A 57,218-nucleotide genomic window follows, 5' to 3' on the forward strand; every position below is an offset into this window, starting at 1 on the left:
GGCCCCCCCCCACAACCCGGCCCCCCCAAAAAAACAAACCCCCGAGGCACACCCCCCCCCCGCGCCCCCACCCCCCCCCCCCACCCCACATGGACAAAGGCGTCCCCCTTGAACCCCCTTCCTCGCAAAATTTCAAAAATAACAGTTTACCTTTGTATAGTTCAGTGATAGAATGTATCTATAAATGAGAAGAAGGGAATTTTGACATAAAACATCAAAAGAAAGGAAGGTAATCGACAAATGATTACAGTAAACGCAATGGGTGATAACTGCCCGATTCCAGTTATTAAGACAAAAAAAGCAATGCAGGCGCTGACCGGCCCGGAGACGATCGAAGTTCTGGTAGATAATGAGATCGCTGTTCAGAATGTAACGAAGATGGCAGCTGCACAGGGCGGAGAAGTAAGCTCTGAGAAGCTTGGAGAAAAAGAATTCAAGGTTACGATCAAAATGCAGGGAGCACCGGCAAGTGCGGAGGCTGAAGAAGCTGTCTGCACTCCGGACAGAAAGGGTGACACGATCGTGGTTGTTTCTTCTGACCGTATGGGATCCGGCAATGATGAACTTGGAAAAGTATTGATCAAGGGATTTATTTTCGCAGTAACCCAGCTTGATACACTGCCGAAGAAGATGCTGTTCTACAATGGCGGTGCTACATTGACTGCAGAAGGTTCTGATTCTTTGGAAGATCTGAAGTCTCTCGAGGCGCAGGGAGTAGAGATCCTGACCTGTGGTACATGTCTGGATTACTACCATTTGAAAGAAAAACTGGCCGTTGGCTCTGTGACCAATATGTATGCGATCGTAGAAGCTATGGCCGAGGCTGGAAGAATCATCAGACCGTAGATGGTTCACGGCAAAATAACAAACTTTAGGAGAATGGGAAAATGAGTAAGGATATCAAATTGACGCAATTGGCAAAAACCGCGGGATGAGCCGCTAAAATAGGTCCGGAGACCCTTGCCCAGGTTCTGGGTAAGCTTCCGAAATTTCACGATGACAACCTTCTGGTTGGTATCGAGACATCTGATGATGCGGCAATCTACAAAGTGACAGATGACATCGCAATGATTCAGACGGTGGATTTCTTTACACCGATCGTTGACGATCCGTACATGTTTGGACAGATCGCAGCAGCCAATTCTCTCAGTGACGTATATGCCATGGGAGGAGAGCCTAAAGTGGCTCTGAATATTGTTGGTTTCCCGAATTGCCTTGACCCGTCTATTTTGGGGGATATCCTGGCAGGTGGAGCTGACAAAGTGAAAGAAGCAGGAGCTGTTCTGGTGGGAGGTCACACGATTCAGAATGACGAACCTCAGTATGGACTCTGTGTGTCCGGCTTTGTTCACCCGCAGCGCATTTTCAAAAATTACGGATGTAAACCGGGAGATGTTCTGATTCTGACCAAACAGGTAGGCAGCGGAATCGTTAATACGGCGATCAAGGCGCAGATGGCCTCCGACAAGGCGATTCGTGAAGTGGAAATGGTTATGTCTTCGCTGAACAAAAAAGCCAAGGAAGTGGTAGATGGATATCCGGTAAATGCATGTACAGACATTACAGGTTTTGGTCTTCTGGGACACTGTGTGGAGATGGCAGAAGCCAGTGAAGTGACGTTCAATCTGAATGTCCACGATATCGCATATTTTGACGAGGCGATCGCCTACGCCAAGATGGGACTGGTTCCGGCGGGAGCCTATAAGAATCGTGGATATTCCCAGATGAAAGTGGATATGGGAAACGTAGAGGAACATTTTATTGATCTGCTTTATGATCCACAGACCTCCGGCGGACTTCTGCTCAGTGTGGAACCGCAGTATGTGGAAGTAATCATGGAGACATTTGAGAAGAAACACATGGAAACGAAGGTTTCTATCATAGGAACAGTGGAAGAGAAGAGTGACAAGCTTATACGTCTGCACTGATAACAGAGCATTTATGCAGGACAATATACGCCCGGCAGAGCAAATGCCGGGCGCTGCCTGAAAGATAATAAAGTATTTGGAAGTGGAAGAAGATGAACAAGAATCAATTATATCGTAATATCCCGAAAGTGGATGTGCTTCTGGAAATGGAGATCATTCAGCTTTTGATCGAACAGTACGGAAGAGAGACTGTCATGGAAGCAATCCGGGAGGAGATGGAGGCCCTGAGAGCATTTATCGGGGCATGTGAAGAAGAAGAGAAGATTGTGCGGCAGATTCAGGATCTGCCGCAGCAGATCGTAAGGCATGTGGAGAGACTCCATACACCGAACATGCGCATGGTGATTAACGGAACCGGTACGATTCTGCATACGAATCTGGGACGTGCACCAATCAGTCAGGAGCATGTATCAAAACTGGCTGATATTGTCACCGGCTATTCCAATCTGGAGTATAATCTGGAGGCCGGGAAGCGGGGAGAGAGATATTCCCATTTTGAGAAGCTTCTGTGTAAACTCACGGGAGCTGAGGCGGCAATGGCCGTCAATAATAATGCAGCCGCAGTGATGCTGATTTTGAGTTCTATGGCAAAAGGCGGCGAAGTTATTGTATCCAGAGGAGAGCTGGTGGAAATCGGCGGAAAGTTCCGTATTCCGGATGTGATGGAACAAAGCGGCGCATCTCTGGTAGAGGTCGGAACGACCAATAAGACACATTATTCCGATTATGAAGAAGCGATTACTGAAAATACAAAAGCGCTCCTTAAAGTACATACCAGTAATTACCGGATCGTAGGCTTTACCGATACGGTCACGATCGATGATCTGGTTCCGCTGGCAAAGGAACACGACCTTCCTATTATTGAGGATTTGGGAAGCGGCGTGCTGATCGACCTGAGCAAATATGGACTGACTTATGAGCCGACGGTTCAGGATTCCATCCGCAAAGGAGCAGATGTGGTATGTTTCAGCGGAGACAAGCTGCTGGGAGGGCCACAGGCAGGAATTATTATCGGTAAGAAGAAATATATTGATCAGATGAAGAAGAACCAGCTTACACGTGCACTGCGTATCGATAAATTTACGGCGACGGTGCTGGAACTCGTTCTTCAAGAATATTTATCTGAGGAAAAAGCAATTCAGAATATTCCGGTTCTTCGTATGATCACGGAGACCGAAGAAGAAGTGGCACATCGCGCCCAGAACCTGAAAAGGATGTTGAGACGAGCAGGTCTTGCGGCGGAATTTGGACTTGAAAAATGCGAGTCACAGATTGGAGGAGGATCACTCCCTCTGGAGCGGATCCCAAGTATGGCGGTTACGATAAAGCCTGAAAAAATGAGTGTGCCGCAGTTAGAAGAAAAAATGAGACATCTGGAGGTGCCTATCATCCCGAGAACGGCGAATGATACGATTTATCTGGATGTCAGAACCATAGAAACACGTTGGTTTAAGAAGATTACAGAAATGCTGGGAGAGCTGTTATGAAAAATATCATCATAGGAACCGCAGGTCACATTGACCACGGGAAGACAACATTGATCAAGGCTCTGACCGGGCGAAATACGGATCGTTGGGAAGAAGAACAGCGTCGTGGAATTACGATCGATCTGGGATTTACCTGGTTCGATTTGAAAAATGGTGACCGGGTAGGAATCATTGATGTTCCGGGCCACGAGAAATTTATCAATAACATGGTTGCCGGAGTTGTGGGAATGGATCTCGTCATGCTGGTTGTGGCGGCGGATGAAGGAATCATGCCGCAGACAAGGGAACATATGGACATTCTGGGACTTCTGGGAATTAAGAAAAGCATTCTCGTCCTCAATAAATGTGATCTGGTGGACGAGGAATGGCTGGAGTTGGTTGAAGAGGAAATACAGGAAGAATTGAAAGGAACATTTCTGGAAGGTGCGCCGGTGGTACGTGTTTCAGCAGCGACCGGACAGGGGCTCGAAGAACTGACCGATACGATCATTCGGGTGATGGCGGATGAGGTGGAAGAGAAAGATACGCAGACGATTCCGAGACTTCCGATCGACCGTGTGTTTACACTTTCCGGTTTTGGAACGATCATCACGGGAACCTTGATTTCCGGAACAATTTCCAAAGAGGATGTACTCGAAATGTATCCGATCGGGAAAGAGTGCAAGATCCGGAGCATCCAGGTACACGGACAGGACAAGGATAAGTGCTATGCCGGGCAGAGGGTAGCGATTAATCTTTCCAATATCAAGAAGAAAGAGATTCACAGAGGCTGCGTGATCGCTCCGAAGAACAGTATGAAGAACACGGATCTGCTGGATGTTAAATTATCGGTATTGCCGGATTCTATGCGAATTGTGACGAATCATGAAAGACTGCATCTGTATACGGGGACCAGCGAGATCCTCTGTCGTGCCGTGCTGCTGGATAAGGAAGAAATCGGGCCGGGAGAAAGCGGACTGGTGCAGCTGCGTCTGGAAGAAGAAATCGCGCTGAAGAGAGGCGACCGATTTGTGGTGCGTTTCTATTCGCCGATGGAGACCATTGGAGGCGGCGTGGTGCTGGAGCCGAATCCGGTGAGAAAGAAACGATTCGATGAGAAGGCAATTGAAGAATTAAAGAAGAAAGAATCCGGTTCGCTTGCAGATGTTATGGAGCTGCATATCAAACAGCATGCAGATACAATGATTACGATGGCTGAACTTGCGAAGATTATGGCACATTCTGTGGATGAACTTCAGGAATACCTGGAAGAATTGAAAGAAGAAGGAATTGTTCATGTCTTTGCGATGAAGAAAGATGTATATCTCTGGCACAGAGACAGTGAATATGCATTGCGCCAGAAGATACAGGAGGCGCTTGAGGCTTATCATAAGAGATATCCTTACCGTTATGGTATGAAGAAAGCTGAGATCCATAACACCTATCTGAAAAAGGTGAAACCGATCGTGTTTGATGCTTATATCGAGCAGCTTGTGGCACAAAATCAGATCGGACGCAAGGACGAATACCTGCATCTGGCAGAATTTGAAGTGTCGAAAGACGCAATGTTCCTGAAGACGGAAAAGACTCTGGTCGATGCTTTTGAAAAGGCAGGATTTGATTTCGTGAGATTTTCGGAAATTGATCTCGGAACAATCCCGAGGGAAACCGCGGAGGATGTTCTTCAGTTACTTGTAGATGAAGAACGGGTTGTGCGGATCAATGAAGAAATGTTTACGATGAAGTATCTGATGGATGAGGCAGAGGAGAAGATTCGCAAGCATTTGGAGAATGAGGATGTGATTACGATCGCACAGGTAAGAGATATGTTCTCCACGAGCCGAAAAAGTGCCAAGCCGATACTCGAATATATGGACAGCATTAAGGTTACAAAGAAGACCGGAGCAGAAAGTGAAAGGGTAGCATACTTATGAATCTAAAACAATTGGAGGCATTTGTGAAGGTGGCAGAGGGAGGCAGCTTCTCAAAGGCGGCAAAGTCTCTGTTTTTGACTCAGCCTACCATAAGTGCACATATTTCCTCCCTGGAAAGAGAACTGAACGTCAGATTGTTTGTGAGAAATACAAAAGAGGTTATTCTGTCAGAGCAGGGCAAGGTACTTTATGAGTATGCCCGGCAGATGGTTGAATTGCAGAATAAGATTACCGAGATTTTTTCAACAGAAACGAAAAAAGATGTTCAGTGTATTACGATTGCGACATCAACGATTCCCGCACAGTATCTTTTGCCGGATATTCTTGCAGAATTCAGTTCCAGATATCCGAAAGAACAGTTCCGTGTGATGGAAACGGACAGTGCAAAAGTTGTGGAAAAGGTTGCCGGACATATTGTGGATATTGGGTTTACGGGAACCGTTCTTGAAAAAAAGTATTGTAAATACATACCGTTTTACAAAGATGATCTGGTGATTATTATGCCAAATAATGAAAAATACCAGCGTATCAAGGAAGAAGAAACGACAATTGACTGGATTGCAAATGAAGCGATCATCATGAGGGAAGAGGGATCAGGAACGCGGAAAGAAGCGGAAAAGCAGCTTCGCCGTGCCGGAATTGATGTGGAGAAACTGAATGTTGTAGCAAGCATTGAGAATTCGGAAGCTATTAAGAAATCAGTTAAAAGCGGAATAGGTATTACTATGATATCGCGGCTTGCGGTGCAGGATGTGATTGAATCCGGGCAAGTGCTGGATTTCCCGCTTTCGAGTAAAGATGATGGAAGAGATCTGAATCTGGTCTATAACAAGAATTACCAGCTTTCTAATTCTGCGGAACGTTTTATTCGTGTCGTGAAAGAGATGTATAACATATAAGAAATGAGCCTGTTTATAGATAAAAACTATAAATGGGCTTATTTATTGTACTTTTCGATTAGACGAAAGCGGGAATAAAGGCTATACTAGAGATAGTCAAATTGTACGGGAAAAAATACATAGGTATCATTTGGGAAGATACAAGCTGTACTTGAAAAGGAAATTGGAGGAAGGTACATATGATATATATGGATAATGCGGCGACGACGATGCAGAAACCGCAACAGGTAATCGATGCGGTGGCAGCGGCAATGTGCTCTATGGGGAATGCGGGCAGAGGCGCACATGCAGCATCACTCGGCGCGGCGCGAACGATTTATGATGCCAGAGAGAAGCTGGCTTGTTTTTTTCATGCGGAAAATCCGAAACAGATTGCATTTACGATGAATTCAACGGAAAGTCTGAATATAGCGCTGAAGGGGGTCCTGAATCCGGGAGACCATGTGATCACAACGATGCTGGAACACAATTCAGTACTTCGCCCTCTGTATGAACTGCAGGAAAAGGGAACGGAGCTTACCATTCTGAAAAGCAATCCGCAGGGGACGCTGGATTATGAGGATTTTGAGAAGGCGATCAAGGAAAACACCAAAGCAATCGTGTGTACACATGGTTCAAATCTGACAGGAAACCTTGTGGATGTGAAGCGAGTAGGCGAGATTGCGAAGAAACATGGATTTTTGTTTATCGTAGATGCATCTCAGACGGCGGGGGTATTTCCGATCGATGTGCAGGAGATGGGGATCGATATTTTGTGTTTTACCGGTCATAAAGGACTTTTAGGACCGCAGGGAACAGGTGGGATCTATGTGAGAGAAGGACTGACAGTCCGTCCTCTGTTATGTGGCGGAAGCGGGGTGCAGACTTATAATAAAAAGCATCCTTCTGAGATGCCGACTGCTCTGGAAGCCGGAACACTGAACGGACACGGGATCGCCGGTCTGGATGCGGCAGTGGAATATCTGATGGAGACAGGAATTGATACGATCAGAGAGAGAGAGCAGGATCTGATGTGGAGATTTTACGAAGGGGTGAAGGACATCCCCGGAGTAAAAGTTTACGGAGATTTCAGTACGCGGGAGCGATGTGCGATCGTGACGCTGAATATCGGAGATTATGATTCTTCAGAAGTGAGTGATGAGCTTCTTATGACATATGGAATATCTACAAGAGCCGGAGGACACTGTGCACCGCTTATGCATGAGGCACTGGGGACGGTAGAACAGGGTGCGGTGAGATTCAGCTTTTCGCATTACAACACGGATGAAGAATTAAATACAGCCATTCAGGCAGTGAAAGAAATGGCTGCCGAAGAGTAACTCTGAAGAAGAGAGTAAAAGGCATAAGGAGGAAGTAACATGAATTTATCAGATTCAAAAAAGAAACTCGCGATTGCGGGTGTGATCTGCGGACTTGTAGCGGCATGTCTTGCATTTTTCGGGAACCCTGCAAACATGGCATTTTGTATTGCCTGCTTCGTACGTGATATGGCAGGTTCACTGGGAATGCATCAGGCAGAAGTTGTGCAGTACGCAAGACCGGAGATCATCGGACTTGTACTGGGCGCTTTTATTATCTCTGTGGCAACGAAGGAATATCGTTCTACAGCAGGTTCATCACCGATGATTCGTTTCGTACTGGGTATGATTATTATGATTGGTTCCCTGATTTTCCTGGGATGTCCGCTTCGTATGATTATCCGTATGTCAGCAGGTGATCTGAATGCATGGGTAGCACTGATCGGATTTGTTCTGGGTGTATCGACCGGTGCATTTGCACTGAAGAAAGGGTTCAGTCTTGGACGGTCTCATGAGACGAACAAAACAAGCGGAGCAGTGCTTCCGGTCATCATGGTTGGAATCCTGATTCTTGCAACATGCACATCACTTTTGAAGGCAAGTGAAGCTGGTCCGGGAAGTATCCATGCACCGCTGATTCTGTCGCTGGTTGGCGGACTCATTTTTGGAGCAGTTGCACAGAAATCCAGAATGTGCTTTGCAGGAAGTATCCGTGATATCGTGCTTATGAAGAATTTTGATCTGTTTACCGTAATTGGAAGCTTATTTGTAGTTATGTTGATCTTTAATGTGGCAACAGGAAGATTTGTTCTTGGATTCAATACACCGGGAATCATTGCACATTCTCAGCATCTGTGGAATATTCTTGGTATGTATGCAGTAGGATTTGCTGCAGTACTGGCAGGAGGATGCCCGCTTCGTCAGCTGATCCTTGCAGGACAGGGATCTTCCGATGCGGCAGTTACCGTTCTGGGTCTGTTCTTTGGAGCAGCTCTTTGCCATAACTTCGGTCTGGCATCCAGCGGAACATCCCTGAACCCGGAGACAAAAGAACTGGTTGCAGGAGCTGTTACAACAAACGGTAAAGTGGCTTGCATTATCTGCATCATTGTTTGTTTCGTGATTGCATTCACAAACAAGAGAGAGACTGCAAAGACAAAATAAAAAGCAAAGGGTAGATATTAACAAAATAATATGCTATTCTAAGAAAGAAGGTAAAATAATATGAAGGAAGTAGATGCAAGAGGACTTTCCTGCCCGGAACCGCTTATGATGACAGCGGAAGCATTAAAAGATGCGAAGGGTCCAATCAAAGTGCTGGTCAGTGAACCGCATCAGAGAACGAACGTAGAAAAGTTTGCAAAGGACCACGGAAAAAAAGCAACAACGACAGAGAAAGGCTCCGAATTCGAAATTGTGATCGAATAATGAGAAAGAAAGAGTTAAAACTGGTCGTGACATTCCACACTACGGCAGATGCCATGGCGATGGAGAAAGCCTGTAAGGCAAAGAATGCGGACGGAAGACTGATTCCGGTGCCGCGGGAGATCTCAGCAGGCTGTGGGCTTGCATGGTGTGCCGGACTGGAACACAGGGATGCACTGAAAGAGATCATGTCAAGTGTTGGAATCGAAGAAGAAGAGATGCATGAATGCATGGTATAAAAAAGATTGCGCGTAAGCGCAGTCTTTTTTATGTTGCCGTTTATATGAGAAAATGATCCGGTGGATCATTTTTTGAGTTATACATTTGAAATTTGCGTGGTGCAGGGGCGCGATATGTGATAGAATAAAAGAGAACATTTATTTGATTGGAGTGCGGTTATGCAGTTGCGTTTTGAAATCCCGGATTCGTTCTGGAGTCTGTTCCGTTCCGTGAACCGGGAGGCTTATATGGAAGCCCTTCTGGTTATTAATGAAGAATACCAGTACAGTAATTATTTCCTCACGAAAGAAGTGTGCGTACAGGTGCTTGGAGATATGTATGCAAAGAAGCAGCTCCGACTGGTGCGTGAAGAAAATGAGACGGAGTTTGATATGCTGGAAACACCGTCACTTCGTATGCTGAATTGGCTGATCAGAACGGGATGGCTGAAAAAGATTGAAGATTATCATACATTGGCGACGAATATTGTGATACCGGATTATTCGGCGGTTTTCATCGATGCGTTCGAACGTCTCAGCTCTGAAGATATGGAGGAGACGGAAATCTATATCCAGAATGTATACGCGACTTTATTTTCCTTCCGGAATGATCCCAGGGTGAATCTGAATATGCTGCGCACGGCGCTGATCAATACCCGGCGGCTGAACAAAGCACTGCAGGATATGCTGCATAACATGGATAAGTTTTTTGAGAGACTTCTGGATCAGCGGTTCTATGGAGATCTTCTGAAAGAGCATCTGGATGGGTATGTGGAAGAAATCGTGAGGCGCAAATACCATATACTGAAGACTTCCGATAATTTTTATATTTACAAAATGGATATCAAGAAGTGCCTGCGCGATATGCGGGAAAATGAAGAATGGATCGAAACGGTTCGGGAGCGTTCCAGGGCGATGGGAGATACGAAGGAGGATGTTCTGGAACTTCTGGATCAGATTGAACGGGGATTTGATGATATTGAGCACCGTATTGCCAATATGGATAAGGAACACACGAAATATGTGCGCGCAACCGTGACAAGACTTAATTATCTGTTAAGTGGAGAAACGGACACCAAAGGGCTTGTGGTGCAGTTGCTGAACCGCATGGGAGATGCAGCGGATTATGAGCAAATTGTACAGAAGACTGGTGCAAAGATGAATCTTTCACTTCTGGAGATTGTTTCGGAGAAATCACTTTATAAGCGGCGTAAAGGAAGGAAAGACTTTATCAGTCAGATGCAGCCAGAGGAGACCACGGAGGATCTGGACAAGGAAGATGTGCTGAAGTTGAACCGGATTCAGCATCGGTACAGCCGAAGACAGATAGAAGATTTTATAGAGGAGAATATACGGGAAGGCGTTATGGATGCGCTGTCCCTTCCTATGCGGGAAGAAGATGAATTTGAAAAACTGATTCTTGCGTATGATCGCAGCACACGAAGGAACAGCAAGTATATGGTGCTGGAAGAGGATGTAAGGATGGTGGAGAAAAACGGTTATCGCTATCCGGCATTGAAATTTGTAAAAAGACAGGTTTAACAAGTTGGTGTCTGTAATACATCATGAAGATGGGAGAAATGAATGATTGATTATTATGAACAGCTCACACAGGAGGAGCAGGAAGCAATCACAGAAGTGGTTCAGACTCTTTTCAGGCAGACCTTCCTTTTGGAGCGGAAATACGACAAACGGACGGGCAGGCTTCAGTATGGGAAAGAGTACCGGACTGCGATGAAGCATCTGCCGTTTCTGAAAGAATATTTTAGAGTGGCGGGAATCACACTTTATGAAAACAACAATATAGGTATGCTGTATATTCAGGGAGAGACGCTCTGGGGCGAAAAACTTCCGAGACTTGCAACTATCTATATACTGGTACTAAAGCTGATCTATGATGAGCAGATGCAGAATGTGTCCACAAGCAGTCAGATCGTGACGACGCTGGGTGCCGTGAACGGCAAAGCAGGAGAGTTCAGAGTACTTCAGAACATCCCGTCAGCTACGGAGATGCGCAGGACGATTGCACTTTTGAAAAAATATCAGTTGATTGAACCGCTGGATCTTCTGGAAGAACTAAATGAAAGTACCCGGATTGTCATTTATCCGAGTATTCATGCAGTGCTTGCAGGAGACGACATCAGAGAATTATTGGAGACGTTCAGTGAGGAGGAACATTTTGGAAAAGAAGGAGAAACAGCAGCCGTTCAAGGCACTCTCGAAGATCTGCCTGAATAACTGGCATTATATAGACAGAAAAATACTGTCACTCAGCGAGGAAATCAATTTCTTTACCGGACATTCGGGGAGCGGAAAATCGACCGTGATTGATGCACTGCAGATTGTGCTCTATGCTAACACGGATGGCAGAGGTTTTTTCAACAAGGCTGCAGCCGATGATTCAGATCGTTCACTGATTGAGTACCTGAGGGGCATGGTCAATATCAGTGAAAATAATGAAGCACAATATTTGCGAAATTCCAATTTTTCCAGTACGATCGTGCTGGAGCTTGAACAGACAAACACAAAGGAAAAACAATGTGTCGGCGTTGTGTTTGACGTGGAAACTGCGACGAATGAAATCGGAAGACTGTTTTTCTGGCATACAGGAGGACTTCTTGAGAATCATTATCGGGCAGACAAAAGATGTCTTACGACTATGGAAGTCAGAGAATACCTGCAGCGGTCGTTTCCACAGGAGGGATATTACTGCGGGCCGAGCAATGAGCGGTTCCGAAGGCAACTCTATGATGTGTACCTGGGTGGACTGGATATGGAGAAATTTCCCAGATTGTTTAAACGGGCAATCCCTTTTAAAATGAATATCAAGCTGGAAGATTTCGTGAAGGAATATATCTGTATGGAGCAGGATATTCATATTGAAGATATGCAGGAAAGCGTTATGCAGTACGGCAGGATGCGGAAACGGATCGAAGAGACGCTTGAAGAAATAACATGTCTCAAAGAAATAGGAGAGATGTATCGGAATTTTGATGAGAGAAGAGAGAAGGTACAGCTTGGAGAATACCAGCTTCAGAGACTGGAAATGATGCGTCGTGAGGCAGAGGTTCAGGAGAAACGAGATCGAATTCAGAGCCTTTCTCAGGATAATCGTGAATTCCTGGAGCAAAAGGCAATGCTGGAAACGGAAGAGAAGGCATTTCAGCAAGAATATGATGAACTCTTGATTCGGCTCAATAACAGTGGGTATAAAATGCTTGAGACGGAACTTGCAGGGCTTAATGAGGCTCTGGAACGGTTGGATGGAAGCAAAGCAAGATGGACGCAGACTGCTAACCGGCTGAAGGAGTGGAAGACAAAGGAGATGACTTCTAACCAGACAATCTGGGATATTGACCGATTTGCATCCGGCGGTATCACTTTTGGAGAACTCAAGAGACTTAAAAATGCGTTGGCTCAGATGAGAAATGAACTGGAAGAAGAGCGCCGGGAAATTGATGGAGAACTTCGGCGAATCAAGAAGGAAGAGAAGGAATCACGTGAGGAATTAAAGGAGCTGAAACAAGGACGAAAAGCGTATCCAAAGGAGCTGGAAGCGGCCAGGATCGAACTGCAGAATCAGATTTATAAAAGAACCGGTACCTTCGTAAATGTGAAGATTCTTGCGGATCTTCTGGATATCCGTGATGAGCGATGGCACAACGCGGTAGAAGGTTATATGGGAGGTAACAAATTGCTTCTCGTTGTTGAGCCGGAGTATGCGAAGACAGCGATGGAAATCTATCAGAAGATGGATAAGAAGAAATACTATCGTGCTGCCGTGCTGGATACAGAAAAAGTATTGGAGGAAAAGCACGAGGTGCGTCCGGGGGCTCTGGCAGAGGAAGTGATCGCAAAGGAATCCTATGTCCGGGAATACATCCGTTTCTTCCTTGGAAATGTGATGAAATGTGAGAATATAGAGGAACTCAGAAATCAGCGCATCGGAGTGACTCCGGACTGTATGCTGTATCATAGTTACCGGTTGCAGCATATCAATCCCGAGAATTATACCAGGCGTGCATACATTGGTGAGACGAGTCTCAGACAAAGAATCCGACAGCTTGAAGAACGATGTAATAAGCTTCAGGAAGAGCGTTTGCCCCTGCAGGATCAGCTTGAGGAAATTCGGAAACTGTTGGATCTGGAAAGCCTGATACAGCCGGAAGAAGACTATATGGCACAGATTCAGGATGCCAGAATGATTCCTGAAAAAGAACGCCGTAAAGAGCAGCTGACTGAGCAGATGAAAAAGCTTCGGGAGGATTCAGTAGAAGCCCTGGAAAGGCAGATGGAGGAACTCGCAAATCGGAAAGAGGAAAAGAAGAAGCAAGTAGTTGCTGCCGAAGTGCAGGCGGAAAAATGCTGTGATAAGATCGAGATGTTGAAAGATCAGATTGTCGATTCGGAGGAAGAACTGGCAGAATTCAGAAAAGATTTTCAAGAGAATACAGAGTATGAGGAAGTGTTCCGTAAGTTCCTGGAAGCAAGAAAATCGGTGAATTATGAGTATCTGAAAAGCCAGGTTGCCAAGGGGCTTGGTGAATTAAAAAATGCAATGGACGATGCTTATCAGAGGCTGGTAGACAGGAGAAGCGTTTATATTAGACGATATCCGAATCGAACTTTTTCCACCAGTGTCAAAGAAAATTCAGACTATGACAAACTGCTGGACAGCCTTCAGTGTGATGACTTGGAGAAATACCGTGAGTCGGCAAAGGAACAGGCTCGCTCGGCCGTGGAACATTTTAAAGATGACTTTATTTTCAAAATCCGCAGCGCAATCCGGGAGGCTTACCAGCGAAGAGATGAGCTGAACCGGATCATAAGCGGACTGGATTTCGGAAAGGATAAGTATCAGTTTGTGATCACACGGAATAAAGGAGCGGATGGAAAATATTATAAGATGTTCATGGATGACGCTCTGCAGATCAATCCGGCTGATCTTGGTAATACGATGGATAACCAGCTTAATATGTTTACAATGGAGCATGAAGAGGAATATGGAGAGATGATGAATGAATTGATCAATATCTTTATTCCACCGGAGAATGCGACGAGGGAAGAGCTGGATGAAGCCAGAAAGAACATGGAAAAATATGCGGATTACCGGACATATCTTTCTTTTGATATGCAGCAGATCGTGCAAGGGGAGAAAAATATGACCATCGGTCTCGGGAAGATGATCAAGAAAAATTCCGGAGGAGAGGGACAAAATCCGCTGTATGTGGCGCTGCTGGCAAGCTTTGCCCAGGTTTACAGAATCAATCTGTCGCCGAAAGTGCAGAGACGTCCGACGCTGCGGCTGGTTGTTTTGGATGAGGCGTTCTCGAAGATGGATGCGGAGAAAGTGGCAAGCTGCATCTCTCTGATAAGGGGGCTGGGATTCCAGGCAATTATCAGTGCGACCAATGATAAGATTCAGAACTATCTGGAAAATGTAGATAAAACATTTGTATATGCAAATCCGAACAAGCGTCATATTTCGATTCAGGAATTTGAAAAAACGGAATTTTCGCAGCTTGCGGATGTTGAGGAATAAAGGGGAAAACGTATGTATCTTGTAAAAAAGATTATTGAGAAATGTGAACACAGCAGTCGTGACTGGCGCGAGGGAGCAACCGGTGGCAGAACACTGAGGATCACCCAGGAGGATTATGACCTCTGCGGGAAGCAGGAACTGATCGATGAGGCGAGAAAACTGGAGGCGGCAGGCCTTCTTACAATTAAAAAGTGGGTGATACCGGACAGTGATATTGAATTGATTGCATATCGAGTTGAAAAACTTTCGCAATTCTACCGGCTTGCGGACAGCGAAAGTGGGGAAGAGTATTGGCCGAAACAGGCGCGTGTGAATTATTATACAAGAAAAATTGAGGAAGAACTTTCGGAAGGTTTCCAGAAAGAATGGATTGAACAATATTTTGAGAGTCTGAGAGCACGTCTGGGTAAAGGTGAGTTCCCGAAAGAGGTGGAGAAGCTGGAAATGTCGCTTGCGGCTTTTCGGGGGATCGATAGTCTGGAAGAACCGGTATTGAAACGAATTTTTAGTAAACAGTATCTGAAAGATTCCAAGATGTTTGAACGTGAACTTGAAAGACATGTAATCAGTGTGGCAAGAAAATACTGCGATACCATTACAGAAGATATGGATTCTTCTACGGTATTGGAACAGCTTATGATTGAGGAATATTCCCAGGAACTGGCAGTGAAAGGACCACTGAAACTTAAAATATGGCGCGGTTCAGAGGCAAAGCGAGTGGATCTTTCTGACTTTGTTTATGGTACTGTACTGAACAGCCAGACGCTGAAGCATGCTGTAGTAGAGCTGGATCAGCCGGGACTGAAAAAAGTGGTGACAATTGAAAATAAAGCAAATTATGTGTCGATGCCGTATCAGCCGGACACATTGTATGTATTCAGTCACGGATATTTCTCGCCTCTGGACAGAGAATTCCTGAAAAAGCTTAGAAGAGCGCTGAATGGGAAGCCGGTGGAGTATTTTCACAGCGGAGATCTGGACTATGGCGGAGTGAAAATTTATGAGTATATTAAGAAGCAGATTCTTCCGGACGTACAGCCGCTGAAGATGGATGTGGAGACGTTTGAAAAATATGCCTCTTTTGCAGAGCCGATCAGTAAGGAAACAATGGCAAAATTGCAGAAAACAAAGATCCCTGATTTGCAGGAATTGATTGACAAAATGATTGAAACCGGAATGGGGATTGAACAGGAGAGTTTTTTGATCGTATAAAGGAAAGGATAACGCAAATGAAGAAAAAATAAGCAAGGGCAGCATCTTTTCGGGATGCTGCCCATTATTATGCTTAAAATCCTTCCACAAACTGATCCAGAACATGCGGCAATAATTTGTCGCTATATTCGGTCAGAGAGTAATTCCCTTTGCAAAGTGCCCAATCGTAGAGTAAAGCTCTTTCGTACATTGCGTATATCTTCAACAACTCCTGCGGAGTGCTGGTGTTTTTGAATTCACCGGATTCGATCGCGCCGGAAATCGTATCGGTAAGCCAAGTGAAATAATAACGGTCACTTTCCAGGAGAGATCGCTTGTCCTTGGTAATCAATTGTGAAGAATATAAAGATGCGAGCAGATTCACATCAATTGTAGTTTCAATCATATAGAACAGTTCATGATTGAAAAACAGCAATTTGTCGTAGGCTGATAAGTCAGGATCGACGATTCCTGCAAGCTCCTCATATTTATCATCAAAAAGGTATGAGAGCGTGTTAAGCAATGCTTCTTTTCCTTTGAAATAATGATAAAATGTACCCTTCGAAGTCTTGGAGGCGGCAATGATTTCATCTACTGTTGTTTGCTCGTATCCGTTTTTGTGAAAAAGAGTCCACGCAGCTTTTACAATTTTGCTTTTTGTGGAACGGCGTTTCTTAGGCATTAAATAACCTCACTTCCTAACGTTTGCTTCCGACTTTAAAGCCGTATTTCAGTGGATCGTCCGGGTCGATCACATAAGTTGCATCGCCGGTCAGGTAGGCGCTTCCGGTAATCTGAGGAATAACTGCATCAAATTCTCCGACTTTTGCTTCTTTCAGGATGACGCCTTTAAACTGGGAGCCGATAAAGCTTTCATATACGAAAGGTTCTCCGATCCCGATTTCGCCTCTTTTGTATAAGGTCGCCAGTTTAGCACTTGTTCCTGTTCCGCACGGAGAACGATCTGCCATATGGTCGCCGAAAATAACAACGTTGCGTTTATTACAGCCAGGAGTGTCGGTTGAACAGTACATTTCTACAAGGTCTACTGTTGTGATATCCAATTCTGGATGTTTGATTTCTACTTCTTTGTTGACCTGTTCCAACATATGGATACCGAAATCGGTAAGCTTTGGAATAGAATCCGGATCAACAGTCCAACCGAATTGCTCAGCGTCTACGAGGGCGAAGAAACTTCCGCCGAAAGCAATGTCATATTTTACTTCCCTTCCGTCTACGGTGGTAGTCAGATTCTCCTTATAAAGGAAAGCAGGCACATTCGTTAAAGTAACGTTCAAAACTTTTCCGTTCTTTACTTCGGCCTTGGTGCGAATGATTCCGGCAGGAGCATCCAGAACGACTTCCGTATATGGTTCTACGGCCGGAACAAGCCCCGTTTCGATAATTGCGGTTACAGATCCAATCGTGCCATGTCCGCACATGTTTAAATATTCGCCTGTATCCATAAAGATTACTCCGAAATCAGCTTCCGGATGCACCGGCTCTGTTAAAAGAGCTCCGAACATATCATGGTGTCCACGTGGTTCGAACATCAAGGCACGGCGGTATTGATCATAATTCTCTGCAAGGAAATTCTTGCGTTCGATCATGGTGTCACCTTTCAGCTCCGGAAAACCGGACATGATGATACGCGTAAATTCCCCCACTGTATGAGTATCAATTGCATGAAAAGACGCTTCAAAAGCGTCAAGGTTAAGCTTTGGATGAATTTCCATTTCCCAATTCCCTCCTTAAAGTAAGTTATAGAAATAATCTATAAGCTGTCAGCATAAAGCGGGCAGCATAGTAGTAGAAACCAAAATGATAAATAGAATATAGAGCAGCCTTTGGAAATATATTTCTGCAGTCTGCTAAATATTATTATGTATTATGTAATAAAATGGACGACAAAACCTGTGCGGCATTAAGCATTCCGCTGTGAAATAAATGTTGTCTAGACTTGATTCTAGTATGAAGTACAGTTTCTGAAAATATTATCTACGAAAAGCCTTGAAAAGTCAATAGAAATTTGCTACAATAAAAAACGAAATAAATGTTGAAAAATGAAATAAACTGTGGTACAGTTAGAAAGCCGGAAATAATATGGGGGTAGATGGGTAACTGGTGTGCCTCCTAGTCTTCAAAACTAGTGTGGGGCGTTAAGAGCGTCCTGGGTGGGTTCGATTCCCACATGCCCTCGCCAAGAAAAGATTGGCTTTCCGACTTAAGATGACACCTGTAAAGTAAGCGATCGTATTTTTATACGTTCGCTTTTCATATTATATATAGAAAATATTTATAAGTGAAAGGGAGAAGGGTCATGGGAAACTTACAAATTTTACTGCGTCAGCATGTTGGGGCACCCTGCGCGGCGGTGGTAAAGGCTGGTGACAGAGTTGAAAAAGGCACCTTGATCGCGACACCGACGGGCCTTGGCGCAAATATTTTCTCGAGTGCGTATGGCGTGGTTGAGGAAGTGAAGGAAGATCGGATCATTATCAGGCCTGATGAAGTTCAGAAAGATGAATTTGTTCCGATCCAGGAAGGCAGCAAGCTGGATATGGTGAAATCAGCGGGCGTAGTTGGTATGGGCGGAGCTGGATTTCCGACAGGTGTGAAATTGGGAACTGACCTGAAGGGTGGATATATTCTGGTGAATGCGGCAGAATGTGAGCCTGGACTGAGGCACAATATTCAGCAGCTTGAAGAAGATTGCGAGAAAGTCATCCGCGGCGTAAAACACTGCATGGAAATTTCAAATGCGGCAAAAGCAATCTTTGCAATTAAAAAGAAGAATGAGAAAGCTGTTGCAAGACTGCGCGAAGCACTGAAAGATGAGGACGCGATTACGATTCATCTGCTTCCGGATATCTATCCGATGGGAGAAGAACGTGCGGTTGTAAGAGAGTGTCTGGGAATTGAACTTCAAACGACTCAGCTGCCCTCAGCGGCAAATGCGATCGTCTGCAATGTAGAGACGCTGGCAAGGGTATCGGAAGCAATTGATGAAAGAAAGCCTTGCTTTTCAAAGAATCTTACTGTGATTGGTAAGATTAATGGTGGAAATGAACCACATGTTTTTATGGATGTTCCTGTAGGAACGAGTGTTGGTGATCTGATTGAGAGGGCTGGCGGTATTGATGGCCTTTATGGGGAAATTATTATGGGAGGACCATTTACCGGAAAGGCCACTACTGAAGAAGAACCAATCACCAAGACAACCGGAGGAATCATTGTTACGATTGATTTTCCGGATCTTCACGGAGCAAAAGTAGGTTTATTGGTATGTGCCTGCGGAGGAAGTGAAGAAAGAATGCGTGATATTTGTGCTAAGATGAATGGAGTAGTTGCGTCTGTCGCAAGATGTAAACAGGCGATTGAGAATAAACCGGGAGCACCATTGAAGTGCGAACGCCCCGGTAATTGTCCGGGACAGGCAAAGAATAACATTCAGTTTAAGAAAGACGGATGTGAATACATTATCATAGGAAACTGCTCTGACTGTTCCAATACAGTAATGGGATCTGCTCCGAAGATGGGATTGAAAGTATTCCACCAGACGGATCATGTAATGAGGACGATCGGGCATCCGCTTTACAGATATCTGCGGGTATCGAAACAGGTAGAACAACTTCCGGACGGCAAATAGGCCGCGGAATGAGATAATAGGACAAGTAACGAGGAGGTAATATTATGTCAATTACAGCTGAAACAGCAAAAGAACATGCAAAAGACCCTGCCGTATTATGTTGCAGAGCAGAAGGCGGAATTACAATTCAGGCAGCAAATCTGGAAGATCCGGCTATTTTCGATGATCTGGTAGATTCAGGACTTTTGAATCTGGAAGGAGCGCTTACGATCGAACAGGTTCTGGGAGCAACTCTGGTTAAGACTTGTGACTCTCTTACACCGCTTACCGCTGATCTGGTAGAAGGAGCCAATGTAGTTGCAGAAGCACCGGTAGAAGAAGAGGAAGAAGCGGCTCCGGTAGAAGCATCTGCTGCAGCACCGGCACAGGTATGCCAGGCATCTGCGGCATCCGGTATTTTGAAAATACATATCGGAGAAGGAAAAGATATCAATATTGAACTTCCGGTGGGTTTTAATGGCGGTGCTGCAGTAGCAGAAGTTCCTGCACAGCTTCCGGTTCAGGAGGCAGCACCGGCGGTGAAAGAACCGGAACCGAAAGTTGTAAGAAGTGTAACAAGAAAGCACTATAAGATTACAGAAGTAAAACGCGGCCCGGAGACAAAGATTGAAGGCACGACTCTTTACATCAGAGAAGGAATTGAGGAAGAAGCAGTTGCTTCTCAGGAGTTGGTACACAGCCTTAAAATTGATATCATTACACCGGATATGTATCATACCTATTCTGAGACAATTATGGACGTTCAGCCAATCGCTGCAAAAGAAGGCGATGACGAGATCGGAAGCGGAACAACAAGAGTACTTGATGGTGTTGTTATGATGGTCACAGGAACAGATGACAACGGTGTACAGATTGGTGAATTCGGTTCTTCCGAAGGCTATCTGGACGAAAACATCATGTGGAATCGTCCGGGTGCACCGGATAAAGGCGAGATCTTTATCAAGACAGAAGTTGTGATCAAAGAAGGAACCAATATGGAAAGACCGGGCCCGCTTGCAGCACATACCGCAACAGATGTGATCACACAGGAAATCCGGGTGGCTTTAAAAGCGCTTGAAGATGAAAGCCTTGTAGTAAATACAGAAACATTTGAACAGGTAAGAAGACCTGGAAAGAAGAAGGTTGTAATCGTAAAAGAGATCATGGGACAGGGCGCAATGCATGATAACCTGATCCTTCCGGTTGAGCCGGTCGGCGTTCTTGGGGCAAAACCGAACGTAGACCTTGGAAATGTTCCGGTTATGGTTTCTCCGCTTGAGGTACTGGACGGATGTATCCATGCACTGACTTGCATTGGACCTGCTTCTAAGGAAATGTCAAGACATTACTGGAGAGAACCTCTGGTTACGGAAGTGCTCCATGACGAAGAAGTAGACCTTTGCGGTGTTATTTTCGTGGGAAGTCCACAGATCAATGCGGAAAAATTCTATGTATCCAAACGTGTCGGCATGATGGTGGAAGCACTGGATGTTGACGGAGCTTTCGTCACAACAGAAGGCTTTGGAAACAACCACATTGACTTTGCAAGTCATATTGAACAGATCGGTATGAGAGGAATCTCTGTTGTCGGAATGTCTTTCTGCGCAGTTCAAGGAGCTTTGGTTGTTGGAAATAAATATATGACTCATATGATTGATAATAATAAATCTGAGTCTGGTATTGAAAATGAAGTTCTTGCCTGCAACACGCTTTGCAAGGAAGACGCAGTACGCGCACTTGCAATGCTGAAAGCTGCAATGGCTGGCGAAGAAGTAAAGAAACCGGAAAGAAAATGGAATCCGAACGTGAAATCAACCAATGTGGAATTAATTTCCGAGACGATGGACGATACGCTGGAACTGGTAAAGAATGAGCAGTCTTTGCCGATGAGCCAGAAGAGAAAAGAAAAATACGACTAAGAACAGGTGAAGAACATGAAATATGGCGATAAAATCATTTATATGGAAGGGGTAATCGTAGAAATTCATGATGGATGTGTTGGGATCGATCTCAAAGGACGTCTGGGCTATCTGAAGATTCCAATGCGAATGCTGATTACCGATTATCCATTAGTGGTGGGACAGGAAGTTGGATGGAATATGAGTTTTATTGAACAGTTAGGTCCCGAGGCCAATGACAAATATGTAAGTAACCTGGATACTTATCAGAGACGTCAGGAAGAAATGAAGTCTCATAAAGAAGAATGTGAATAGCAATTAGAGGAGGTAGTAACATGAGTTTAACAGTTGTTAAAGGGCTGCAGTCAGAAATCTATGTTCCGATTACTCCGCCGCCGGTATGGGCGCCTGTAAAGAAAGAATTAAAAGATATGACGATTGCACTTGCTACAGCGGCAGGTGTGCACCATAAAGAACAGGAAAGATTTAATCTTGCAGGAGATTTTACCTGGAGAAAAATTACCGATACGATGCCGTCAAGTGAGCTTATGGTTTCACACGGAGGATATGACAACAGTGATGTGAACAAAGACATCAACTGTATGTTCCCAATTGATAGAATCCATGAGCTGGCAAAGGAAGGATTTATCAAAGCCTGTGCACCGGTTCATGCAGGATTCATGGGCGGCGGCGGAAATCAGGAGAAATTCAAGGGTGAAACCGGTCCTGCGATCGCTCAGATGTTTGTTGAGGAAGGCGTGGATGCGGTTATCCTCACCGCTGGTTGAGGTACCTGCCACCGCTCTGCAGTTCTGGTGCAGAGAGCAATTGAAGCCGCTGGCATTCCGACTATCATTATCGCGGCACTTCCGCCGGTTGTACGTCAGACCGGTTCACCACGTGCGGTAGCTCCGCTTGTTCCGATGGGAGCAAATGCAGGAGAGCCGAACAATGTGGAAATGCAGACAGCTATTGTCAAAGCAACTCTTGAAGCTCTGGTGAGCATTGAGTCTGCCGGAAAAGTTGTTCCGCTTCCATATGAATATGTAGCGAAAGTATAGAACTATTTTTTAAACTCCATGGCTTATGCTGTGGAGTTTTTGCTAAAAATGATTTATAATGGTTGGAAAGAAAAATGGCAGGAGGACGCTATGGAAAAAGATTTACGCCGCCTTGTAATAAAGGCATTTCACGTTCGGGATGTGTCCTACGGTGAAGAGAACAGAGTGACTCCGGATGGGGTGATGACGGTGGATGTTTCGGTTCTTGAAGGAATCCTTGAAAAACATCCGCAGCTCGAGAAAATGGATATACAGATTATTCCTCCTTGTGATCATGATCGTTTTACCAATACAATGATGGATATCATTCCGATTTCTACAAAAGTACTTGGAAAATTGGGGGATGGAATCACACATACTCTTACCGGAGCGTATGTAATTTTGACAGGGGTGGATGTAAATGGAAAGCAGACGCATGAATTTGGCTCTTCGGAAGGAAAGCTAAAAGAGAAATTATATCTGAATCGTGCGGGGACCCCGGGGGATGAAGATTATATTCTGTCCTTTGATGTGGTACTGAAAGCGGGAATGGGTCAGGAACGGGAAGGTGTTCTTGCAGCGCATCGTGCGTGCGATGAGTTTATTCAAATATTCCGGGAACAGATGAAAAAATTTCGGGGTGATTTGTGTACAGAACGGCATGAATACCATGATGTCGCGCGGCCGGGAAAAAAACGCGTATTAATCATAAAGCAGGTTGCCGGGCAAGGGGCTATGTATGATACATCGCTCTTCGGAAAAGAACCTTCCGGAACAGAAGGCGGACATTCGATCATTGACATGGGGAACATGCCGGTAATCGTAACGCCGAATGAATATCGGGACGGGATCATCCGTTCTATGCAGTAGGAGGTAGAGAATATGGGAATTGGGCCATCTACAAAAGAAACGTCGTTACATCATTTTCGGGATCCGCTGCTGGATGTGGTTTCGGCGGACGAGGATTTGGATCTGATGGGGATCATGATTGTGGGAACTCCGGATGACAATGCCGATAAATTGCTGGTAGGAACTCGCGCTGCTGTTTGGGCGGAAGCCATGCGCGCTGACGGAGTGATACTTTCCTCTGACGGATGGGGGAACAGTGATGTGGATTTTGCAAATACGGTGGAACAGATGGAAATCCGTGGGATTCCGGTTGCGGGCCTTAAATTCAGCGGAACGGTTGGACAGTTTGTTGTGACGAATGACTATCTGGATGGAATTCTGGATATCAATAAAAGCGCAGAAGGTGTCGAGACCAATATGGTCGGGGAAAATAATGTGACACAGCTTGACGCCAGAAAGGTTACGGCGCTTCTGAAGCTGAAAATGCGAAAAAGAGACACGTAAAGCGTCTCTTTTCTTTCTTTATGAAATCACATGATTCTTAATAATTGCGCGAATGCTCGCGTTGAGATAAGGTTTGAGATCCTCAAAAGGCATTGGATCATTTTCCAGAATTGTGCTGTAAGAGGTAGAACTTGCAAGCTCGATGATTAGAAACATCATTGTTTCGGGATCTCTGAGTTTAACGACAGGATTCTCTAGAAGATGGTTTCTGTACAGTTCCTTTACATTGATCTCTTCTTCGTCGTTACTTTGTAAAATTGCCTGCTTGAAAATTCCCCAGCTCAGATTTTTGGAAATAAAGCGAAGCATTGGTTTATTTTCCTTCATACGCTCCAGAATATAATCTACAATAAAAATAATTCGGTCTTCAAACTGGGGAGTGTGAGAAGACTCCAGAGCCTGCCAGGCGGCAAGAAAAAGATTCCCTGTTATTTTGGCTATGAGCCGGTCGCGTAATTCATATTTGTCTGTAAAATAAAGATAAAATGTTCCCTTTGCTACACCTGCATACTTGGCGATGTCGCTAATGGAGGTTTTCTCGATGCCCTGTTCTATGAACAAATCATAGGCGCTCCGATAGAGGGCATCGGATTTTTGCTGTTTGTTTTCGTCTACCTTCCCCATGGTATATTCTCCCCTTGTCAAAGTGAAATTATAATTGTCGGAAATGATTTCGCAATTCGTATTATAAATGCAAAATTGACAAAAGTCAATTTATATAAGTAAAATAATGACTTTCGGTCAATTAATATTCGCTGTAAGAATTAAGAGAGTATTTTGGAGTAATGGATGAATAGATATCTGGTCAATGTGGAAATACTTTGGTACAATGAATGAGGTATTTGTGATAAGAATCCAATATTACAGTGTAATTGATGCGAACATGGTGGAAGAATGGCTTTGAGTATCGAATGCGGCTGAAAAGGAGAAACATATGAGTGAGTATTTAGCAAAATTAAAACCGGAAGAAATTGTAAAAATGGATGTAGATTCTATCTATATCGGGAATTTGAATACGGTAGATGAAGATTTGAGTCTGCCGCTGCATGGGAAATATGGTTCTGTATTAAATTGGTTTACAGAAGAGGAAAGATTTATCAGGGCTGACGGTAAAGTTCACAGGCCACTATATGGCATGGGAAATCGGAATGTCAAATTGAAAGTAAAAGCAGTGTACGAAGGGTACAGCGAGGAGCGTGAATTTGAGGCAACGGTTCTGCAGGAAAAGAAAGAAAATATTGTAGCGGAAATTCTGGAAGTGAATTTGGAAGCGATGCCAGGAGAAAAAGCGGCACTACCGTCAGTGGTGATTGCGAGAACTACGGACGGACGTAGAACCACACTACCTGTTAAGTGGGAGAAATATGAACCACTTTGGAAAGAAGGAATCATACATGTGCGGGGGATTGTAGAAAAATATAAGGAGAGCGCAATTGCCAGTATACATTATTATAATATAGAAGAAACTCATTATGACATACCAAAAAGAAAGGTGGAGTTTTTGCCGATTGGGCAAGTGCGGCTTAAAGAGGGGACGATCTTTTATGAACGCCAGCAGAATATGCTGAACTATCTTTTGAACATAGACGATGATCAAATGTTGTATAATTTCCGGAGAGCATCCGGTCTGGATACGCATGGTGCGGCGCCTATGACCGGTTGGGATGAAGAAAACTGTAAATTAAAAGGGCATACGACAGGGCATTATATGTCAGGATTGGCACTGGCCTGGGGGGCTACAGGGAACCCGAAATTCCGGGAGAAAATAAATTATATTGTGGACGGACTTGAGGAATGTCAGGTGGCATTTGCTGAGTCGGGAGAATATCATACAGGGTATTTGAGCGCCTATGATGAAGAACAGTTTGATCTGTTAGAACAATTCACGCGTTATCCGGAAATATGGGCACCTTATTATACTTTGGATAAAATTATGTGTGGGCTGTATGATTGCTTTCAGATTGCTGGATGTGAAAAAGCGAAAATAATATTAGAAAAGATGGGGGACTGGGTTTATGACAGGCTTTCGCGTCTTTCGAGGGAAGTACTCGATCGAATGTGGTCAATGTACATTGCTGGAGAATTTGGTGGCATGTTGGGTACGATGGTAAAACTGTATCAGATTACCGGGAAAGAAAATCATTTAAAAGCTGCGTGCTTTTTTGTGAATGATAAACTATTTTATCCGATGCTGGAAAAGTGCGATACATTGGAAGATGTGCATGCAAATCAGCACATTCCTCAAATTATAGGAGCGATGGAGTTATTCCGGGTGACGAAAGAAGAAAAATGGTGGAGAATCGGAAAAAATTTCTGGAAAATTGTGACCGCAGATCATGCGTATTGTATCGGTGGTGTGGGAGAAACGGAAATGTTCCACTGTGCCGGAACGACATGCGACTATCTGACAGAAAAAGCAGCTGAAAGTTGCGCGAGCTATAATATGCTTAGGCTGACGGCGCAGTTGTTTGAGTATACTGTTGATGGGGCGATGATGGATTATTATGATAATACGCTCCGCAATCATATCCTTACATCGGCCAGCCATGCTGATGATGGAGGAACCACCTATTTCATGCCGCTGGGACCGGGACAACAAAAAGCGTATTCGACAACAGAAAATACATGCTGTCATGGAACGGGAATGGAAAGTAGATTCCGCTATATGGAAAATATCTATGCAACGGATGAAAAATATGTGTATGTTAATCTTTTGATTGATTCGGTTTTGGGTGGGGAGGCTTCAATAGAAGTTGACACTTCGGAAACGGACGGAATCGTAAAAGTGGTATGCCGAAATGATATGGACAAGGGACTTAAGATTCACATTCCATCCTGGGCGGAAGATGGACTCCGGGCGGAACTTAACGGGAGAGAAATAAGCAGAATTACATTGGAAGATGGATATCTCTGTGTCGGGGAACAATGCAGGTCGGATGATGAAATCGTTCTGCATTTGCCGATGCAGCTACGTGTTGTGAAAAATCCGTCAGACTGCAGGTTTGTGAATCTCGCCTATGGGCCCTATATTCTTGCGGCGCTGTCTGATGTGGAAGAATTCTTTCCACTCCCGGATCTTGAGAAAATCCGACCAATGAAAGAAAAGTTGCATTTTGAAGTGGAAGGACTTGAGTTTGTTCCTTTTCCTGAAATAGATACGCAAAAATACCATGTATATTTTCTTGCACCGGAGAGCGGACAATGTTAGAAAAATGTAAATTACATGCCATTAAGAAAGGCCTGATTAAAAGAGAAAAGGCACGACTGTAGTCGTGCCTTTTCTTTTTGGTATGTCATTGAGAGGTTTTTCCTCGTTGCCTTGCAGTCTTGTCTATATACAAAGCTGGGGAATGCTCCTCGAAAGAGGAAGTATATATAAATTGAGTTTTACCATCGCAGGATTATTCTTGGGGGAAACAATCGGCAATGATATAACTGCAACAGCAACCAATCGGTTTATACCTAATTGAAAAAATAAAAAAAGACGATATCCAACTTTTTTGGAAACCGTCCTTGGTTTATTGCTTTCGATTAAGTTGGTTACACTATAACACTTTATTGTGATGGTGTCAATAAGCGAAATGCAAAAAAATGTATTTTTATAAATGCATACGGTTGGTGGGATTGTACCTAAAAAAATACAATATTTTTCGGAAAAGCCTTGCAAATAAGAAAGATATCTTGTATACTGAAAAAGCTGTGACATGATAGCTGTGAAGCGTGAGGTTGCTGCCTGATATGGCAGGTTTTCCGTGGAGCGAATGTCAAGTTAGGAAACTGGCGACAAGTCACTGTACTGAATCATAACAGCCGCTGAGATGCGGTAACAACGTGTGAGTTTCTCACGACACACACGGGGAAGTGTACAGTCACCGCTTGTCGTACTGAGGTTTAAGTACGAAAAGGAGGCGACTTTTTTTATGGCAAGTCAAGTAATGAGAATCACATTGAAGGCATATGACCATCAGCTGGTTGATGCATCTGCCAAGAAAATCATCGAAACTGTAAAGAAGAATGGAGCACAGGTTAGCGGACCGGTACCGCTTCCGACAAAGAAGGAAGTTGTAACAATCTTAAGAGCGGTTCACAAATACAAAGACTCCAGAGAACAGTTCGAACAGAGAACTCATAAGAGACTGATTGATATCATTGCACCGACACAGAAGACGGTTGATGCTCTTTCCAGATTGGAAATGCCGGCTGGTGTATATATTGATATCAAAATGAAAACAAAATAAGAACACAGTAATTCCTAAAATTTAGGATGAACATCAATCCGATGTTCCGCTGTAAATCACAGGAGGTAATTATAATGAAGAAAGCTATCTTAGCTACAAAAGTCGGAATGACTCAAATCTTCAACGAAGATGGAGTATTGACTCCGGTAACTGTTCTTCAGGCAGGTCCTTGTGTTGTGACACAGATCAAGACTGTTGAGAATGACGGTTACAGTGCTGTTCAGGTTGGATTCGTTGACAAGAAAGAAAAGATCGTTAACGTGGACAAGAACGGAAAGAAAGAAATCGTGCATAGACACGGTGTTACAAAAGCTGAAAAAGGACATTTTGACAAAGCTGGCGTAACAGGAAAAAGATTCGTAAGAGAATTCAAATTCGAGAACGCTGATGAATATCAGCTGGCTCAGGAAATTAAAGCTGACATCTTTGAGGCTGGCGACAAAGTTGACGCAACAGCAATTTCAAAGGGTAAAGGATTCCAGGGTGCAATCAAGAGACACAATCAGCACAGAGGACCTATGGCGCATGGCTCTAAATTCCATCGTCATGCAGGTTCAAACGGTGCTTGTTCTGACCCGAGCAAGGTATTCAAAGGAAAAGGAATGCCGGGACACATGGGAGCAAAGAGAATTACAGTTCAGAACCTTGAAGTTGTAAGAGTAGATGCTGAGAACAACCTGCTCTTAGTAAAAGGTGCCGTACCGGGACCGAAGAAATCTTTAGTAACTATTAAGGAATCTGTAAAATCTATCTAAGATTTGCACTAGGAAAGGAGGAACACACAGATGGCAAACGTATCTGTTTACAATATCGAAGGCAAAGAAGTTGGTACAATCGAACTGAACGACGCTATTTTCGGTGTAGAAGTTAACGAACATCTTGTACACATGGCAGTTGTTAACCAGCTTGCAAATAATCGCCAGGGAACGCAGAAAGCGAAAACTCGTTCTGAAGTTTCCGGTGGTGGAAGAAAACCGTGGAGACAGAAAGGTACCGGTCATGCGAGACAGGGATCTACAAGAGCTCCGCAGTGGACAGGCGGTGGCGTAGTATTCGCACCGGTTCCGAGAGACTATTCTTTCAAGATGAACAAGAAAGAAAAGAGAGCAGCTCTTAAGTCTGCACTTACTTCCAGAGTAGAAGAAAACAAATTCATCGTAGTTGATGAGATGAATTTTGATGAAATCAAGACAAAGAAATTCCAGGCAGTATTAAACAACCTGTCAGTATCTAAAGCATTAGTTGTATTGGAAGATGGAAATGTGAATGCAGAACTTTCTGCAAGAAACATTGCTGATGTTAAGACAGCCAAAACAAATACAATCAATGTGTATGATATCCTGAAATACAACACAGTGATCGCTACGAAAGCTGCTGTTGAAGCGATTGAGGAGGTGTACGCATAATGGCAAACGTTCAGTATTATGATGTAATCCTTAAACCGGTAATTACAGAAAAAACAATGGAGCTTATGGCTGATAAGAAATACACGTTCTTAGTTCACACAGAAGCTACAAAGAATCAGGTGAAAGAAGCTGTTGAAAAAATGTTCCCGGGAACAAAAGTTGCCGGAGTGAATACAATGAATCTTGATGGCAAGACAAAACGTCGTGGCATGACATTTGGAAAGACAGCGAAAACAAAGAAAGCGATTGTTCAGTTAACAGAAGACTCAGCAGAGATTGAAATCTTCCAGGGACTGTAAGAACAAACTGATTAAACGGTGCAATTCCGTGACACTAATAATTAGAAGTAACGAAAGGAGATAGAGTAATGGGAATTAAAACATACCGCCCATATACACCATCCAGAAGACATATGACCGGTTCTGATTTCTCAGAAATCACAAAGACAACTCCGGAAAAATCCTTAGTTGTATCTTTGAATAAGACAGCCGGACGTAACAATCAGGGTAAAATTACTGTAAGACACCGCGGAGGCGGAGTTAAGAGAAAATATAGAATTGTGGATTTTAAACGTAAAAAAGACGGAATCCCGGCTACTGTAATCGGAATTGAATACGATCCGAACAGAACAGCTAACATCGCATTGATCTGTTATGCAGACGGCGAGAAAGCATACATCCTTGCACCGGAAGGACTTAAGGATGGAATGAAAGTTATGAACGGACCGGAAGCGGAAGTACATGTAGGAAACTGCCTGCCGCTCAGCTGCATCCCGGTTGGTACACAGATCCACAACATTGAGCTTCATCCTGGAAAAGGCGGACAGATGGTTCGTTCCGCAGGAAACAGTGCTCAGTTAATGGCTAAAGAAGGTAAATATGCAACACTTCGTCTTCCTTCAGGCGAAATGAGAATGGTTCCGATCGAATGCCGCGCATCAGTTGGTGTAGTTGGTAATGGTGATCACAACCTGGTAAATATTGGTAAAGCAGGACGTAAACGTCATATGGGTATCAGACCTACAGTTCGTGGATCTGTAATGAACCCGAATGACCATCCACATGGTGGTGGTGAAGGTAAGACTGGAATTGGTCGTCCGGGTCCGTGCACACCTTGGGGTAAACCGGCACTTGGCCTTAAGACTCGTAAGAAAAACAAACAGTCTAATAAGCTGATCATCAGAAGAAAAGACGGTAGAGGAATCAAATAGTTAATTTTGAAGGAGGTTATAACCTATGGCTCGTTCACTTAAAAAAGGACCATTTGCAGATGCAAGTCTGCTGAAAAAAGTGGAAGCAATGAACGCATCAGGAGACAAGGGTGTTATTAAAACATGGTCTCGCCGTTCTACAATCTTCCCGATTATGGTTGGACATACAATTGCAGTTCATGACGGAAGAAAACACGTTCCGGTATATGTAACAGAGGATATGGTTGGACACAAACTCGGAGAGTTCGTTGCAACCAGAACCTACAGAGGACATGGAAAAGACGAAAAGAAATCCAAAGTTAGATAATATTTAACGTATTGAAAGGAGGTTTCATCCCATGGCAAAAGGACATAGAAGTCAAATTAAGAGAGAAAGAAATGCAAATAAAGACACCAGACCATCAGCTAAGTTATCTTACGCTAGAGTCTCTGTTCAGAAAGCATGCTTCGTATTAGATGCCATCAGAGGTAAGGATGTACAGACAGCGCTTGGTATTTTGACATATAACCCAAGATACGCTTCAAGCATTATAAAGAAATTATTAGAGTCAGCAATTGCTAATGCTGAAAACAACAATGGTATGAATGTTGAAAACCTTTATATCGAGGAATGTTACGCAAATAAAGGACCAACAATGAAGAGAATCAGACCGAGAGCACAGGGCAGAGCTTACAGAATCGAAAAGAGAATGAGTCATATTACACTTGTGCTGAATGAAAGATAAGGAGGACAATCATGGGACAGAAAGTTAATCCTCATGGCTTGAGAGTCGGTGTTATCAAAGACTGGGACTCAAAATGGTATGCAGAGAAAGATTTCGCTGATTACCTGGTAGAAGACCATAAAATCAGAGTATTTCTTAAAAAGAAATTATATAGTGCCGGTGTTTCTAAGATTGAAATCGAAAGAGCATCTGACCGTGTGAAGATTATTATTTATACTGCTAAACCGGGTGTCGTAATCGGTAAAGGCGGTTCAGAGATTGAAAAAGTAAAAGCTGAACTTCAGAAAATGACGGATAAAAAAGTTATCGTTGATATCAAAGAAGTGAAGAGACCGGATAAGGACGCACAGTTAGTAGCTGAGAATATTGCACAGCAGCTGGAAAACCGTATTTCATTCCGTCGTGCAATGAAGTCCTGCATGTCCAGAACTATGAAAGCAGGAGCGCTTGGTGTTAAGACTTCTGTATCAGGACGTCTTGGCGGAGCTGATATGGCTCGTACAGAGTTCTACAGTGAAGGAACGATTCCGCTTCAGACATTAAGAGCAGACATTGACTATGGCTTCGCTGAAGCAGACACAACTTATGGAAAAGTTGGTGTTAAGGTATGGGTATACAAAGGCGAAGTACTTCCAACAAAGGCAAGTAAGGAAGGGAGCGATAAATAATGTTAATGCCAAAAAGAGTAAAACGTAGAAAACAGTTCCGTGGCTCCATGAAGGGTAAAGCATTAAGAGGAAACAAGATCACGAACGGTGAATATGGTCTTGTGGCAATGGAACCATGTTGGATCAAATCCAATCAGATCGAAGCTGCCCGTATTGCTATGACACGTTACATCAAGCGTGGTGGTAAAGTTTGGATTAAGATTTTCCCGGATAAACCAGTAACAACAAAACCGGCTGAAACTCGTATGGGTTCTGGTAAAGGAACTCTTGAATACTGGGTAGCAGTTGTTAAGCCAGGACGTGTTATGTTTGAGCTGTCAGGAGTACCTGAAGAAGTTGCAAGAGAAGCACTTCGTCTGGCTATGCACAAGTTACCATGCAAATGTAAAATCGTTTCTCGTGCAGATTTAGAAGGCGGTGATAACAGTGAAAATTAAGACATTCGTAGAAGATTTAAAAGCAAAATCAGTTGCGGAGCTGAACGAAGAATTAGTAGCTGCTAAAAAGGAACTCTTTAACCTGAGATTCCAGAACGCAACAAACCAGTTAGATAATACAAGCAGAATCAAAGAAGTCAGAAAGAACATCGCAAGAATTCAGACAGTGATTACTGAAAAAGGCAACGAATAAGCAGCGTAGCTTAGAGTGTTCTAGAAAGGAGCAAAACCGTGGAAAGAAACCTGAGAAAAACGAGAGTTGGTAAGGTTGTAAGCAACAAGATGGATAAGACAATCGTTGTTGCAGTAGAAGACCATGTAAAACATCCGCTTTACAATAAGATCGTAAAAAGAACTTATAAATTAAAAGCGCATGATGAAGAGAATAAATGCAATATTGGCGATAGAGTAAAAGTTATGGAAACAAGACCGTTATCGAAAGATAAGAGATGGAGACTTGTTGAAATCGTAGAAGAAGTTAAATAGTTTGGCTTTGAATAAGTATAAGGAGGTTTACCTGCATGATACAGCAAGAAAGCAGATTAAAAGTAGCTGACAACACAGGTGCTAAAGAATTACTCTGTATCCGTGTATTAGGCGGTTCTACAAGAAGATATGCAGCAATCGGCGATGTGATCGTTGCGTCTGTTAAAGATGCAACACCAGGCGGCGTTGTTAAAAAAGGTGATGTAGTAAAAGCTGTTGTAGTTCGTACTGTAAACAGCACACGTCGTAAAGATGGTTCTTACATCAGATTCGACGAGAATGCTGCAGTAATTATAAAAGATGACAAAAACCCAAGAGGAACTCGTATTTTTGGACCTGTAGCCAGAGAACTTCGTGAGAAACAGTTTATGAAAATTGTTTCCCTGGCTCCGGAAGTACTGTAAGGAGGTTCGAATATGTCAACAATGAAGATCAAGAAAGGTGATACTGTTAAAGTAATCGCCGGAAAAGACAAAGACAAAGAAGGCAAAGTAATCGCTGTTAATAAAAAAGACGGAACTGTCCTTGTGGAAAATGTTAACATGAGAACAAAACATACAAAACCGAGCGCTTCCAATCCGGAAGGTGGAATCATCCATCAGGAAGGACCGATCGATGCGTCCAACGTAATGTATGTGCACAAGGGAGAAGCCACAAGAGTTGGTTTTAAACTTGAAGGAGACAAGAAAGTTCGTTTTGCTAAATCAACAGGCGAAGTGATTGATTAATTCGAGGAAGGAGGTCCAGAGCTTTGAGTAGACTGAAAGAACAGTACCAGAATGAGATCGTTGATGCAATGATCAAGAAATTTGGTTATAAGAATATTATGGAAGTGCCAAAACTCGATAAAGTTGTAATCAACATGGGTGTTGGCGAAGCAAAAGATAATGCAAAAGCATTAGACTCAGCAGTAGCTGATATGGAAAAAATTACCGGACAGAAAGCGGTTCTTACAAGAGCTAAGAAATCTGTTGCTAACTTCAAAATCCGTGAAGGTATGGCAATTGGATGCAAGGTTACATTAAGAGGCGAGAAGATGTATGAATTCGTTGATCGTCTGATCAACCTTGCACTGCCGCGAGTTCGTGACTTTAGAGGAGTTAACCCGAACGCATTTGACGGAAGAGGAAATTACGCTCTTGGAATCAAAGAGCAGCTGATCTTCCCTGAAATCGAGTACGATAAAGTGGATAAAGTAAGAGGTATGGATGTTATCTTCGTTACAACTGCAAGAACTGACGAAGAAGCTCGTGAATTATTAACACAGTTCAACATGCCATTCACAAAGTAAGGAGGAAATTTTCATGGCAAAGACAGCAATGAAACTGAAACAGCAGCGCAAACAGAAATTCTCTACAAGAGAATACAATCGCTGCAGAATCTGCGGACGTCCACATGCATATTTAAGAAAATATGGAATCTGCCGTGTATGCTTCCGTGAACTGGCATACAAGGGTGAAATTCCGGGCGTTAAGAAAGCAAGTTGGTAGAAAAGGAGGACAATCCAGATGACTATGAGTGATCCAATTGCAGATATGCTTACAAGAATCCGTAATGCAAATACTGCAAAACATGATACAGTTGATGTTCCGGCATCTAAAATGAAAATCGCTATTGCAGATATTCTTCTGAATGAGGGATATATTGCAAAATACGATATCGTAGAAGAAGGCAGCTTCAACACAATCCGCATCACATTAAAATACGGTGCAGATAAAAATGAGAAAGTTATTTCTGGTCTGAAGAAAATCTCTAAACCGGGTCTTCGCGTTTACGCTGGTAAAGACGAACTCCCGAAGGTACTCGGAGGACTTGGAACAGCTATTATTTCTACAAATCAGGGAGTCATTACTGATAAAGAAGCAAGAAAACTTGGCGTGGGCGGAGAAGTTCTTTGCTTTATCTGGTAATATAAAGTAGCAACTGAAAACAGAATGAGCACAGCACTCATTCCGAGAATGTAAGTGTAGGAGGTAAAAGGCATGTCACGTATTGGAAGACATCCGGTAGCGATCCCGGCAGGTGTAACTGTTGAAATCGCAGAGAATAATGTAGTGACCGTTACAGGTCCAAAAGGAACTCTCGTTAGAGAACTTCCGGTTGAAATGGAAATCAAAAAAGAAGGCGACGAAGTTGTAGTAACAAGACCGAATGACTTAAAGAAGATGAAATCTTTACATGGTCTTACAAGAACTCTTATTAATAACATGGTGATTGGTGTAACAGAAGGTTATCAGAAAGTTCTTGAGATCAACGGTGTTGGTTACAGAGCAGCAAAATCTGGAAATAAATTAACATTGAGTTTGGGATACTCTCACCCGGTTGAGATGGAAGATCCAGAAGGAATTGAAACGGTTCTTGAAGGACAGAACAAAATCATCGTTAAGGGAATTAGCAAAGAAAAAGTTGGCCAGTATGCAGCTGAAATCAGAGATAAGAGAAGACCGGAACCTTACAAAGGTAAAGGTATCAAATATGCTGATGAAGTTATTAGACGTAAAGTTGGTAAGACTGGTAAAAAATAAGTAAGGAGAGTGTGAACAAATGGTTAGTAAAAAATCTAGAAGCGAAGTTCGTGAAAATAAGCATAGAAAATTACGCAACCGTTTCAGCGGAACAGCTGAAAGACCGCGTCTTGCTGTGTTTAGAAGTAATAATCATATGTATGCTCAGATCATTGACGATACTGTTGGAAATACTCTTGTCTCAGCTTCCACTCTTCAGAAAGATGTAAAAGCTGAACTGGAAAAGACCAACAACGTTGAAGCAGCAGCATACCTTGGAACTGTTATTGCAAAGAAGGCATTGGAAAAAGGTATTACAACAGTTGTATTTGACAGAGGTGGATTCATCTACCACGGAAAAATTAAAGCATTAGCAGACGCAGCTAGAGAAGCTGGTTTGAATTTCTAGTAAGGAGGCGCACACATGAAACAGGAACGTATTGATGCTAAACAGTTAGAACTTACCGAAAAAGTAGTATCAATTAAACGTGTTACCAAAGTTGTTAAGGGTGGTCGTAACATGAGATTCACAGCTTTAGTAGTTGTCGGAGATGGAAACGGCCATGTTGGTGCAGGTTTAGGAAAGGCAGCAGAAATTCCGGAAGCGATCCGCAAAGGAAAAGAAGATGCCATGAAGAAACTCATCACAGTAACATTAGATGAAAATGAAAGTATTACACATGACTATATCGGAAAATTCGGAAGTGCTTCTGTACTTCTGAAGAAAGCTCCGGAAGGTACCGGTGTTATCGCTGGTGGACCGGCTCGTGCCGTTATCGAGCTTGCCGGAATCAAGAACATTCGTACAAAATCTCTTGGTTCAAACAATAAGCAGAATGTAGTACTTGCTACAATCAATGGTTTAAGTGAACTGAAAGCTCCAGAAAAAGTAGCTAAACTTCGCGGAAAATCTGTTGAAGAGATTTTAGGCTAAGGAGGAGATTACAGATGGCAAATTTGAAAATCACATTAGTGAAATCTACAATCGGTGCTGTTCCGAAACATAAAAAAACAGTAGAAGCTTTAGGGCTGAGAAAAGTAAATAAAACAGTTGTATTGCCGGATAATGCTGCAGTCAGAGGAATGGTGCAGCAGGTAAGACATCTGGTAAAAGTTGAAGAAGAAGCATAAATCTTATAGATAAGGAGGTGTCACAATGGACTTATCAAATTTAAGACCTGCTGACGGAGCAAAACATAGCGATAATTTCAGAAGAGGCCGTGGACACGGTTCAGGAAATGGTAAGACAGCCGGAAAAGGACACAAAGGTCAGAAAGCCCGTTCTGGAGCAACCAGACCAGGTTTCGAAGGTGGTCAGATGCCATTATACAGACGTATTCCTAAGAGAGGTTTCACATGCAGAAACTCTAAGACAATCGTAGGAATTAATGTCAGTGCTTTAGAAGTATTTGAAAATGATTCAGTTGTTTCCGTTGAGACTTTGATCGAGGCAGGAATCGTTAAGAATCCTAGAGATGGTGTTAAAATTCTTGGAAATGGAGAGTTAACCAAAAAGCTTACTGTTCAGGCAGATGCATTTAGTGCAGGTGCTGTAGAAAAGATTGAAGCAGTTGGTGGAAAAGCAGAGGTGATCTAATGCTACAGACATTCCGTAAGGCATTTCAAATTGAAGATATACGGAAAAAAATACTGTATACCCTTGCGATGTTGTTTGTAGTACGCCTCGGGTCACAACTCCCTACCCCGGGAGTTGACCCGAACTACATTAAGGATTTCTTTGCAAATCAGACCGGTGAAACATTTAATTTCTTTAATGCTTTCACCGGTGGTTCTTTTGAACAGATGTCCGTTTTCGCATTGAGTATTACACCGTATATTACTTCTTCCATTATCATGCAGCTCCTCACGATTGCAATTCCGAAATTGGAAGAGATGCAGAAAGAGGGAGAAGACGGAAGAAAGAAAATTGCTACGATTACACGTTATGTAACAGTTGGTCTGGCTCTGATTGAATCAACTGCCATGGCAGTTGGTTTTGGACGTCGGGGACTTCTGGAAGAATACAATTTTGTAAATGCAGCAATCGTAGTTCTGACACTGACAGCTGGTTCTGCATTCTTGATGTGGATAGGTGAGAGAATTACGGAGAAGGGCGTAGGAAACGGAATTTCTATCGTTCTTTTAATTAATATTCTGTCGCGTGTACCAAGTGATCTGACTACGTTGTATGAAACTTTTGTCAAAGGTAAAGGCCTTGCAAAAGGTGGGCTTGCGGCGCTTATCATTCTGGCAATTATTCTTGCACTTGTAGTGTTTACAGTTGTGCTGCAGGATGCAGAAAGAAGAATTCCGGTTCAGTATTCTCAGAAAGTACAGGGAAGAAGAAGTGTTGGCGGACAGTCAACAAATATTCCGCTTAAAGTAAATACAGCAGGAGTTATTCCGGTTATTTTTGCTTCATCTATTATGCAGTTTCCAATTGTAATTGCTTCTTTTTTAGGAAAAGGCAATGGAACTGGCATTGGAAGTGAAATACTTCGTGGATTAAATTCAGGAAACTGGTGTAACCCGTCTCATCTTCAATATTCATGGGGATTGATCGTATACATTGCATTGACAGTATTTTTTGCATATTTCTATACGAGCATTACATTTAACCCACTTGAAATTGCGAATAATATGAAGAAAAGCGGCGGATTTATTCCAGGTATTCGTCCTGGTAAGCCTACTGTAGATTATCTGACGAAGATTTTAAATTATATTATCTTTATCGGTGCGTGTGGTCTTGTAATTGTGCAGGTGATTCCGTTCTTCTTTAATGGAGTATTTGGAGCGCAGGTATCGTTCGGTGGAACATCTTTGATCATTATTATTGGTGTTGTACTTGAAACTGTGAAACAAATTGAATCACAGATGCTCGTACGAAACTATACAGGATTTTTAAATAACAAAGGAAATGCAATGAAGAACAGTTTCCTTGGATTTTAGAACACAGTGGCTCGTTGTTGTTTATCATTACATAATAGATAAATTGCAACGAGCTATTTGAACATGTTAAAAAAGGAGGTAGCAGTATGAAGATTATTATGTTAGGTGCTCCTGGAGCAGGAAAAGGAACTCAGGCTAAGAAAATAGCGGCAAAATATGGAATTCCGCATATTTCAACCGGAGATATTTTCAGGGCAAATATCAAAAACGGTACGGAACTTGGAAAGAAAGCAAAGACTTATATGGATCAGGGACTTCTCGTTCCGGACGAACTTGTTGTGGATCTTGTAGTAGATCGTGTCAATCAAGAAGATTGTGAGAATGGATATGTACTTGACGGTTTTCCGAGAACAATTCCTCAGGCAGAAGCACTGGATAAAGCGCTTGCTGCCCAGGGACAGAAAATGGATTATGCTATCGATGTAGATGTTCCGGATGAAAATATTGTTCGCCGCATGGGCGGAAGACGCGCCTGTGTGGGATGTGGCGCTACATATCATCTTGAATATGCACCGACCAGACAGGAAGGAATTTGTGATGTATGTGGCGGTGAATTAATTCTGCGTGATGATGATAAACCGGAGACTGTTCTGAAACGTCTTGGCGTATATCATGAACAGACACAGCCGCTGATCGAGTATTATACGAATCAAGGCATTTTAAAAACTGTAGATGGAACAGTAGATATGGAAGACGTATTTGCTGCCATTGTTTCTATCTTGGGAGAATAGCTCATGGCAATTACGATTAAATCAGAAAGAGAAATTGAACTGATGACCCAGGCCGGAAGGATTCTGGAAATCGTACATGAGGAGATGGAAAAAGCATTAAAGCCGGGAATGACAACACTGGACATTGATGCAATTGGAGAGGAAGTGATTCGCAGCTACGGCTGCGAACCTTCTTTCCTGAATTATAACGGGTATCCTGCATCTATCTGCGTATCGGTTAATGAAGAAGTTGTTCATGGAATTCCATCACGAAATCGGATCATTCAGGAGGGAGACATTGTAAGTCTGGATGCGGGACTTATTTATAAGGGGTATCATTCAGATGCGGCAAGGACGCATGCAGTAGGAGAAATCAGTGAAGAAGCAAAAAAACTGATCGAAGTGACCAGACAAAGCTTTTTTGAAGGAATAAAATATGCAAAAGAAGGCAATTATTTATTTGAGATTTCCGGTGCAATAGGAAGATATGCTGCCGGATTTGGTTATGGAGTAGTAAGGGAACTTTGCGGACACGGAATCGGAACCCACCTGCATGAAGATCCTGAAATCCCGAACTTTCCGATGATGAGACGCGGACCTAAATTAAAAGCCGGAATGACCCTTGCGATCGAGCCTATGATCAATCTTGGTACTGAGAAAGTCAGATGGCTGGATGATGATTGGACGGTTGTGACGCGAGATGGGAAGCTTTCGGCACATTATGAGAATACAGTGCTGATTACAAAGGGAGAGCCCATACTTTTGACACTTGGCGGCAAAATAAAGTAAGTCTGTGTAACATGATGAGGCGCGAAGATATGGAAAGATGGGAAGAAGGTATGCTTGCCAGGTCACTGGCGGGGCATGATAAAGAAAAAGTTTATGTCATTACTAAGATAGAAGATGCATATGTATATCTGTCAGACGGAAAAAACAGAAAAACAGATAATCCAAAAAAGAAAAAGAAAAAGCATGTGCAGCTTATTCGGATAAAACATGAAATTAATTCAGCAGATGATGAAAAAGTAAAAAGGATATTGAAAGAGTACAGTAAATCACTGACAGGAATGAAGGAGGAATCTTAATATGTCAAAGGCAGATGTAATTGAAATTGAAGGGACGGTTGTTGAAAAACTTCCAAACGCAATGTTTCAGGTAGAACTCGAAAATGGTCATCAGGTCCTGGCACATATCAGCGGAAAGCTTCGTATGAATTTTATTAAAATTTTACCGGGAGATAAAGTAACATTGGAACTTTCGCCATATGATTTATCAAAAGGAAGAATTATCTGGAGAGATAAGTAAAATAACTATTGACTTTATATTTTGTGTAATGCTATAATATTAGGCGAACTGCTGTCGGGTATTAATAGACAGTGGTGGGAAAATGCAAACTGGCAAGGTATGAAAGGAGGATTTGACATGAAGGTTAGATCATCAGTAAAACCGATTTGCGAAAAATGCAAAGTTATCAAGAGAAAAGGAAGCGTCAGAATTATCTGCGAAAATCCGAAACATAAACAGCGTCAGGGATAATGACGAATGTTTATAATGAATTAGGCGGCTGATAGCACGATACGCCTGGAAGTGTGTAGGGCGTTGGATGCTATTTCAAATATACAGGGAAACACCCCATCTGCCATAAAGCTAAAGCGGTGGTTTCAAGTATATTGCTTACAATACCGGCGGTCATTAGCCGATAGATCGGTTGCCGGAAAGGATGCGAATACCGACGCATCTGGGCTGGTATATCGGACAAGTCATGTAAGGTGAAGGAATGTCCGGTAGGGTGCTTTTGATAACGGGATACCCTCAGCCTCAATTTAAGACAGTATCAAAAAATGAATCAAATGGAGGAAATCACAAATGGCTCGTATTGCAGGTGTAGACTTACCAAGAGACAAACGTGTAGAAATCGGATTGACTTATATCTACGGAATCGGTAGAACAAGTTCAAACCGTATTCTTGCAGAAGCTGGAGTTAATCCAGATACCCGCTGCAGAGACTTAACAGATGACGAAGTTAAGAAAATCAGTGCAGTAATCGACGAAACTCAGATGGTAGAAGGTGATCTCCGCAGAGAGATCGCGCTGAACATCAAGAGACTTCAGGAAATCGGATGCTATAGAGGAATCCGTCACAGAAAAGGACTTCCTGTTCGTGGTCAGAAGACAAAGACGAATGCAAGAACAAGAAAAGGTCCGAAGAGAACAGTTGCAAACAAAAAGAAATAATTTGAGAAACAGATAACAGTATAATAGGAAAGTGTAGGTTAGTTTTATTATGGCTAAAAAAGTTACAAAAAAAGTGACAAAAAAACGTGTCAAGAAAAACGTTGAACGCGGACAGGCACATATCCAGTCATCTTTCAATAATACAATCGTTACTTTGACAGATGCTCAGGGAAATGCTTTATCATGGGCAAGTGCAGGTGGTCTGGGATTTAGAGGTTCAAGGAAATCTACTCCTTATGCAGCTCAGATGGCAGCAGAGACGGCAGCTAAAGCAGCTTTAGTTCATGGTCTTAAATCAGTAGATGTATTCGTAAAAGGACCTGGTTCAGGAAGAGAAGCAGCAATCCGTGCACTTCAGGCATGCGGAATTGATGTAACAAGCATCAGAGACGTAACACCGGTACCGCACAATGGATGCCGCCCACCGAAGAGAAGAAGAGTCTAGTCGAATTATTATAGGAGGATAAAGAGCATGGCAGTAAATAGAGTTCCGGTTCTGAAAAGATGCCGTTCATTAGGAATGGATCCGGTATATTTAGGAATTGATAAAAAGTCTAACAGACAGTTGAAAAGATCTAATAGAAAAATGAGCGAGTATGGTCTGCAGTTACGCGAGAAGCAGAAAGCTAAATTTATCTATGGTGTATTAGAGAAACCTTTCAGAAACTACTTTGAAAGAGCAGATCGTATGAAAGGTATGACAGGTGATAACCTGATGGTTCTTCTTGAATCAAGACTGGATAACGTAATTTTCCGTCTCGGATTTGCCAGAACAAGACGTGAAGCAAGACAGATTGTGGATCATAAGCATGTACTTGTGAATGGAAAACAGGTAAACATTCCATCATACCAGATCAAAGCCGGTGATGTTATCGAAATCAAAGAAGGAAAGAAGAGCCTTCAGAGATACAAAGACATTATGGAAGTGACTGCTGGACGCATGGTTCCGGATTGGCTTGAAGCAGATCCGGAAGCTTTAAAGGGAACGGTAAAAGAACTTCCGCTTCGCGAAGCAATTGATGTTCCGGTAGACGAAATGATGATTGTCGAGTTATATTCTAAATAAAACGCATTCATTTAAGAAGATGCAGTACTTAACGAACCTGATTTTCGGGTTCGTTAAGGTGCTGTTGAAAAGAATACCCGGCTATCCTGCAGGGAGGAGGGTCCGGGACAAAGCAACCCTCAACATTCAAAAACCCATAAGGAGGGACCAAAATAGTGTTTGATTTTAATAAACCAAATATTGAAATTACAGAAATTTCTGAAGATAAAAAATATGGCAGATTCGTAGTAGAACCTTTGGAAAGAGGATATGGTACGACGTTGGGTAACTCTTTGAGAAGAATTATGCTTTCTTCTTTACCGGGTGCAGCAATCAGCCAGATTAAAATCGACGGTGTACTGCATGAATTCAGCTCCATTCCTGGAGTTAAGGAAGATGTAACTGAAATCATCATGAATTTGAAATCCCTGGCAATCAAGAATACTTCCGAAACAGATGAACCGAAAACGGCTTATATTGAGTTTGAAGGTGAAGGTGTCGTAACGGGAGCAGATATTCAGGCTGATTCTGATATTGAAATCATGAATCCTGATACAGTGATTGCTACATTGAATGGCGGAACTGACAGCAAGCTTTACATGGAACTGACCATTACAAAGGGAAGGGGATATGTGGGCGCTGACAAGAATAAGACGGAAGATATGCCGATTGGCGTGATTCCGATTGATTCCATTTACACCCCGGTTGAACGTGTAAACCTTACAGTACAGAATACGCGTGTTGGCCAGATCACAGATTTTGATAAGCTTACGTTGGATGTATGGACTAATGGAACACTTTTGCCGGATGAAGCAGTCAGTCTGGCAGCAAAAGTACTCAATGAACATCTGAAATTATTTATTGATCTTTCTGAAGTAGCTCAGGCTGCAGAAGTTATGATTGAAAAAGAAGATGATGAAAAAGAAAAAGTACTTGAAATGAGTATTGATGAACTTGAACTTTCAGTACGTTCATACAATTGTCTGAAGAGAGCAGGTATCAATACGGTAGAAGAACTTACAAACAGAACGCCTGAAGATATGATGAAAGTTCGTAACCTCGGACGTAAATCACTCGAAGAAGTTCTGGCTAAATTAAAAGAACTTGGCTTGGAATTAAGTCAGGGAGAGGAATAGAGCATATGGCTCTGCCTTTCAGGTAACTATCTGGCTAGTAAGCCCGATGAAAGCATAACCAGATGGCATATCCCGGTAAGTCCAAAGAAGCACGTGATATGTCCCAAATAAATGGAGGATTAAGAAAATGGCAAAATATAGAAAACTTGGCAGAACATCAAGTCAGAGAAAAGCTTTATTAAGAAATCAGGTAACGATGTTACTTCAGCATGGAAAGATCAAAACAACAGAAGCTAAGGCAAAAGAAATCCGCAAGATCACAGAAGGCCTGATTGCTCTTGCTGTAAAAGAAAAAGATAATTATGAAGAAGTAACTATCAAAGCGAAAGTTGCAAGAAAAGACAAAGACGGAAAGAGAGTAAAAGAAGTTGTTGACGGTAAGAGAGTAACCGTTTACGATGAAGTTGAAAAGACAATCAAAAAGGATAATCCGTCACGACTTCATGCAAGACGTCAGATGCTCAAAGTTCTTTATCCTGTAACAGAAGTACCGACTGCTGCAGCAGGAAGAAGAAAAAATACGAAAGAAGTAGATCTTGTAGATAAACTGTTTACAGAAATTGCGCCGAAATATGCAGATCGTAATGGTGGATATACAAGAATTATTAAAATTGGACAGCGTAAAGGTGACGCTGCAATGGAAGTTCTTATCGAATTAGTATAGAACTTAACTATAAAAATGTGACCGCATATCATAATGATGTGCGGCCTTTTCAAATTTGAAATAATATTTGCGAAAGGGTGAACCTTGATGAAATGGAAAACAGCTGCTCTTATGACGGCAATATGTTTAGCCTTTGCAATTTCAAAAATTGGACTTGGATGCACTGGAGAACGAAGAAATGGAAGTGGACAGCAGGAAGAATTTGATTATCTAATAACGGTAGGAATGGTTCAGGGAGGAGAGGACTCTGCGTGGAAAGAGGCAAATACAGAATCTTTTCAATCAATCTTTACAGAGGAAAACGGATATAGATTTTTATTTAAGGATGCCGGAAATGATCAGGAAAAACAGATTGAGGCTATTCGTGCATTTGCGGAAGAAGGCGTGGACTATATTTTGTTGAATCCGGTTGCGGAAATGGGATGGGAAGAAGCACTGGAAGACGTAAAACGCGCTGGAAGTTCCGTTATTCTTGTCAATCAGCAGATTGATGAAAGCGATGCTTCCATGTATGAATGCTGGATTGGAAGTAACTATGAAGAACAAGGTAAACAGGCACTGAAATGGCTTGAAGATCATCTGGATAAAGAAGATAAAGCCGAGGACGAAGAAGAATTGGACATTGCGATGATTCAGGGGAGTATCGGTTCGCCGGAGCAAATGGAGAGAGCGGAAGGATATCAGAAAATACTCGGAAAGCATTCAAACTGGAGAATCGTAGGACAGCAAACAGCTGAAAATGATAGAACAACTGCAAAAGAAGTCATGTTGATGTTTCTTGAAAATGAGGATAAAATAGATGTTGTTATAGCGGAAAACGATCAAATGGCCATGGGCGTAATTGATGCACTGGGAGAAAAAAATATGAGTTCAGGATCGGGCGGGGATGTCATTCTAATTTCTTTTGATGCGAGTAGAGAAGGCCTTGAAGCAGTGCAGGAAGGGAAAATCAATATATCTTTTGAATGTACACCTTTTCTAGCACCCAAAACAGCTGAAATTATTCAAAAATTAGAGGCAGGAATCAATATTGATAAAAAGCAATATGTGAAAGAAAGCTATTACGATATCAATAACGATCTTGAAGAAGTTATAGAAAAAAGATCATATTAAACTCTTTATTTCACATTCTTGACTACGAAGAACTGTATGCTTATAATAAAACTAGCTTGTAAAATCATTTTGAGTATGAAAAAAGGAGAATGTTAATATGAAAATAGGAGTTGCGAATGATCATTCTGCTGTTGACATGAAAAAACAGGTCGTCGAATACCTGGTTGAGAAAGGTTACGAAGTCATAAACTACGGAACAGATTCATATGAAAGCTGCAATTATCCCGAATACGGCGAAAAGATTGCGCATGCAGTTGTAAATGGAGAAGTTGAATTGGGAATTGCGATTTGCGGAACAGGTCTGGGAATTTCACTTGCTGCGAATAAAGTACATGGTATTCGGGCTGCCGTATGTTCGGAACCATATACAGCAAGAATGGCAAGAGAACATAATAATGCGAATATACTTGCATTTGGTGCAAGAGTCATTGGTATAGAGACTGCAAAGATGATTCTTGATGAGTGGCTGAATGCAGAATTCAAGGGCGGACGTCATCAGGATCGAGTGGATATGATCATGGCGATTGAAGAACGACAATAGAATAGTAGTTGATATAGGAATAGAATATAAAAACTAAGCTGCAGAGCATCTGGAAAATATAAGAGAGATGTTTTGTGGCTTTTTTAATAGAATTGTTTTGTATGTATGGATTAATACAGATTTTCTTAATAATATCATGTCAAGTAAAAAAAACGTAGAAATAATACTATAGTTTTTGTACATATTTTGATGTATTGCCGCGAAAAAAATAAAATATGTATGCATACAACTTATATACAAATAAATACAAGTTTAAAATTTGTACAAAAAGTTGTACTTGATTTTGTAATATATTACGTCTTGCTAAATGAAAAGTTGTGTTGTATATTAATACCATAAACAAAATTGATGAGACGGAAAACTATACAAATTCAACAAAAAATTTATAATCCGCTCATTAAGAGAATTTAAAGGAGGAAAAGAAGCATGAAAAAGAGAATTCTCAGTGTAGCTCTTGTAGCAGTTATGGCACTTTCGCTTGCGTTTACAGGATGCGGTAACAAGTCTGGAGAAGGTGGAAGCGGAGACAGCGGAAGCAAGACGGAGAATAATGGTAAAAAAGTAGGTGTAGCAATGCCGACTCAGAGCTCAGAGAGATGGATCAGAGACGGTAAGAACATGAAAGAAAAACTGGAGGGAATCGGATATGAAGTAGACCTTCAGTACGCAGAAGACGATGTTCAGGCACAGGTTTCTCAGATTGAGAACATGATTGCTAAAGGTGCTAATTGCCTGGTTGTTGCAGCTATCGACTCTTCAGCTCTGGTTAACGTACTTGCTCAGGCTAAGTCCAATGACATCCCGGTTATCGCTTATGACCGTCTGTTAATGGATACAGATGCAGTAAGCTACTATGCATCTTTCGATAATGAAGGTGTTGGTAGAAAGATTGGTGAATACATCGAAGAAAAAGCTGGACTTAAGACAGCCACAGAGCCTCAGACAATTGAATTCTTCATGGGATCTCCGGATGACAACAACGCAGTTCTTCTTCACAAAGGTGTTATGGGCGTCCTTCAGCAGTATCTTGACAATGGAATGCTTGTATGCAAATCAGGAAGAACATCATTCGAGGATACATGTATCTTAAGATGGTCTCAGGAAACAGCTCAGCAGAACTGTGAGAACTACTTATCAGGATTCTATGCAGACGAAGATCTTGACATCTGCTGCTCAGCATTTGATGGCTTCTCATATGGTATCAAAGCTGCTCTTGAAGGTGCTGGATATACTGAAGAAAACTGGCCAATCATCACAGGACAGGATGCAGAAGTTATGGCAGTTAAGAATATCATTGCTGGTAAACAGACAGCTACAATCTTCAAAGACACAGGACTTCTTGCAGAAAAATGTGTAACAATGGTTCAGGCAGTGCTTGAAGGAAAAGAACCGGAAATCAACGATACTGAAACATACGACAATGGCAAATTGGTTGTACCTTCTTACCTTTGCGAACCAGTAGCTCTTGATAAAGATAACTACAAAGAACTCGTAGTAGACAGTGGATACTACACAGAAGAAGAAATTCAGAACGCAGAATAATCTGAATAATGTTTAAGATAGGGCGGCGGCGATATTGCTGCCGCCCTGATTTTTGAAATCCTTATTACGAAGTAAGGTCCCTGGAAGTGATTCGGGGAACAGAAGAAACCTCAGGCATGAGCAGGGGGAGTTTGAGTTTGAAAACGAAGCCGCAAGGCTTTGGAAATATAAAAGAAAAGGAGCTGAGAAAATGTCTGATTACATTCTGGAAATGAACCATATCACCAAAGAATTCTCAGGCGTAAAGGCGTTGGACGATGTAAACCTTAAGGTTAAACGCGGTGAGATTCATGCACTTTGCGGTGAAAATGGTGCTGGAAAATCAACCTTGATGAATGTATTATCCGGTATCTATCCGTTCGGTACATATTCTGGTGATATCGTTTATAACGGAGAAATCGTGAAAAATCACAACATTAAGGACAGTGAGAAAAAAGGTATTGTAATTATTCATCAGGAACTTGCACTTAGCCCATATCTTTCTATCGCAGAAAACGTTTTTATGGGAAATGAGCAGACTTCTATGAAGGGAGTTATTGACTGGACACAGACGCATAATAAAGCCCAGGCAATGCTGGAAAAGGTTGGACTTTACAACGAAAATCTGGATGCGCCGATCAACACGTTGGGTGTAGGAAAGCAGCAGCTGATCGAGATTGCAAAAGCGCTTGCTAAAAAGGTTGATCTGTTGATTCTGGATGAACCGACTGCAGCATTGAATGATGAAGAAAGTGCACAGCTTTTGGAGATCATGCTGAAACTGAAAGAACAGGGAATTACATGTATCATCATCTCACACAAACTGAATGAGATCAGCTATGTCGCAGATGCTATCACTGTTATCCGTGATGGACACACGATTGAAACTCTTACAAAAGGAATTGATGATTTTTCAGAAGACCGTATCATTAAGGGAATGGTTGGCCGTGAGCTGACAAACCGTTATCCGGAAAGAAATCCGGAGGAATGCCCGATCGGAGATGTTGTCCTGGAAGTGAAAAACTGGAATGTATTCCATCCGGAAGATGCGAACCGTCAGGTACTGAAGAATGTGAATATTAAAGTTCGTGCAGGAGAGGTTGTAGGACTTGCTGGTCTGATGGGGGCAGGAAGAACTGAGTTCGCAATGAGTCTTTTCGGACGTGAGTATGGTCAGAAAATATCCGGACAGATTTTTATGCACGGAAAAGAAGTTAAGATCAAGAATGTAAGAGATGCAATCGCTAATAAGATTGCATATACTTCTGAAGACAGAAAGACATATGGACTTGTATTGATCAATGACATTAAATGGAACATGACATTGGCTGCCCTTCGTGGATTCTTCTCTAAGAATGGTATTGTAAATGCCAATGAAGAAGTGCTTGCGGCAGAGAAATACAAAAAGCTCATTAACATCAAAGCAAACTCCATTGACCAGGCGGTTGGTTCCTTGTCAGGTGGTAACCAGCAGAAAGTAGTTTTGTCGAAATGGATGTTGACAGAGCCGGATGTACTGATTCTGGATGAACCTACCCGTGGTATTGACGTTGGTGCAAAATACGAGATTTATTGTGCAATTAATGATTTGGCAAAGGCTGGAAAAGCGGTCATCGTTATCTCTTCTGAAATGCCGGAAATCATTGGAACCTGTGATAGAACCTATGTACTGAACGAAGGACAGATCGCAGGAGAATTATCAAAAGAAGAGTTATCTCAGGAAAAGATTATGAAATGCATTATGCAGCATAATAACAGGAAAGGGGAATAACAATGGAGAAGAAAAAAACAGTTAATCTTGATTTAAAGCAATTCGGTATGGTATTTGCTTTGATTGCAATTTATATTATCTTTTATTTCATGACAGGTGGAATTAATGCAACACCTATGAATATGAACAACCTGATCATGCAGAACAGTTACGTTGTCATTCTTGCAACCGGTATGCTGCTTTGTGTATTAACTGGTAACGTTGACCTTGGTGTTGGTTCTTATGTCGCACTCTGTGGTGCAATTGCTGCAAAATTGGTAGTTGAAAATGGCATGAGCATTCCGCTTGCTTTCCTTATTACTATCCTTGTTGGAACTGCTTTTGGTGCATTTAACGGATTTTTTATTGCCTACCTTGATATCCCGCCATTCGTAGTTACTCTGGCAGGTATGCTTATTGGCCGTGGTCTTACATACACACTTCTTGAATCAAAGACAGTAGGACCGCTTCCGGATGCATATGTAAAGGTTGGTGCTGGTTTCTTTATTACAAATAAAATCCAGATGGGATCAGGTACACTTGATATCGTATGTATTATCGTTGCAATTGTTGCAACAGCCCTGATCATTTTATCAGAATTAAAATCTATTAAGACAAGACAGAAATACGGTCTTGCAATTGTTACTCCATGGCAGACAATTGTAAAACTTGCAATTATCATTGCAATCGTATGGTTCTTCTTCTACAAACTTGCAAGATACAATGGTATTCCAATTGTGCTCATTATTATGGCTGTTATTGTTGGTATTTACCATTTCATTACAAGTAAGACGGTACCGGGTCGTCAGATTTATGCATTGGGTGGTAATGCAAAGGCTGCAAGACTTTCCGGTATTGATACCAGAAAAGTATTCTTCTGGGTATATACAAACATGGGATTCCTTGCAGCTATTGCTGGTATCGTATTATCAGCACGTAACGCATCCGCTACACCGAAGGCCGGCGACGGATTCGAGCTTGATGCGATCGCATCCTGCTACATCGGTGGTGCAGCGGCAGCCGGTGGTATCGGTACTGTAATCGGTGCTGTAGTCGGAGCATTCGTTATGGGTGTTTTGAACAATGGTATGTTCTTGATCGGACTTTCTACAGACCTTCAGAAAGTAGTAAAAGGTCTTGTACTTCTTGGAGCTGTAACATTCGATATACTTTCTAACAAGAAGAAAAAATAATTATTAAGATGAATGTCGGGCGAAGCTTGTCTGGGCTTCGCCCTGATACAAAGGGGGACAGATAACTATGGAAGAGTTACTGGCCAAATATGAAGAAATCTTAAGGTGGCTGAAAATGCGTTTGGAAAGCGGAGAATTGAAGCCCGGTGATCGCGTAGAATCGGAACATCAATTGTGCGCACATTTTCGTGTGAGCCGTCAGACAGTTCGCCATGCAATTGCACTTCTGGAAGAAGAAGGCATTGTGGAGAGGCGAAGAGGAAGTGGTACCTATATCAAAGCCACAGTAAATGTACAAGAAAAAGAAGAAAAAACCATGCAGGTTGCTGTTATGACAACCTATGTTCAGAAATATATTTTTTCTTCTATTATACAACAGATTGAGAATGAGTTATCCCGCGCGGGATATGGTTTGCAGATTTCTTTTACGAACAATGCGGTCGAAAAAGAAAGGTTTGTTTTGAAAAATATTTTGGAAAAGAATATGGTGGACGGCCTGATCGCTGAGACGACCAAGAGCGGACTTCCCAATCCAAATTTAGATATATACAGAAAAATTATGAATAAAGGAATCCCGGTTCTTTTTATTAATAGTTATTATCCGGGACTTGATATTCCGCATGTATCTTTGAATGATAAACTGGCAGGAAAGATGGTCACCAATCATCTCCTTAAGTGCGGACATCGTAATATCGGTGCGATTTTCAAGGCTGATGACGGGCAGGGACACCACAGATATGCCGGATATGTGGAAGCGTTGATGGAGGCAGATATCAAAATTAAAGGAATGCAGGTAATCTGGATCGATACGGAAGAAGTCAGACATATGAAGGAAGATGCAGGGTGGATCCTCAGACGATTGCAAGGATGTACTGCGTGTGTGTGCTACAATGATGAAGTGGCAACGAAGTTGGTTGCGGTCTGTCTCGAGCAGGGGATCCGGGTTCCGGAGGATTTGTCTATCATCGGAATTGATGATTCGGATCTGGCAAATTATTGTGAAGTTCCGCTTACTTCTGCAAAAAATCCAGTAAGAGATCTGGGTAAAATAGCAGCATTGGAAATGCTTGAAATGATGAAAGGAATGCCGGTACCAAAAGTGACTGAATTGGATCCTGAAATTGTGAATCGTAATTCAGTACGCCTGAGAGATGGATTTTAGAAGTTTAAAAGATTGAGAAGACGCAGGTCTTTCAAATAAAAAAAGAAAGGGAAAGGTGTTAACGCTATGAGTGATGTAAAGAATGCCATTTTAAATGGGAAAACCTCATTGGGAATTGAATTTGGTTCGACCCGTATTAAGGCAGTTCTGGTGGGGGAGGATAATGCACCGATTGCTTCCGGAAGCCATGAATGGGAAAACAGATATGTGGATGGAGTCTGGACCTACACGCTGGAGGATATATGGACCGGACTGCAGGATTGTTACAAGAATCTGACAGAGGATGTAAAGAAACAGTATGGAGTTGCTTTGGAGACTGTTGGCGCTATTGGATTCAGTGCAATGATGCATGGATATATGGCATTTGACAAGGACGGTGAACTTCTTGTTCCGTTCCGTACCTGGAGAAATACAATTACCGGTCCGGCTTCAGAAGAGTTGACGAAGTTATTTGACTTCCATATTCCGCAGAGATGGAGTATCGCTCATTTGTATCAGGCAATATTAAATGGCGAAGAACACGTAAAGGATGTAACATTCTTTACAACACTTGCCGGGTATATTCACTGGCAGCTTACAGGCGAGAAGGTACTCGGAGTTGGAGAAGCTTCCGGTATGTTCCCGATTGATATCGCTACCAGAAACTGGAATGAGAGAATGGTTGCATCGTTCGATGAGTTGGTTGCACCAAAAGGCTATCCGTGGAAATTGGAAGAAATTTTACCTAAGGTACTTCTTGCCGGTGAAAAAGCAGGTGCTCTTACCGAAAAAGGTGCGAAACTTCTGGATCCTACCGGAACACTGAAAGCCGGAATTCCGGTATGCCCGCCGGAAGGCGATGCGGGAACCGGTATGGTTGCTACAAACAGCGTGAAGGTACGCACAGGAAATGTTTCTGCCGGTACCAGTGTATTCGGAATGGTAGTTCTGGAGAAAGAACTTCAAAAAGTCCACGATGAAATTGATCTGGTGACGACTCCGGCAGGTGATCTTGTGGCAATGGTTCATTGCAACAACTGTACGTCTGACCTGAATGCATGGGTAGGAATTTTCAAGGAATTTGCTGAAGCATTTGGAATGGAAGTGGATATGAATAAACTGTTTGGTACACTTTATAACAAGGCTTTGGAAGGTGATGCTGATTGTGGCGGACTTCTGGCATACAATTATTTCTCAGGCGAGCACATTACAGGATTTGAAGAGGGACGTCCGTTATTCGTGCGTACACCGGACAGCAAGTTTAATCTGGCAAATTTCATGAGAGTAAATCTGTTTGCTTCTCTTGGAGTCCTGAAAACAGGAATGGATATTCTCCTGAAAGAAGAGGGAGTGAAGCTGGATGAAATCCTCGGCCACGGCGGACTTTTCAAGACAAAAGGCGTAGGACAGGGAATCCTTGCGGCAGCTCTTAATACGCCTGTTTCTGTTATGGAAACTGCAGGAGAAGGCGGTGCCTGGGGAATTGCTCTTCTGGCTTCTTACATGCTCAATAAGGAAGAAGGAGAAGCTCTGGATGCTTATCTTGCCAATAAAGTATTTGCTGGTCAGGCAGGAAGCAGAATGGAACCGAATCCAAAGGATGTAGAAGGCTTTGATGTATTCAGCAAGAGATACCTTGAAGGGCTTCCAATTGAAAGAGCAGCCGTTGACTCTCTGAAATAATATATTTTAAATGAGGAGGCGTAAAAGTGTTAGAACAACTGAAAAAAGAAGTATATGAGGCCAATATGTTACTGCCAAAATACGGTCTTGTAACATTTACATGGGGTAATGTAAGTGGAATAGACCGTGAAAGCGGGCTGTTCGTAATTAAGCCAAGTGGTGTGGAGTATGATAAACTGACCCCGGAAGATATGGTAGTCATGGATCTGGAAGGTAATAAAGTAGAAGGTCATTACAATCCTTCTTCTGATACAGCAACTCATCTGGAGCTTTATAAAGCGTTCCCGGATATGGGAGGAATTGTTCATACACATTCACCTTGGGCGACAAGCTGGGCTCAGGCAGGAAGAGGAATTCCTTGCTATGGAACGACTCATGCAGATTATATGTATGGAGAAATCCCGTGTGTTCGTAATCTGACCAAAGAAGAAATCGATGAAGCCTACGAAAAAAATACAGGTCTTCTAATCGTAGAACATTTTAAAGGAACAGAATATATGGCAATGCCGGCAGTACTCTGCAAAAACCATGGACCATTTTCGTGGGGGAAAGATGCACACGAAGCCGTACATAATGCGGTAGTATTGGAAGAAGTAGCAAAAATGGCAGCACGCTGTGAGATGATCAATCCGGATGTGAAACCGGCACCGCAGGAACTGCAAGACAAGCACTACTACAGAAAGCATGGTGCAAATGCCTACTACGGACAATAAACAAATAACAAATTTATGAACACGTGCCAAGCGTGTCGGAACTTTCTGAAAAATGAACAAAAAGGAGATTAATACTATGTTAGCATGCAAAGATTACAAATTTTGGTTTTGTACAGGTTCTCAGGATTTATATGGAGATGAATGCCTTGCACATGTAGCTGAGCATTCAAAAATTATTGTAAAGGCTTTAAATGATTCCGGAATTCTTCCATATGAAATCATCTGGAAACCAACCTTAATCACAAATGAAGTGATCAGAAAGACATTTAATGAAGCAAATACAGATGAAAATTGTGCGGGCGTTATTACATGGTGCCATACTTTCTCGCCGGCAAAATCATGGATTTTAGGTCTGAAAGAGCTCAGAAAACCGTTGCTTCATCTTCATACACAGTTCAATCGTGAAATCCCATATGATACGATTGATATGGATTTCATGAATGAGAACCAGGCTGCCCATGGAGACCGTGAATTCGGACATATTTTCACACGTCTGAACAAGAGCCGTAAAGTAATTATGGGATACTGGGAAGATAAGGATACACAGGAAAGAATCGCATCCTGGATGAGAACTGCAATTGGTGTTATTGAAAGCAGTCATGTTCGTGTAATGCGTATTGCAGATAACATGAGAAATGTAGCTGTAACAGAAGGTGATAAAGTAGAAGCGCAGATTAAGTTCGGTTGGGAAATTGATGCTTATCCGGTAAATGAAATTGCCGATGCCGTAAAAGATGTTGCACAGGGCGATATCGATGCATTGGTTGAAGAATACTATGATAAATATGAGATCCTTCTGGAAGGAAGAGATGAAGCTGAGTTCAGAAAACATGTAGCAGTACAGGCTCAGATTGAAGTGGGATTTGAGAAATTCCTGGAAGAGAAAAACTATCAGGCAATCGTTACACATTTTGGTGATCTGGGGGCTCTTCAGCAGTTACCGGGACTTGCAATTCAGAGATTGATGGAAAAAGGTTATGGATTTGGAGCGGAAGGTGACTGGAAGACCGCCGCTATGGTTCGTATCATGAAGATCATGACTCAGGGAATGAAGAACGCAAAAGGAACTTCTTTCATGGAAGATTATACCTACAATCTAGTTCCGGGAAAAGAAGGTATTCTGCAGGCTCACATGCTTGAGGTTTGCCCGACAATTGCAGATGGCCCGATCAGCATCAAATGTCAGCCGCTTTCTATGGGCAATAGAGAGGATCCGGCACGTCTTGTATTTACTTCAAAGACTGGTCCGGCTGTTGCAACATCACTCATTGACCTTGGCGACAGATTCCGCTTGATCATCAATGACGTAGAGTGCAAGAAAGTTGAAAAACCGATGCCGAAGCTTCCGGTTGCAACTGCATTCTGGACACCGCAGCCGAATCTGAAGACAGGTGCTGAAGCATGGATTCTTGCAGGTGGAGCACATCATACTGCATTCTCTTATGACCTGACTGCTGAGCAGATGGGAGACTGGGCAGAAGCAATGGGTATTGAAGCTGTTTACATTGATAAGGATACAACGATCAGAAACTTCAAGAATGAATTAATGTGGAATGAAGCTGCATTTAGAAAATAAGACGAAGATTTTGAAGGACGGATTATAAGTTGAAAATATCCAAAGAAAAAAGGAGTGGCATGATGCCACTCCTTTTTAAGTTTGCGCGCCATGGGCGCGCTCTAACGGGTGAAAGCCCCGAACATGCCCAGGTAGTGGGAAATGTATAGCCGAACAGCAAGGGCGTTAGCAACAGCTACAAAGTGGAGAAACTCAACCAACTCATCAGAGGGTGGATTAACTATTTCAAGATAGGAAGTATGAAAACACTCTGCAAAGAACTCGACGCAAACATTAGATTTCGATTGCGCAAGTGTATATGGAAGCATTGGAAGAACCCGCAAACAAGAGAACGTAACTTGATGAAGTTAGGAATAGATAAGAAAACAGCTCACAAAGCGGCTAACTGTAGCCGAGCATATGCACATGTATGCAGTTGTGGAGCAGTTAATATCGCTATAACAAACAAGAGACTAACCTCATTTGGATTAGTCTCCATGTTAGATTACTACACCGAAAGGTGTGTTACTTGTTAAATTGATTGAACCGCCGTGTACCGAACGGTACGCACGGTGGTGTGAGAGGTCGAGATTTCTCATTTAGAGAAATCTCTCCTACTCAATTTAAAAGAATACGTTTCCTCCTACAAGTACTCCGGCATGTCCACTCCAGGAAGCACGGAAGGAATAGCAGTCTTTAACAGCGGCGAGCCGCGCACCTCCAAGCGCATCCTGAGCAACCTGATAGCAGAGTGAAGCGGGACCTTTATTCAGTACCCGGTTCAGAGAGCCGTTCCAGGTAGGTGAGAACTGCCCTTTCTGGTAGATTACGCCGTAAAGTGTGTTGGGATAGCGATTGCTCTCCACGCGATTCATGACTACTGTGGCAACTGCGAGCAAAGCATCATAATCAGAGGATCCTGCCTCGCATTGAAGAAGAGCGGCAAATAAAACCAGATCATTTGTTTCGGCAGTGGTTGGCGGAACAATGATATTTCCGCTGCTGCCGGATGAATGCTGCTGTGACTGCTCTTTTTCTTTTAATGCGTCTTCCGCCGCAGCACGGGCTTCTTTGGCTTTTGCAAGTGCATCCGAGGAAGAGGCAAGTTCGCTGGACGTTGCTGAAATTGCAGAGTTTAATGCTTCTTTCTGATCATCCAGCTGGGTTTTCATCTTCTGGAGTTTTTCTTGTTCTTCTTTCAGTGAAACTTCTTTTGCTTTAACATTTTGATGTACTTCTTGTAATTCTTTAAGTTTTTCTCGGTCATATTCTGTGACATTTCGGACAAACTCTGTATTGTTTAAAAATTCCCCCATGCTTTGAGATGAGAATATAATTTCCAGAAGCGAAGTATTTCCAGCTTCATACATATATTTGATTCTCTTCTTCATTGCATCATACTGCATCTCTTCATTTACGCGGGCTGCGGCAAGATCGAGCTCCGCTTTCTTTACAGATGCATCTGTATCCTCAATTTTTGATGCGAGTTCTGAGATGTCCGAGCTTAAAGCATCCAGATCCTGATTTAAAGAGTTCAGCTTGTCTTCCAGATTAGAAGTCTGTTTTTCGAGACTCTCTACAGAATCTGTTGCGTAGATTACTGTATCGGCAGAGAATACAGTAATAGCGCAGGCAAGTGCAAGGCATGTCCTGGACAGCGCTTTTAACTTCTTTTTCATAACATATTTCCTTTCGTCAAAAATGAGTCTATAATATTATACTACAAATTGCTTTATTTAGCAAACTTTGTTATACTATGATATGAAAGTAAAAGA

Annotated in this window: 65 protein-coding genes, 1 tRNA gene and 1 pseudogene; 63 read left to right on the top strand and 4 right to left on the bottom strand. The window is 42.6% G+C overall.

Annotation, left to right across the window (positions count from 1 at the left end; translation table 11 throughout):
* Positions 1-240 precede the first annotated feature (240 nt).
* From yedF to ACTNBF_RS04530, 13 genes are all read left to right on the top strand, one after another.
* Positions 241-846, top strand: a complete 606-nt coding sequence (gene yedF, locus ACTNBF_RS04470) for a sulfurtransferase-like selenium metabolism protein YedF (RefSeq protein ID WP_427806646.1) — start codon at positions 241-243, stop codon at positions 844-846.
* 41 nt (positions 847-887) lie between these two features.
* Positions 888-1,928: a selenide, water dikinase SelD gene (gene selD, locus ACTNBF_RS04475; protein WP_427806647.1), complete on the top strand. Its 1,041-nt coding sequence runs from the start codon at positions 888-890 to the stop codon at positions 1,926-1,928.
* Positions 1,929-2,020: 92 nt separating this feature from the next.
* Positions 2,021-3,415, top strand: a complete 1,395-nt coding sequence (gene selA / locus ACTNBF_RS04480) for an L-seryl-tRNA(Sec) selenium transferase (RefSeq protein WP_427806648.1) — start codon at positions 2,021-2,023, stop codon at positions 3,413-3,415.
* Positions 3,412-5,328 (top strand): selenocysteine-specific translation elongation factor, encoded by a 1,917-nt coding sequence (gene selB, locus ACTNBF_RS04485; RefSeq protein ID WP_441088826.1) that lies wholly within the window; start codon positions 3,412-3,414, stop codon positions 5,326-5,328. The genes selA and selB overlap by 4 nt, the downstream gene beginning before the upstream one ends.
* Entirely contained in the window at positions 5,325-6,227 is a 903-nt protein-coding gene (locus ACTNBF_RS04490; RefSeq protein WP_427806650.1) for a selenium metabolism-associated LysR family transcriptional regulator, read from the top strand. Before selB ends, ACTNBF_RS04490 begins: the two co-directional genes overlap by 4 nt.
* 179 nt (positions 6,228-6,406) lie before the next feature.
* Positions 6,407-7,546: an aminotransferase class V-fold PLP-dependent enzyme gene (locus ACTNBF_RS04495; protein ID WP_427806651.1), complete on the top strand. Its 1,140-nt coding sequence runs from the start codon at positions 6,407-6,409 to the stop codon at positions 7,544-7,546.
* A gap of 39 nt (positions 7,547-7,585) precedes the next feature.
* On the top strand, positions 7,586-8,689 hold the full coding sequence (gene yedE / locus ACTNBF_RS04500; protein WP_427806652.1) for a YedE family putative selenium transporter: 1,104 nt from the start codon (positions 7,586-7,588) through the stop codon (positions 8,687-8,689).
* Positions 8,690-8,749: 60 nt separating this feature from the next.
* A complete protein-coding gene (locus ACTNBF_RS04505; protein WP_427806654.1) occupies positions 8,750-8,953 on the top strand; it encodes a sulfurtransferase TusA family protein in 204 nt (67 codons plus the stop codon).
* Positions 8,953-9,189: a DUF3343 domain-containing protein gene (locus ACTNBF_RS04510; protein WP_427806656.1), complete on the top strand. Its 237-nt coding sequence runs from the start codon at positions 8,953-8,955 to the stop codon at positions 9,187-9,189. Before ACTNBF_RS04505 ends, ACTNBF_RS04510 begins: the two co-directional genes overlap by 1 nt.
* Before the next feature lie 159 nt (positions 9,190-9,348).
* A complete protein-coding gene (locus tag ACTNBF_RS04515; RefSeq protein WP_441088827.1) occupies positions 9,349-10,710 on the top strand; it encodes a Wadjet anti-phage system protein JetA family protein in 1,362 nt (453 codons plus the stop codon).
* 42 nt (positions 10,711-10,752) lie between these two features.
* Positions 10,753-11,406 carry a DUF4194 domain-containing protein gene (locus ACTNBF_RS04520; protein ID WP_441088828.1) on the top strand — a complete coding sequence of 218 codons (654 nt, stop codon included), beginning with the start codon at positions 10,753-10,755 and terminating at the stop codon, positions 11,404-11,406.
* The gene (locus tag ACTNBF_RS04525) at positions 11,348-14,710 is read left to right on the top strand and encodes an ATP-binding protein (RefSeq protein ID WP_441088829.1); all 3,363 of its coding nucleotides are present in this window, start codon (positions 11,348-11,350) and stop codon (positions 14,708-14,710) included. Before ACTNBF_RS04520 ends, ACTNBF_RS04525 begins: the two co-directional genes overlap by 59 nt.
* A 12-nt stretch (positions 14,711-14,722) precedes the next feature.
* Entirely contained in the window at positions 14,723-15,922 is a 1,200-nt protein-coding gene (locus ACTNBF_RS04530) for a Wadjet anti-phage system protein JetD domain-containing protein (RefSeq protein WP_441088830.1), read from the top strand.
* A 73-nt stretch (positions 15,923-15,995) separates the two neighbouring features.
* On the opposite strand, the gene ACTNBF_RS04535 is transcribed toward ACTNBF_RS04530, so the two are convergent.
* On the bottom strand, positions 15,996-16,583 hold the full coding sequence (locus tag ACTNBF_RS04535; RefSeq protein ID WP_427806661.1) for a TetR/AcrR family transcriptional regulator: 588 nt from the start codon (positions 16,581-16,583) through the stop codon (positions 15,996-15,998).
* Between the two features lie 16 nt (positions 16,584-16,599).
* On the bottom strand, positions 16,600-17,637 hold the full coding sequence (locus ACTNBF_RS04540) for a proline racemase family protein (RefSeq protein WP_427818791.1): 1,038 nt from the start codon (positions 17,635-17,637) through the stop codon (positions 16,600-16,602).
* A gap of 369 nt (positions 17,638-18,006) precedes the next feature.
* On the opposite strand from ACTNBF_RS04540, the gene ACTNBF_RS04545 reads away from it, so the two are divergent.
* The 7 genes from ACTNBF_RS04545 (at position 18,007) to ACTNBF_RS04575 (ending at position 23,820) form a co-directional block, all read left to right on the top strand.
* Positions 18,007-18,104: transfer RNA gene (locus ACTNBF_RS04545), tRNA-Sec, on the top strand.
* Positions 18,105-18,221: 117 nt separating this feature from the next.
* Complete coding sequence (prdC, locus tag ACTNBF_RS04550; protein ID WP_427806663.1) at positions 18,222-19,550, top strand: proline reductase-associated electron transfer protein PrdC; 1,329 nt, start codon at positions 18,222-18,224, stop codon at positions 19,548-19,550.
* Positions 19,551-19,594: 44 nt separating this feature from the next.
* The gene (prdA, locus tag ACTNBF_RS04555) at positions 19,595-21,448 is read left to right on the top strand and encodes a D-proline reductase (dithiol) proprotein PrdA (RefSeq protein ID WP_427806665.1); all 1,854 of its coding nucleotides are present in this window, start codon (positions 19,595-19,597) and stop codon (positions 21,446-21,448) included.
* Between the two features lie 15 nt (positions 21,449-21,463).
* Positions 21,464-21,742: a CBO2463/CBO2479 domain-containing protein gene (locus ACTNBF_RS04560; RefSeq protein WP_427806725.1), complete on the top strand. Its 279-nt coding sequence runs from the start codon at positions 21,464-21,466 to the stop codon at positions 21,740-21,742.
* Between the two features lie 20 nt (positions 21,743-21,762).
* On the top strand, positions 21,763-22,488 hold the full coding sequence (gene prdB, locus ACTNBF_RS04565) for a D-proline reductase (dithiol) protein PrdB (protein ID WP_427818793.1): 726 nt from the start codon (positions 21,763-21,765) through the stop codon (positions 22,486-22,488).
* Between the two features lie 90 nt (positions 22,489-22,578).
* Positions 22,579-23,337, top strand: coding sequence for a proline reductase cluster protein PrdD (gene prdD / locus ACTNBF_RS04570; RefSeq protein WP_441024311.1), 759 nt, complete (start codon positions 22,579-22,581; stop codon positions 23,335-23,337).
* Between the two features lie 12 nt (positions 23,338-23,349).
* The gene (locus ACTNBF_RS04575) at positions 23,350-23,820 is read left to right on the top strand and encodes a glycine/sarcosine/betaine reductase component B subunit (RefSeq protein WP_427818795.1); all 471 of its coding nucleotides are present in this window, start codon (positions 23,350-23,352) and stop codon (positions 23,818-23,820) included.
* 18 nt (positions 23,821-23,838) lie between these two features.
* On the opposite strand, the gene ACTNBF_RS04580 is transcribed toward ACTNBF_RS04575, so the two are convergent.
* Complete coding sequence (locus tag ACTNBF_RS04580) at positions 23,839-24,444, bottom strand: TetR/AcrR family transcriptional regulator (RefSeq protein WP_427818796.1); 606 nt, start codon at positions 24,442-24,444, stop codon at positions 23,839-23,841.
* A 310-nt stretch (positions 24,445-24,754) separates the two neighbouring features.
* On the opposite strand from ACTNBF_RS04580, the gene ACTNBF_RS04585 reads away from it, so the two are divergent.
* From ACTNBF_RS04585 to ACTNBF_RS04795, 43 genes and pseudogenes are all read left to right on the top strand, one after another.
* Positions 24,755-27,028, top strand: a complete 2,274-nt coding sequence (locus ACTNBF_RS04585) for a beta-L-arabinofuranosidase domain-containing protein (protein ID WP_441088831.1) — start codon at positions 24,755-24,757, stop codon at positions 27,026-27,028.
* 712 nt (positions 27,029-27,740) lie between these two features.
* Positions 27,741-28,058, top strand: a complete 318-nt coding sequence (gene rpsJ, locus ACTNBF_RS04590; RefSeq protein WP_427806687.1) for a 30S ribosomal protein S10 — start codon at positions 27,741-27,743, stop codon at positions 28,056-28,058.
* Positions 28,059-28,132: 74 nt separating this feature from the next.
* The gene (rplC, locus tag ACTNBF_RS04595) at positions 28,133-28,813 is read left to right on the top strand and encodes a 50S ribosomal protein L3 (RefSeq protein WP_427806689.1); all 681 of its coding nucleotides are present in this window, start codon (positions 28,133-28,135) and stop codon (positions 28,811-28,813) included.
* Positions 28,814-28,843: 30 nt separating this feature from the next.
* Positions 28,844-29,464 carry a 50S ribosomal protein L4 gene (gene rplD, locus ACTNBF_RS04600; RefSeq protein ID WP_427806690.1) on the top strand — a complete coding sequence of 207 codons (621 nt, stop codon included), beginning with the start codon at positions 28,844-28,846 and terminating at the stop codon, positions 29,462-29,464.
* On the top strand, positions 29,464-29,763 hold the full coding sequence (gene rplW / locus ACTNBF_RS04605; protein WP_427806691.1) for a 50S ribosomal protein L23: 300 nt from the start codon (positions 29,464-29,466) through the stop codon (positions 29,761-29,763). Before rplD ends, rplW begins: the two co-directional genes overlap by 1 nt.
* Positions 29,764-29,831: 68 nt before the next feature.
* Positions 29,832-30,674: a 50S ribosomal protein L2 gene (rplB, locus tag ACTNBF_RS04610; protein WP_427806692.1), complete on the top strand. Its 843-nt coding sequence runs from the start codon at positions 29,832-29,834 to the stop codon at positions 30,672-30,674.
* Positions 30,675-30,699: 25 nt separating this feature from the next.
* Positions 30,700-30,981: a 30S ribosomal protein S19 gene (gene rpsS / locus ACTNBF_RS04615; protein ID WP_008372528.1), complete on the top strand. Its 282-nt coding sequence runs from the start codon at positions 30,700-30,702 to the stop codon at positions 30,979-30,981.
* Between the two features lie 31 nt (positions 30,982-31,012).
* On the top strand, positions 31,013-31,399 hold the full coding sequence (rplV, locus tag ACTNBF_RS04620; RefSeq protein ID WP_427806693.1) for a 50S ribosomal protein L22: 387 nt from the start codon (positions 31,013-31,015) through the stop codon (positions 31,397-31,399).
* Between the two features lie 11 nt (positions 31,400-31,410).
* Complete coding sequence (gene rpsC / locus ACTNBF_RS04625) at positions 31,411-32,067, top strand: 30S ribosomal protein S3 (protein ID WP_427806694.1); 657 nt, start codon at positions 31,411-31,413, stop codon at positions 32,065-32,067.
* Positions 32,067-32,504 (top strand): 50S ribosomal protein L16, encoded by a 438-nt coding sequence (rplP, locus tag ACTNBF_RS04630; RefSeq protein WP_427818799.1) that lies wholly within the window; start codon positions 32,067-32,069, stop codon positions 32,502-32,504. Before rpsC ends, rplP begins: the two co-directional genes overlap by 1 nt.
* Positions 32,494-32,697 (top strand): 50S ribosomal protein L29, encoded by a 204-nt coding sequence (rpmC, locus tag ACTNBF_RS04635; RefSeq protein ID WP_427806697.1) that lies wholly within the window; start codon positions 32,494-32,496, stop codon positions 32,695-32,697. Before rplP ends, rpmC begins: the two co-directional genes overlap by 11 nt.
* Before the next feature lie 38 nt (positions 32,698-32,735).
* Complete coding sequence (gene rpsQ, locus ACTNBF_RS04640; protein ID WP_427806698.1) at positions 32,736-32,990, top strand: 30S ribosomal protein S17; 255 nt, start codon at positions 32,736-32,738, stop codon at positions 32,988-32,990.
* Positions 32,991-33,025: 35 nt separating this feature from the next.
* Positions 33,026-33,394 carry a 50S ribosomal protein L14 gene (rplN, locus tag ACTNBF_RS04645; RefSeq protein ID WP_427806699.1) on the top strand — a complete coding sequence of 123 codons (369 nt, stop codon included), beginning with the start codon at positions 33,026-33,028 and terminating at the stop codon, positions 33,392-33,394.
* Positions 33,395-33,406: 12 nt separating this feature from the next.
* Entirely contained in the window at positions 33,407-33,718 is a 312-nt protein-coding gene (gene rplX / locus ACTNBF_RS04650; RefSeq protein WP_427806700.1) for a 50S ribosomal protein L24, read from the top strand.
* Positions 33,719-33,741: 23 nt separating this feature from the next.
* Positions 33,742-34,281, top strand: coding sequence for a 50S ribosomal protein L5 (rplE, locus tag ACTNBF_RS04655; RefSeq protein ID WP_427806701.1), 540 nt, complete (start codon positions 33,742-33,744; stop codon positions 34,279-34,281).
* Positions 34,282-34,294: 13 nt separating this feature from the next.
* A complete protein-coding gene (locus tag ACTNBF_RS04660) occupies positions 34,295-34,480 on the top strand; it encodes a type Z 30S ribosomal protein S14 (protein ID WP_008372546.1) in 186 nt (61 codons plus the stop codon).
* Positions 34,481-34,498: 18 nt separating this feature from the next.
* Positions 34,499-34,900 (top strand): 30S ribosomal protein S8, encoded by a 402-nt coding sequence (gene rpsH / locus ACTNBF_RS04665; RefSeq protein ID WP_427806702.1) that lies wholly within the window; start codon positions 34,499-34,501, stop codon positions 34,898-34,900.
* 72 nt (positions 34,901-34,972) lie between these two features.
* Positions 34,973-35,515: a 50S ribosomal protein L6 gene (gene rplF / locus ACTNBF_RS04670; RefSeq protein WP_427806703.1), complete on the top strand. Its 543-nt coding sequence runs from the start codon at positions 34,973-34,975 to the stop codon at positions 35,513-35,515.
* A gap of 19 nt (positions 35,516-35,534) precedes the next feature.
* Complete coding sequence (gene rplR, locus ACTNBF_RS04675) at positions 35,535-35,903, top strand: 50S ribosomal protein L18 (RefSeq protein ID WP_427806704.1); 369 nt, start codon at positions 35,535-35,537, stop codon at positions 35,901-35,903.
* Between the two features lie 15 nt (positions 35,904-35,918).
* Positions 35,919-36,428, top strand: coding sequence for a 30S ribosomal protein S5 (gene rpsE / locus ACTNBF_RS04680; protein ID WP_427806705.1), 510 nt, complete (start codon positions 35,919-35,921; stop codon positions 36,426-36,428).
* Between the two features lie 14 nt (positions 36,429-36,442).
* On the top strand, positions 36,443-36,625 hold the full coding sequence (gene rpmD, locus ACTNBF_RS04685; protein WP_427806706.1) for a 50S ribosomal protein L30: 183 nt from the start codon (positions 36,443-36,445) through the stop codon (positions 36,623-36,625).
* Positions 36,626-36,650: 25 nt separating this feature from the next.
* A complete protein-coding gene (gene rplO / locus ACTNBF_RS04690) occupies positions 36,651-37,091 on the top strand; it encodes a 50S ribosomal protein L15 (RefSeq protein WP_427806707.1) in 441 nt (146 codons plus the stop codon).
* Positions 37,091-38,443, top strand: coding sequence for a preprotein translocase subunit SecY (gene secY, locus ACTNBF_RS04695; RefSeq protein WP_427806708.1), 1,353 nt, complete (start codon positions 37,091-37,093; stop codon positions 38,441-38,443). The genes rplO and secY overlap by 1 nt, the downstream gene beginning before the upstream one ends.
* Before the next feature lie 86 nt (positions 38,444-38,529).
* Complete coding sequence (locus ACTNBF_RS04700) at positions 38,530-39,174, top strand: adenylate kinase (protein ID WP_427806709.1); 645 nt, start codon at positions 38,530-38,532, stop codon at positions 39,172-39,174.
* 3 nt (positions 39,175-39,177) lie between these two features.
* Entirely contained in the window at positions 39,178-39,942 is a 765-nt protein-coding gene (map, locus tag ACTNBF_RS04705; RefSeq protein ID WP_427806710.1) for a type I methionyl aminopeptidase, read from the top strand.
* A 29-nt stretch (positions 39,943-39,971) separates the two neighbouring features.
* Positions 39,972-40,238 (top strand): KOW domain-containing RNA-binding protein, encoded by a 267-nt coding sequence (locus tag ACTNBF_RS04710; RefSeq protein ID WP_427806711.1) that lies wholly within the window; start codon positions 39,972-39,974, stop codon positions 40,236-40,238.
* Between the two features lies 1 nt (position 40,239).
* Positions 40,240-40,458, top strand: coding sequence for a translation initiation factor IF-1 (gene infA / locus ACTNBF_RS04715; RefSeq protein WP_004607275.1), 219 nt, complete (start codon positions 40,240-40,242; stop codon positions 40,456-40,458).
* 117 nt (positions 40,459-40,575) lie between these two features.
* Positions 40,576-40,689, top strand: a complete 114-nt coding sequence (gene rpmJ, locus ACTNBF_RS04720) for a 50S ribosomal protein L36 (protein ID WP_005339020.1) — start codon at positions 40,576-40,578, stop codon at positions 40,687-40,689.
* 330 nt (positions 40,690-41,019) lie between these two features.
* On the top strand, positions 41,020-41,388 hold the full coding sequence (rpsM, locus tag ACTNBF_RS04725) for a 30S ribosomal protein S13 (protein ID WP_427806712.1): 369 nt from the start codon (positions 41,020-41,022) through the stop codon (positions 41,386-41,388).
* A gap of 49 nt (positions 41,389-41,437) precedes the next feature.
* Positions 41,438-41,833, top strand: coding sequence for a 30S ribosomal protein S11 (rpsK, locus tag ACTNBF_RS04730; protein WP_016223756.1), 396 nt, complete (start codon positions 41,438-41,440; stop codon positions 41,831-41,833).
* Between the two features lie 27 nt (positions 41,834-41,860).
* Positions 41,861-42,454, top strand: coding sequence for a 30S ribosomal protein S4 (rpsD, locus tag ACTNBF_RS04735; protein ID WP_427806713.1), 594 nt, complete (start codon positions 41,861-41,863; stop codon positions 42,452-42,454).
* A gap of 155 nt (positions 42,455-42,609) precedes the next feature.
* Positions 42,610-43,569, top strand: a complete 960-nt coding sequence (locus ACTNBF_RS04740; protein WP_427806714.1) for a DNA-directed RNA polymerase subunit alpha — start codon at positions 42,610-42,612, stop codon at positions 43,567-43,569.
* Between the two features lie 127 nt (positions 43,570-43,696).
* Positions 43,697-44,233, top strand: coding sequence for a bL17 family ribosomal protein (locus ACTNBF_RS04745; protein ID WP_427806715.1), 537 nt, complete (start codon positions 43,697-43,699; stop codon positions 44,231-44,233).
* Between the two features lie 87 nt (positions 44,234-44,320).
* Positions 44,321-45,346, top strand: a complete 1,026-nt coding sequence (locus ACTNBF_RS04750; RefSeq protein ID WP_427806716.1) for a substrate-binding domain-containing protein — start codon at positions 44,321-44,323, stop codon at positions 45,344-45,346.
* Between the two features lie 97 nt (positions 45,347-45,443).
* Positions 45,444-45,887 carry a ribose 5-phosphate isomerase B gene (gene rpiB, locus ACTNBF_RS04755; protein WP_427806717.1) on the top strand — a complete coding sequence of 148 codons (444 nt, stop codon included), beginning with the start codon at positions 45,444-45,446 and terminating at the stop codon, positions 45,885-45,887.
* Between the two features lie 426 nt (positions 45,888-46,313).
* Positions 46,314-47,429 (top strand): multiple monosaccharide ABC transporter substrate-binding protein, encoded by a 1,116-nt coding sequence (chvE, locus tag ACTNBF_RS04760; protein ID WP_427806718.1) that lies wholly within the window; start codon positions 46,314-46,316, stop codon positions 47,427-47,429.
* A gap of 190 nt (positions 47,430-47,619) precedes the next feature.
* Entirely contained in the window at positions 47,620-49,179 is a 1,560-nt protein-coding gene (gene mmsA, locus ACTNBF_RS04765; RefSeq protein WP_427806719.1) for a multiple monosaccharide ABC transporter ATP-binding protein, read from the top strand.
* A gap of 2 nt (positions 49,180-49,181) precedes the next feature.
* Positions 49,182-50,351 (top strand): multiple monosaccharide ABC transporter permease, encoded by a 1,170-nt coding sequence (gene mmsB, locus ACTNBF_RS04770; protein ID WP_427806720.1) that lies wholly within the window; start codon positions 49,182-49,184, stop codon positions 50,349-50,351.
* Between the two features lie 67 nt (positions 50,352-50,418).
* On the top strand, positions 50,419-51,513 hold the full coding sequence (locus ACTNBF_RS04775; RefSeq protein WP_427818802.1) for a GntR family transcriptional regulator: 1,095 nt from the start codon (positions 50,419-50,421) through the stop codon (positions 51,511-51,513).
* A 66-nt stretch (positions 51,514-51,579) separates the two neighbouring features.
* Positions 51,580-53,175 carry a xylulokinase gene (locus tag ACTNBF_RS04780; protein WP_427806722.1) on the top strand — a complete coding sequence of 532 codons (1,596 nt, stop codon included), beginning with the start codon at positions 51,580-51,582 and terminating at the stop codon, positions 53,173-53,175.
* A gap of 26 nt (positions 53,176-53,201) precedes the next feature.
* Positions 53,202-53,888, top strand: coding sequence for an L-ribulose-5-phosphate 4-epimerase (locus ACTNBF_RS04785; protein ID WP_427806723.1), 687 nt, complete (start codon positions 53,202-53,204; stop codon positions 53,886-53,888).
* A gap of 76 nt (positions 53,889-53,964) precedes the next feature.
* Positions 53,965-55,464, top strand: coding sequence for an L-arabinose isomerase (gene araA / locus ACTNBF_RS04790; RefSeq protein WP_427806724.1), 1,500 nt, complete (start codon positions 53,965-53,967; stop codon positions 55,462-55,464).
* Between the two features lie 155 nt (positions 55,465-55,619).
* Positions 55,620-55,979, top strand: a pseudogene (locus tag ACTNBF_RS04795) (group II intron maturase-specific domain-containing protein); the annotation flags it as partial.
* A gap of 87 nt (positions 55,980-56,066) precedes the next feature.
* Here ACTNBF_RS04795 and ACTNBF_RS04800 read toward each other — a convergent pair.
* Positions 56,067-57,122 (bottom strand): cell wall hydrolase, encoded by a 1,056-nt coding sequence (locus tag ACTNBF_RS04800; protein WP_427807835.1) that lies wholly within the window; start codon positions 57,120-57,122, stop codon positions 56,067-56,069.
* Between the last annotated feature and the right edge of the window lie 96 nt (positions 57,123-57,218).

It is taken from the genome of Bariatricus sp. HCP28S3_A4 (genome assembly GCF_052066395.1).
Taxonomy (GTDB): domain Bacteria; phylum Bacillota; class Clostridia; order Lachnospirales; family Lachnospiraceae; genus Allocoprococcus.

Coding starts and splice junctions, on each gene's coding strand:
- ACTNBF_RS04540 (WP_427818791.1), bottom strand. CDS start 17,637: ATGGAAATTCATCCAAAGCTTAACCTTGACGCTTTTGAAGCGTCTTTT.
- rplO (WP_427806707.1), top strand. CDS start 36,651: ATGGACTTATCAAATTTAAGACCTGCTGACGGAGCAAAACATAGCGAT.
- prdA (WP_427806665.1), top strand. CDS start 19,595: ATGTCAATTACAGCTGAAACAGCAAAAGAACATGCAAAAGACCCTGCC.
- rplV (WP_427806693.1), top strand. CDS start 31,013: ATGGCAAAAGGACATAGAAGTCAAATTAAGAGAGAAAGAAATGCAAAT.
- chvE (WP_427806718.1), top strand. CDS start 46,314: ATGAAAAAGAGAATTCTCAGTGTAGCTCTTGTAGCAGTTATGGCACTT.
- ACTNBF_RS04580 (WP_427818796.1), bottom strand. CDS start 24,444: ATGGGGAAGGTAGACGAAAACAAACAGCAAAAATCCGATGCCCTCTAT.
- rplC (WP_427806689.1), top strand. CDS start 28,133: ATGAAGAAAGCTATCTTAGCTACAAAAGTCGGAATGACTCAAATCTTC.
- ACTNBF_RS04490 (WP_427806650.1), top strand. CDS start 5,325: ATGAATCTAAAACAATTGGAGGCATTTGTGAAGGTGGCAGAGGGAGGC.
- ACTNBF_RS04700 (WP_427806709.1), top strand. CDS start 38,530: ATGAAGATTATTATGTTAGGTGCTCCTGGAGCAGGAAAAGGAACTCAG.
- prdC (WP_427806663.1), top strand. CDS start 18,222: ATGGGAAACTTACAAATTTTACTGCGTCAGCATGTTGGGGCACCCTGC.
- prdD (WP_441024311.1), top strand. CDS start 22,579: ATGGAAAAAGATTTACGCCGCCTTGTAATAAAGGCATTTCACGTTCGG.
- ACTNBF_RS04530 (WP_441088830.1), top strand. CDS start 14,723: ATGTATCTTGTAAAAAAGATTATTGAGAAATGTGAACACAGCAGTCGT.
- ACTNBF_RS04710 (WP_427806711.1), top strand. CDS start 39,972: ATGGAAAGATGGGAAGAAGGTATGCTTGCCAGGTCACTGGCGGGGCAT.
- rpsJ (WP_427806687.1), top strand. CDS start 27,741: ATGGCAAGTCAAGTAATGAGAATCACATTGAAGGCATATGACCATCAG.
- rpsE (WP_427806705.1), top strand. CDS start 35,919: ATGAAACAGGAACGTATTGATGCTAAACAGTTAGAACTTACCGAAAAA.
- rplF (WP_427806703.1), top strand. CDS start 34,973: ATGTCACGTATTGGAAGACATCCGGTAGCGATCCCGGCAGGTGTAACT.
- mmsB (WP_427806720.1), top strand. CDS start 49,182: ATGGAGAAGAAAAAAACAGTTAATCTTGATTTAAAGCAATTCGGTATG.
- rpsD (WP_427806713.1), top strand. CDS start 41,861: ATGGCAGTAAATAGAGTTCCGGTTCTGAAAAGATGCCGTTCATTAGGA.
- infA (WP_004607275.1), top strand. CDS start 40,240: ATGTCAAAGGCAGATGTAATTGAAATTGAAGGGACGGTTGTTGAAAAA.
- yedE (WP_427806652.1), top strand. CDS start 7,586: ATGAATTTATCAGATTCAAAAAAGAAACTCGCGATTGCGGGTGTGATC.
- rpiB (WP_427806717.1), top strand. CDS start 45,444: ATGAAAATAGGAGTTGCGAATGATCATTCTGCTGTTGACATGAAAAAA.
- ACTNBF_RS04515 (WP_441088827.1), top strand. CDS start 9,349: ATGCAGTTGCGTTTTGAAATCCCGGATTCGTTCTGGAGTCTGTTCCGT.
- ACTNBF_RS04745 (WP_427806715.1), top strand. CDS start 43,697: ATGGCAAAATATAGAAAACTTGGCAGAACATCAAGTCAGAGAAAAGCT.
- ACTNBF_RS04520 (WP_441088828.1), top strand. CDS start 10,753: ATGATTGATTATTATGAACAGCTCACACAGGAGGAGCAGGAAGCAATC.
- selB (WP_441088826.1), top strand. CDS start 3,412: ATGAAAAATATCATCATAGGAACCGCAGGTCACATTGACCACGGGAAG.
- rplN (WP_427806699.1), top strand. CDS start 33,026: ATGATACAGCAAGAAAGCAGATTAAAAGTAGCTGACAACACAGGTGCT.
- rplR (WP_427806704.1), top strand. CDS start 35,535: ATGGTTAGTAAAAAATCTAGAAGCGAAGTTCGTGAAAATAAGCATAGA.
- rplP (WP_427818799.1), top strand. CDS start 32,067: ATGTTAATGCCAAAAAGAGTAAAACGTAGAAAACAGTTCCGTGGCTCC.
- yedF (WP_427806646.1), top strand. CDS start 241: ATGATTACAGTAAACGCAATGGGTGATAACTGCCCGATTCCAGTTATT.
- rpsM (WP_427806712.1), top strand. CDS start 41,020: ATGGCTCGTATTGCAGGTGTAGACTTACCAAGAGACAAACGTGTAGAA.
- ACTNBF_RS04575 (WP_427818795.1), top strand. CDS start 23,350: ATGGGAATTGGGCCATCTACAAAAGAAACGTCGTTACATCATTTTCGG.
- araA (WP_427806724.1), top strand. CDS start 53,965: ATGTTAGCATGCAAAGATTACAAATTTTGGTTTTGTACAGGTTCTCAG.
- ACTNBF_RS04535 (WP_427806661.1), bottom strand. CDS start 16,583: ATGCCTAAGAAACGCCGTTCCACAAAAAGCAAAATTGTAAAAGCTGCG.
- selA (WP_427806648.1), top strand. CDS start 2,021: ATGAACAAGAATCAATTATATCGTAATATCCCGAAAGTGGATGTGCTT.
- rpsH (WP_427806702.1), top strand. CDS start 34,499: ATGACTATGAGTGATCCAATTGCAGATATGCTTACAAGAATCCGTAAT.
- ACTNBF_RS04660 (WP_008372546.1), top strand. CDS start 34,295: ATGGCAAAGACAGCAATGAAACTGAAACAGCAGCGCAAACAGAAATTC.
- ACTNBF_RS04505 (WP_427806654.1), top strand. CDS start 8,750: ATGAAGGAAGTAGATGCAAGAGGACTTTCCTGCCCGGAACCGCTTATG.
- rplB (WP_427806692.1), top strand. CDS start 29,832: ATGGGAATTAAAACATACCGCCCATATACACCATCCAGAAGACATATG.
- map (WP_427806710.1), top strand. CDS start 39,178: ATGGCAATTACGATTAAATCAGAAAGAGAAATTGAACTGATGACCCAG.
- ACTNBF_RS04585 (WP_441088831.1), top strand. CDS start 24,755: ATGAGTGAGTATTTAGCAAAATTAAAACCGGAAGAAATTGTAAAAATG.
- rplX (WP_427806700.1), top strand. CDS start 33,407: ATGTCAACAATGAAGATCAAGAAAGGTGATACTGTTAAAGTAATCGCC.
- mmsA (WP_427806719.1), top strand. CDS start 47,620: ATGTCTGATTACATTCTGGAAATGAACCATATCACCAAAGAATTCTCA.
- rpmD (WP_427806706.1), top strand. CDS start 36,443: ATGGCAAATTTGAAAATCACATTAGTGAAATCTACAATCGGTGCTGTT.
- ACTNBF_RS04495 (WP_427806651.1), top strand. CDS start 6,407: ATGATATATATGGATAATGCGGCGACGACGATGCAGAAACCGCAACAG.
- ACTNBF_RS04750 (WP_427806716.1), top strand. CDS start 44,321: ATGAAATGGAAAACAGCTGCTCTTATGACGGCAATATGTTTAGCCTTT.
- rpsC (WP_427806694.1), top strand. CDS start 31,411: ATGGGACAGAAAGTTAATCCTCATGGCTTGAGAGTCGGTGTTATCAAA.
- rpsS (WP_008372528.1), top strand. CDS start 30,700: ATGGCTCGTTCACTTAAAAAAGGACCATTTGCAGATGCAAGTCTGCTG.
- ACTNBF_RS04800 (WP_427807835.1), bottom strand. CDS start 57,122: ATGAAAAAGAAGTTAAAAGCGCTGTCCAGGACATGCCTTGCACTTGCC.
- rplW (WP_427806691.1), top strand. CDS start 29,464: ATGGCAAACGTTCAGTATTATGATGTAATCCTTAAACCGGTAATTACA.
- rplD (WP_427806690.1), top strand. CDS start 28,844: ATGGCAAACGTATCTGTTTACAATATCGAAGGCAAAGAAGTTGGTACA.
- ACTNBF_RS04780 (WP_427806722.1), top strand. CDS start 51,580: ATGAGTGATGTAAAGAATGCCATTTTAAATGGGAAAACCTCATTGGGA.
- rpmJ (WP_005339020.1), top strand. CDS start 40,576: ATGAAGGTTAGATCATCAGTAAAACCGATTTGCGAAAAATGCAAAGTT.
- ACTNBF_RS04560 (WP_427806725.1), top strand. CDS start 21,464: ATGAAATATGGCGATAAAATCATTTATATGGAAGGGGTAATCGTAGAA.
- secY (WP_427806708.1), top strand. CDS start 37,091: ATGCTACAGACATTCCGTAAGGCATTTCAAATTGAAGATATACGGAAA.
- ACTNBF_RS04775 (WP_427818802.1), top strand. CDS start 50,419: ATGGAAGAGTTACTGGCCAAATATGAAGAAATCTTAAGGTGGCTGAAA.
- rpsK (WP_016223756.1), top strand. CDS start 41,438: ATGGCTAAAAAAGTTACAAAAAAAGTGACAAAAAAACGTGTCAAGAAA.
- ACTNBF_RS04510 (WP_427806656.1), top strand. CDS start 8,953: ATGAGAAAGAAAGAGTTAAAACTGGTCGTGACATTCCACACTACGGCA.